The 57671-nt window shown below is 42.7% G+C and carries 44 protein-coding genes and 1 tRNA gene (1 of these 45 running past the window's edge); 4 read left to right on the top strand and 41 right to left on the bottom strand.

Annotation, left to right across the window (positions count from 1 at the left end):
* Positions 1–603: 603 nt before the first annotated feature.
* From ettA to miaA, 7 genes are all read right to left on the bottom strand, one after another.
* Complete coding sequence (ettA, locus tag ACPFYS_RS05200; protein ID WP_427876438.1) at positions 604–2280, bottom strand: energy-dependent translational throttle protein EttA; 1677 nt, start codon at positions 2278–2280, stop codon at positions 604–606.
* Between the two features lie 304 nt (positions 2281–2584).
* Entirely contained in the window at positions 2585–3088 is a 504-nt protein-coding gene (locus tag ACPFYS_RS05195) for a DUF3180 domain-containing protein (RefSeq protein ID WP_427876436.1), read from the bottom strand.
* Complete coding sequence (locus tag ACPFYS_RS05190) at positions 3085–4278, bottom strand: dihydroneopterin aldolase (protein ID WP_427876434.1); 1194 nt, start codon at positions 4276–4278, stop codon at positions 3085–3087. Before ACPFYS_RS05190 ends, ACPFYS_RS05195 begins: the two co-directional genes overlap by 4 nt.
* Before the next feature lie 52 nt (positions 4279–4330).
* Positions 4331–6616, bottom strand: coding sequence for an ATP-dependent zinc metalloprotease FtsH (ftsH, locus tag ACPFYS_RS05185; protein ID WP_427876433.1), 2286 nt, complete (start codon positions 6614–6616; stop codon positions 4331–4333).
* A gap of 39 nt (positions 6617–6655) precedes the next feature.
* Entirely contained in the window at positions 6656–7210 is a 555-nt protein-coding gene (hpt, locus tag ACPFYS_RS05180; protein ID WP_427876431.1) for a hypoxanthine phosphoribosyltransferase, read from the bottom strand.
* 108 nt (positions 7211–7318) lie between these two features.
* Positions 7319–8446, bottom strand: coding sequence for a tRNA lysidine(34) synthetase TilS (tilS, locus tag ACPFYS_RS05175; RefSeq protein WP_427876429.1), 1128 nt, complete (start codon positions 8444–8446; stop codon positions 7319–7321).
* A gap of 107 nt (positions 8447–8553) precedes the next feature.
* Positions 8554–9555: a tRNA (adenosine(37)-N6)-dimethylallyltransferase MiaA gene (miaA, locus tag ACPFYS_RS05170; protein ID WP_427877670.1), complete on the bottom strand. Its 1002-nt coding sequence runs from the start codon at positions 9553–9555 to the stop codon at positions 8554–8556.
* 345 nt (positions 9556–9900) lie between these two features.
* Here miaA and ACPFYS_RS05165 point away from each other — a divergent pair, with 345 nt between their 5' ends.
* A complete protein-coding gene (locus tag ACPFYS_RS05165; protein ID WP_427876427.1) occupies positions 9901–10635 on the top strand; it encodes a GTP pyrophosphokinase in 735 nt (244 codons plus the stop codon).
* 334 nt (positions 10636–10969) lie between these two features.
* The gene (locus tag ACPFYS_RS05160; RefSeq protein ID WP_427876425.1) at positions 10970–11716 is read left to right on the top strand and encodes a Bax inhibitor-1/YccA family protein; all 747 of its coding nucleotides are present in this window, start codon (positions 10970–10972) and stop codon (positions 11714–11716) included.
* Positions 11717–12795: 1079 nt separating this feature from the next.
* Here ACPFYS_RS05160 and tuf read toward each other — a convergent pair.
* The 27 genes from tuf to ACPFYS_RS05025 form a co-directional block, all read right to left on the bottom strand.
* Positions 12796–13995 carry an elongation factor Tu gene (tuf, locus tag ACPFYS_RS05155; RefSeq protein ID WP_427876423.1) on the bottom strand — a complete coding sequence of 400 codons (1200 nt, stop codon included), beginning with the start codon at positions 13993–13995 and terminating at the stop codon, positions 12796–12798.
* A gap of 166 nt (positions 13996–14161) precedes the next feature.
* Complete coding sequence (fusA, locus tag ACPFYS_RS05150; RefSeq protein ID WP_427876421.1) at positions 14162–16291, bottom strand: elongation factor G; 2130 nt, start codon at positions 16289–16291, stop codon at positions 14162–14164.
* Between the two features lie 42 nt (positions 16292–16333).
* The gene (gene rpsG / locus ACPFYS_RS05145; RefSeq protein ID WP_075523050.1) at positions 16334–16804 is read right to left on the bottom strand and encodes a 30S ribosomal protein S7; all 471 of its coding nucleotides are present in this window, start codon (positions 16802–16804) and stop codon (positions 16334–16336) included.
* 3 nt (positions 16805–16807) lie between these two features.
* Positions 16808–17179: a 30S ribosomal protein S12 gene (rpsL, locus tag ACPFYS_RS05140; protein ID WP_003813881.1), complete on the bottom strand. Its 372-nt coding sequence runs from the start codon at positions 17177–17179 to the stop codon at positions 16808–16810.
* A gap of 306 nt (positions 17180–17485) precedes the next feature.
* Entirely contained in the window at positions 17486–18766 is a 1281-nt protein-coding gene (locus tag ACPFYS_RS05135) for a cell division protein FtsQ/DivIB (protein ID WP_427876419.1), read from the bottom strand.
* Between the two features lie 79 nt (positions 18767–18845).
* Entirely contained in the window at positions 18846–20393 is a 1548-nt protein-coding gene (gene murC / locus ACPFYS_RS05130; protein ID WP_427876418.1) for a UDP-N-acetylmuramate--L-alanine ligase, read from the bottom strand.
* Positions 20393–21658 (bottom strand): UDP-N-acetylglucosamine--N-acetylmuramyl-(pentapeptide) pyrophosphoryl-undecaprenol N-acetylglucosamine transferase, encoded by a 1266-nt coding sequence (locus ACPFYS_RS05125; RefSeq protein WP_427876416.1) that lies wholly within the window; start codon positions 21656–21658, stop codon positions 20393–20395. The genes murC and ACPFYS_RS05125 overlap by 1 nt, the downstream gene beginning before the upstream one ends.
* A 158-nt stretch (positions 21659–21816) precedes the next feature.
* Positions 21817–23082: a peptidoglycan glycosyltransferase FtsW gene (locus ACPFYS_RS05120; RefSeq protein WP_427876414.1), complete on the bottom strand. Its 1266-nt coding sequence runs from the start codon at positions 23080–23082 to the stop codon at positions 21817–21819.
* Positions 23066–24628 carry a UDP-N-acetylmuramoyl-L-alanine--D-glutamate ligase gene (gene murD / locus ACPFYS_RS05115; protein WP_427876412.1) on the bottom strand — a complete coding sequence of 521 codons (1563 nt, stop codon included), beginning with the start codon at positions 24626–24628 and terminating at the stop codon, positions 23066–23068. Before murD ends, ACPFYS_RS05120 begins: the two co-directional genes overlap by 17 nt.
* Positions 24629–24675: 47 nt before the next feature.
* Entirely contained in the window at positions 24676–25779 is a 1104-nt protein-coding gene (gene mraY, locus ACPFYS_RS05110; RefSeq protein WP_427876410.1) for a phospho-N-acetylmuramoyl-pentapeptide-transferase, read from the bottom strand.
* Positions 25780–25850: 71 nt separating this feature from the next.
* Positions 25851–27440, bottom strand: a complete 1590-nt coding sequence (locus ACPFYS_RS05105) for a UDP-N-acetylmuramoyl-tripeptide--D-alanyl-D-alanine ligase (protein WP_427876408.1) — start codon at positions 27438–27440, stop codon at positions 25851–25853.
* 24 nt (positions 27441–27464) lie between these two features.
* Complete coding sequence (locus ACPFYS_RS05100) at positions 27465–28652, bottom strand: UDP-N-acetylmuramyl peptide synthase (RefSeq protein ID WP_427876406.1); 1188 nt, start codon at positions 28650–28652, stop codon at positions 27465–27467.
* A 24-nt stretch (positions 28653–28676) separates the two neighbouring features.
* A complete protein-coding gene (locus ACPFYS_RS05095) occupies positions 28677–30521 on the bottom strand; it encodes a peptidoglycan D,D-transpeptidase FtsI family protein (RefSeq protein WP_427876404.1) in 1845 nt (614 codons plus the stop codon).
* Positions 30521–31132 carry a hypothetical protein gene (locus tag ACPFYS_RS05090; protein ID WP_427876403.1) on the bottom strand — a complete coding sequence of 204 codons (612 nt, stop codon included), beginning with the start codon at positions 31130–31132 and terminating at the stop codon, positions 30521–30523. Before ACPFYS_RS05090 ends, ACPFYS_RS05095 begins: the two co-directional genes overlap by 1 nt.
* Position 31133: 1 nt before the next feature.
* The gene (rsmH, locus tag ACPFYS_RS05085) at positions 31134–32189 is read right to left on the bottom strand and encodes a 16S rRNA (cytosine(1402)-N(4))-methyltransferase RsmH (RefSeq protein WP_427876401.1); all 1056 of its coding nucleotides are present in this window, start codon (positions 32187–32189) and stop codon (positions 31134–31136) included.
* Positions 32189–32962 carry a division/cell wall cluster transcriptional repressor MraZ gene (gene mraZ, locus ACPFYS_RS05080; protein ID WP_427877669.1) on the bottom strand — a complete coding sequence of 258 codons (774 nt, stop codon included), beginning with the start codon at positions 32960–32962 and terminating at the stop codon, positions 32189–32191. The genes rsmH and mraZ overlap by 1 nt, the downstream gene beginning before the upstream one ends.
* Positions 32963–34197: 1235 nt before the next feature.
* Complete coding sequence (glnA, locus tag ACPFYS_RS05075; protein ID WP_427876399.1) at positions 34198–35535, bottom strand: type I glutamate--ammonia ligase; 1338 nt, start codon at positions 35533–35535, stop codon at positions 34198–34200.
* Between the two features lie 212 nt (positions 35536–35747).
* Positions 35748–36479, bottom strand: a complete 732-nt coding sequence (locus ACPFYS_RS05070) for a hypothetical protein (protein WP_427876397.1) — start codon at positions 36477–36479, stop codon at positions 35748–35750.
* A gap of 14 nt (positions 36480–36493) precedes the next feature.
* A complete protein-coding gene (dnaE, locus tag ACPFYS_RS05065; protein WP_427876395.1) occupies positions 36494–40066 on the bottom strand; it encodes a DNA polymerase III subunit alpha in 3573 nt (1190 codons plus the stop codon).
* Between the two features lie 45 nt (positions 40067–40111).
* Positions 40112–41125, bottom strand: a complete 1014-nt coding sequence (locus tag ACPFYS_RS05060; protein ID WP_427876394.1) for an RluA family pseudouridine synthase — start codon at positions 41123–41125, stop codon at positions 40112–40114.
* Between the two features lie 15 nt (positions 41126–41140).
* The gene (locus ACPFYS_RS05055; RefSeq protein ID WP_427876392.1) at positions 41141–41701 is read right to left on the bottom strand and encodes a signal peptidase II; all 561 of its coding nucleotides are present in this window, start codon (positions 41699–41701) and stop codon (positions 41141–41143) included.
* Positions 41702–41775: 74 nt separating this feature from the next.
* A complete protein-coding gene (locus tag ACPFYS_RS05050; RefSeq protein ID WP_427876390.1) occupies positions 41776–43089 on the bottom strand; it encodes a DivIVA domain-containing protein in 1314 nt (437 codons plus the stop codon).
* Positions 43090–43331: 242 nt separating this feature from the next.
* Positions 43332–43688, bottom strand: coding sequence for a YggT family protein (locus ACPFYS_RS05045; RefSeq protein WP_427876388.1), 357 nt, complete (start codon positions 43686–43688; stop codon positions 43332–43334).
* 152 nt (positions 43689–43840) lie between these two features.
* Complete coding sequence (locus ACPFYS_RS05040) at positions 43841–44302, bottom strand: cell division protein SepF (RefSeq protein ID WP_427876386.1); 462 nt, start codon at positions 44300–44302, stop codon at positions 43841–43843.
* 25 nt (positions 44303–44327) lie between these two features.
* Positions 44328–45539 (bottom strand): cell division protein FtsZ, encoded by a 1212-nt coding sequence (ftsZ, locus tag ACPFYS_RS05035; protein WP_427876384.1) that lies wholly within the window; start codon positions 45537–45539, stop codon positions 44328–44330.
* 237 nt (positions 45540–45776) lie between these two features.
* Entirely contained in the window at positions 45777–46973 is a 1197-nt protein-coding gene (dusB, locus tag ACPFYS_RS05030) for a tRNA dihydrouridine synthase DusB (RefSeq protein WP_427876382.1), read from the bottom strand.
* 20 nt (positions 46974–46993) lie between these two features.
* On the bottom strand, positions 46994–48514 hold the full coding sequence (locus ACPFYS_RS05025) for a glycine--tRNA ligase (protein WP_427876380.1): 1521 nt from the start codon (positions 48512–48514) through the stop codon (positions 46994–46996).
* A gap of 193 nt (positions 48515–48707) precedes the next feature.
* Here ACPFYS_RS05025 and ACPFYS_RS05020 point away from each other — a divergent pair, with 193 nt between their 5' ends.
* Positions 48708–49082, top strand: a complete 375-nt coding sequence (locus ACPFYS_RS05020) for an MTH1187 family thiamine-binding protein (RefSeq protein ID WP_427876378.1) — start codon at positions 48708–48710, stop codon at positions 49080–49082.
* On the opposite strand, the gene ACPFYS_RS05015 is transcribed toward ACPFYS_RS05020, so the two are convergent.
* From ACPFYS_RS05015 to ACPFYS_RS05005, 3 genes are all read right to left on the bottom strand, one after another.
* Positions 49079–49873, bottom strand: coding sequence for an isoprenyl transferase (locus ACPFYS_RS05015; RefSeq protein ID WP_427876376.1), 795 nt, complete (start codon positions 49871–49873; stop codon positions 49079–49081). The genes ACPFYS_RS05020 and ACPFYS_RS05015 overlap by 4 nt on opposite strands.
* 77 nt (positions 49874–49950) lie before the next feature.
* The gene (gene recO / locus ACPFYS_RS05010; protein ID WP_427876374.1) at positions 49951–50670 is read right to left on the bottom strand and encodes a DNA repair protein RecO; all 720 of its coding nucleotides are present in this window, start codon (positions 50668–50670) and stop codon (positions 49951–49953) included.
* Positions 50671–50696: 26 nt separating this feature from the next.
* On the bottom strand, positions 50697–52091 hold the full coding sequence (locus tag ACPFYS_RS05005; protein ID WP_427876372.1) for a DivIVA domain-containing protein: 1395 nt from the start codon (positions 52089–52091) through the stop codon (positions 50697–50699).
* 188 nt (positions 52092–52279) lie between these two features.
* Here ACPFYS_RS05005 and ACPFYS_RS05000 point away from each other — a divergent pair.
* Positions 52280–52353 (top strand) — tRNA-Val (locus ACPFYS_RS05000).
* A gap of 434 nt (positions 52354–52787) precedes the next feature.
* Here ACPFYS_RS05000 and ACPFYS_RS04995 read toward each other — a convergent pair.
* The 4 genes from ACPFYS_RS04995 to ACPFYS_RS04980 form a co-directional block, all read right to left on the bottom strand.
* On the bottom strand, positions 52788–53696 hold the full coding sequence (locus ACPFYS_RS04995) for a YlbL family protein (protein ID WP_427876371.1): 909 nt from the start codon (positions 53694–53696) through the stop codon (positions 52788–52790).
* A gap of 77 nt (positions 53697–53773) precedes the next feature.
* Positions 53774–54508 carry an HNH endonuclease family protein gene (locus ACPFYS_RS04990; protein WP_427877668.1) on the bottom strand — a complete coding sequence of 245 codons (735 nt, stop codon included), beginning with the start codon at positions 54506–54508 and terminating at the stop codon, positions 53774–53776.
* Positions 54509–54537: 29 nt separating this feature from the next.
* Positions 54538–57135 (bottom strand): ABC transporter transmembrane domain-containing protein, encoded by a 2598-nt coding sequence (locus ACPFYS_RS04985; protein ID WP_427876370.1) that lies wholly within the window; start codon positions 57133–57135, stop codon positions 54538–54540.
* Positions 57136–57321: 186 nt separating this feature from the next.
* Positions 57322–57671, bottom strand: the 3' end of a protein-coding gene (locus tag ACPFYS_RS04980) for a ribonuclease HII (RefSeq protein WP_427876368.1). Its footprint extends 358 nt past the window's final position; only the last 350 of its 708 coding nucleotides appear in the window; the start codon falls outside the window, past its right edge — the gene reads right to left on this strand; it ends in the stop codon at positions 57322–57324.

Genomic DNA, 57671 nt, shown 5'->3' with positions numbered 1-57671 from the left:
TTTAAGATTTTTCCCAGGAAACTCTCAGGAAACTCTCGCATACCCCACCCGAGCTTCCATAAAACGTTGCAAAACCGCCACTTTCGCGCGACACACCGATACCCCCTCCAACTGCGAGATGACGCTCTCGCGATTGGAGCAAAACGTAAGGTAGACAGCTCCAATTACGAGAACTATCTCTCACAAATGGAGCAAAGTACGCAACGACACGCTCCAAATGCGAGATGAAGCTCTCACGATTGGAGCAGATGACGTAAATAAACCCTCCAAAAGCGAGACAGCGCTCTCGCGATTGGAGTATTCAGTCGAATCAAACCCTCCAAATGCGAGACGATGCTCTCGGGTTTGGAGCAAAACACAGACAATAACCCTCCAAAAGCGAGATGAAGCTCTCACGATTGGAGCGAAAAGTAAGGTAGACAGCTCCAATTACGAGAACTATCTCTCACAAATGGAGCAAAGTACGCAACGACACGCTCCAAATACGAGATGAAGCTCTCACGATTGGAGCAAAACGCACACATAAAAAAAGCGGCAATCTGCGTAACATAATCACACAAAATTGCCGCTTAAACTATAAACAAAACAAGCTAAACTTTAAAATTAGCGCGTAAGCTTCCTGTGCAAACGATGCGGACGAGCAGCTTCCTCACCCAAGCGAGCGATCTTATTCTCTTCGTAAGCCTGGAAGTTACCCTCGAACCAATACCATTTTGCAGGATTCTCATCGTCGCCTTCCCACGCAAGAATATGCGTTGCAACGCGATCCAAGAACCAACGATCGTGCGAAACTACAACCGCGCAGCCTGGGAACTCAATCAGAGCGTTTTCCAAGCTTTCCAAAGTCTCAACGTCCAAATCGTTAGTAGGCTCATCGAGAAGCAGCAAGTTTCCGCCCTGCTTAAGTGTCAAAGCCAAATTCAAACGGTTACGTTCACCGCCTGAAAGCACACCGGTAAGCTTCTGCTGATCCGATCCCTTAAAACCAAAGCTTGCAACATACGCGCGCGTAGGAATTTCAACGCCAGCAACCTCAATATAATCGAGTCCACCAGAAACAGCTTCCCACAAGTTCTTATTAGGATCCAATCCTGCACGATTCTGATCCACGTAAGAAATCTTCACAGTATCGCCAACAATCAGCTCACCACCAGAAAGGGGCTCCAAACCAACAATCGTCTTAAACAGCGTAGATTTACCAACGCCGTTAGGACCAATCACGCCAACAATACCGTTACGAGGCAAAGTGAACGACAAGTCGTCGATAAGCACACGGTCGCCAAAAGCCTTGTGAATATGCTTTGCTTCCAAAACTTGCGAACCCAAGCGTGGACCTGCTGGAATCTGAATTTCAGAGAAATCAAGCTTCTTAGAATTACGTGCTTCCTGCTCCATCTGATCGTAACGTTCCAAACGAGCCTTATTCTTAGCCTGACGTGCCTTAGGAGAACTACGAACCCAATCAAGCTCATTCTTCAAACGCTTAGCAAGCTTTGCATCCTTTAAGCCCTGGATTTCCATACGCTTTGCCTTGGTTTCAAGGTAAGTAGAATAATTTCCCTTGTATGGATAAAGCTGACCGCGGTCAACTTCGCAAATCCATTCTGCCACGTTATCCATAAAGTAACGGTCGTGGGTAACGGCAATAACAGCGCCCTCATACTTATGCAAGAACTGTTCCAACCACAAAATAGACTCTGCATCCAAATGGTTAGTAGGCTCGTCTAAAAGCAACAAATCTGGAGCTTCAAGAAGCAGCTTACACAATGCCACTCGTCGCCTTTCGCCACCCGAGCACACAGATACAGGAGAATCAGGATCTGGGCATTGCAAAGCGTCCATCGCCTGCTCAAGCTGAGAGTCCAAATCCCAGCCGTTTGCTGCATCAATTTCAGTCTGCAGTTTGCCCATTTCTTCCATCAAAGCATCAAAATCAGCATCCGGATTAGCCATTTCTTCGCCAATCTGGTTAAAACGCTCAACTTTTTGCGCAATCTCACCAAAAGCCATTTTGATGTTTTCGCCAACTGTTTTAGTTTCGTCCAGAGGCGGCTCCTGCTGCAAAATACCTACCGTATAGCCAGGAGTAAGAGAAGCTTCACCATTCGTAACGTTTTCCAAACCGGACATAATTTTAAGCAGTGTGGATTTACCCATACCATTCGGACCCACAACGCCAATCTTCGCACCCGGAAGGAAGCTCAAAGTAACATCATCAAGAATTACGCGATCCCCATAGGACTTACGCGCTTTAATCATCTGATATATAAACTCAGCCAAAGTAACATACCATCCTTAAAAACGTTGGAATTCCAGCGTTTGCTGTAGCTCTACGAAAAGCATCACCTAAACTATATGAAAGCTCACTCCACAACTTGCATTAACTCATGCGTTTACCCAAAATGCACGAATTTATACGCGCACCAAGAGTATAAATAGGAAATCGCTAGCAACAGCAACAAAAGTACCGTGGGATATTATCTCATGCGGCAAATACATTACTTTTTAAATCGCAACTATTACAGAAAACTACAGAAAACTACAGCTTATTAAAAAATTATTATCGAAAACTTACGTTTAGTAACTAGCAGGTTACAGCAGTACGATTAGATTTCTTACGAGCAGATTCTGCCCCATCTTCAGGAGGAAGCTGGCACAACCACTCTCCCAATATGCCGATAATCATATCTATAAGGCAAATAACACCTACAACAGAACATTCAAGAATAACTTCAGCATAAAGAGGAATATCTTTATGAGGCAAACTCATAAACACTTCTCCGCCATACCATCCAGTTAAAATAGCCCCTGCCATTCCTAACGATTTTGACAGCATCAAAGCAGCAACAGCGCGCTGCGGATTAAAAGGCTTTCTGTCTTCAGGCTTAGAAGTAGTGTACTGGTGTGTCTGCCAGGCCATAACAAACGTCACAACACCTGCAAGCAGCATGACAATAATCACAATCCACGGAGCGCCGAGAAGAGATACCGTGCTTGATTCAGTAACAGATACGAGGAAAGAACCAAGCAACACGCCAAACATTATTCCAAGTACAAAATACCACCAAGGAGTGCGATAAGCTTTCATTTGCAATCCCCCATAATCCAACGCTCTGAATACAAGCCTACACGACCCGCATCCTTAGTAAACGCTAATAGATACGCGAGTGGACTGCCATCTAGGGAAGCATCCGACTCAATATGCATCCACGGTTCTAGCTCAACCGCTGTAGGATGCAAAAGCGCAACACGCGATTCCTGAGATGTCACGGTAAGACTCTCAGTATCAACTGTATGCGTGCTATCAGACGAAGCACCATAGTTACGAGTTCCGACTACGCTTAAATGCAAAGGAAAATCAGGTTCAGACTCAATTTTGTAGAGTTTATTAAGCAGCAAATTTTCATCACTGCTTGTAGAAATTATCACAATTGACGAATACTCGTCACCATCTTGATTACTTACGTAATAAAGAGGAGATACGCCTTCCACTTGCGAAATAAAAGATTTAGAGTTTTGTTTTAAGTTTTGTTCAGAACCCTGTTTAGAAACTTGGCTACAGTTTGTTTTGTAGTCTGATTTGCAACATGATTTATAGTTTGATTGAAAATCTGCAAATTCTGAATTAACAAGCTCCGAGGAGACTACAGAAGAGTCAGAAAACGGATTTTGCTCAAAATTCATAATAGTGTAAAGCATTGCGAGGCAAGTGTCGTCTTTGGCTTCTCCTCGCATTGAAATTACAGCGGTAGTGCGAAGTTTAGTTGGATTATTTAAATCAGGATTTTTAGAATCTTCAGAACCTAAACTCACAGCAGTATCAGCATTATCGAAATCTGCAGAAAAATTACTCGAATTTTCAGAATATTGCAGCTTCGGAAGATCTTCGAACGCGCTACCTACTTCGTCTGCTACGCGAAGCAAAGTCACTGAAACTTCATCTAAAGTAGACGCTGCATCGCAATTTAATTTAGATCGTACAGTAATCTCTGCTGAATTTATCTGCCAAGAAAGCATAGCGGCATTCAATAAACGTCCAGCAACTAATTGCAAAACCAGAGAAGGATTAGACTCTAAAGTCTCATCACCTTCGCAAGACTGCAAAACTTTAGATAAACGTTTAGCAACTTGCGGTATATCAACAGACTGCGAATCGTCACCGGATACAGCCGCTCGCAAATCCAAATTTAATGCGGCATCAACACGAAAGTGAGTATAGAAACCAACAGTTATCTCGCCACAATTAGGGCGAATTCCTTTCAAACTAATGGTATCCATACTCACTTCCCTATTCACTTTATATTATAGCCTTTTAGCAAATCTATTTAGATTATGCATTCTTGCTACCGTCGGCAGTCTCACTGCCAGCTGCAGCTTCACTACCAGCAGCAGGAACCGCAGGAGCAGTACCAGCTACAGCAGTTGCACCCGAATCAACGACGCCAACTTTAGTATCACTCACAGCAGAACCACCGTTTGCAACGTTACGTTTCAAACTTTCAGGAATTTCCACAGGAGGAATATCAGAATCTGGTCGAAGATCATTAGAAAGCCAAAGCGTACGTTCAGGAGCCTTACGAATCTTACTGAAAATCTCCTTAAGCTCCTTCTCGTTCAAAGTTTCCTTTGCAAGTAACTGGCGAACAAGCTCATCGAGAACATCACGATTATTTCTAATAATCTCCCACGCCTCAGTGTGAGCAGTTTCGATAAGCTTATGAATCTCATCGTCAATTACTTCAGCAGTACGATTCGAGAACTTACGCGGCTGCAAAGAATCAAGCGAACCATCATCCTCATCAGCACTAGTCCACTTAATCGCACCGAGCTTAGCAGAAAAACCGTACTCCAAAACCATCTTGCGAGCAATAGCAGTTGCTTTTTCAATATCATTAGAAGCACCGGTTGTAGGATCGTGGAACACAACTTCTTCAGCAGTACGACCGCCCATAGCATAAGCCATCTGATCAAGCAACTCGTTACGAGACTGCGAATAGCGATCCGTAGTTGGCATCACAGCAGTGTAACCAAGCGCATGACCTCGCGGCAAAATCGTCACCTTAGTAACAGGATCTGTATGATGCAAAGCAGCAGCAACAAGCGCATGGCCACCCTCATGGTATGCAGTATTACGCAACTCGTCTAAAGCCATGCCCTTAGACTTACGTCGAGGACCTGCCTGAACACGATCAATTGCCTCATCTATAGCACGATTATCAATGTACTGAGCACCAGAACGTGCGCAAAGAAGAGCAGCCTCATTAAGCACGTTAGCTAAATCAGCACCTGTAAAACCAGGAGTACGGACAGCAACCATATGAAGATCGACATCAGGCACAAAAGGCTTGCCTTTAGCGTGTACCTTCAAAATTGCCTCTCGTCCTTCCAAATCTGGAGCCTCTACAGCCACCTGACGGTCAAAACGACCAGGACGCAAAAGCGCAGAATCAAGCACATCTGGACGGTTAGTTGCAGCGATAATAATCAAATTCGTATCGTTATCAAAGCCATCCATCTCAACAAGCAACTGATTAAGAGTCTGTTCACGCTCATCGTGGCCACCATTCATTCCACTGCCGCGGCGACGACCAACTGCATCAATCTCATCGATAAAGATGATTGCAGGAGCGTTCTTCTTAGCCTCATCAAAAAGCTCACGAACACGAGAAGCACCAAGGCCTACGAACATCTCCACAAAATCAGAGCCAGCCATAGCGTAGAACGGCACGCCAGCTTCACCAGCAATTGCGCGCGCAAGAAGAGTTTTACCAGTTCCTGGAGGGCCGTAAAGCAACACACCTCTAGGAATTCGAGCACCCAACGCCTTATAACGCGAAGGATCCTTCAAAAAGTCTTTAATCTCCTCGACTTCTTCAACAGCAGACTGCTCTCCAGCAACATCAGAAAACTTAGTTTTAGGAGTCTGACCTTCAAGAAGCTTTCCACGGCCACGGCCGCCGCCCATTCCGAGCATTCCTCCGCCGGCACCGCCCAAACGACTAAACATGAACCAAATCATGCCTAAGAAGAAAAGAATAGGCACAAGCGAAGTAATCAAATAAGAGAAAATACCAGAAGATTGTAAGCTTGCAGTCCAACCGTTAGAAGGCTTAGCTTCCTCAACTGTTTGCACAATAGACTTACCTTGTGCAATCGTGTAGTAGAACTGAACTTCCTTACCATAATCACGCTGCTGGTTAGCACGCTTATCAAACTTCTTAAACGAATCGTTAAGACTTAACTTAACAAGCTGCTTATTATCGATTATTTCCGCATAATTTACGTTATTTGTGTGAAGTAACGCAATACCGTCACGAGTATCGATAGTTTGAGAGCCATTGTGTGCAAAAATCTGGAACGCACCAACAGACAGTAGTACCAGCAGAATAATCCAAGTCCATGGAGAACGCCAGAAAGAACGACGATTATTACCAGAATTACCGTCTTTATCGTTCTTGTCAGGATTATTCTTACTGTTTTTATTGTTTTTATTTTTACCGTTTTTGCCGTCATTACGCGGATTTAGTGGGTTAATAAACGGATTATTACCGCCATTGCCACCATTACCCATTGGGCCTGTCATAGGTCCATTAGGTGTCATAGGAGAAGCACCCATGCAATCAGGCTCCTTTCGAGCGTATTGATTCAGTATAAATCAGGATTCATATACAGACGGCTTCAAAACCGCAACAGAATTAAGGTTGCGATAGCGCTCGTCGTAGTCCATACCAAAACCAACCACAAATGCATCTGGAATTTCAAAACCAGTATACGCAATATCAACTTCAACTTCACGTCGAGCCGGCTTTGTAAGCAAAGCAAACACGTTCACGCTTGCAGCACCGCGACCTTTCAGCTCACGAACAAGCCAGTCAAGAGTGCGTCCAGAATCAACAATGTCTTCTACAATAAGAACGTCACGACCGCGAACGTCAGTAGTTAAATCCTCACGCACTGTTATTTGACCAGTTGTAGTAGTTCCACTACCGTAGCTAGAAAGACTCATAAAGTCCATAGGTGCATCAATACTCAACTCCTGCGAAAAAACGGCAAGAGTGTTAACAGCACCCTTAAGAACTGCTACAAGCAAAATATTACGATTCTTGTAGTCTTCACTTACTTTTTGAGCCACTTCGCGAATACGCTTCATAAGGTCTTCGTGACTGATTAATTCATAGTCGATGTCATCTCGTATATCAGCAATCTGCATGCTAACTATCTTTGCATAAGAGAATGACGGGAGTGTTACGAAAGTTTATAAAAAGTATTTTTAATACAAAAATCGTAATCTAAATAACGGTACTAGTGCAACACAGTACTAACGCAACATGCTATTACGCAACACAGTTGAGATAGTAACAGTATTAGATTTACGCTCGGCTAAGTAACAGTTCGGCAATGTGATTGGTTTTTGACCATGCCAATCAAATATGAGAGAATCAATCGCTTCAACATGACTTGCAGAAAAACGCAAGTTTAATTCTGCTAAAGCGCGCGCTACTACCCTGCGACGAATAGCAGCGTGATTTTTTGCAAGGGTTTTTGCATCTATAGTAACGCTTAAAGCTGCGGGGGTTGCTTCCTTCATATCAGAAGAATTACGAACAGTTACAACCCTGTCAACTACTTCATCTACGCAAATATTAATATAGTCAAGATCATCCTGAGCAAGACGCGCACCTCTAGCAAGAACCTGTACCATATTTGCGTTAAAAAATTTCGAAATATAAGGCATTAAATTGTGACGAACTCTAGAACGTAACGGATACTCATCAGAAAGAGAATCTGAGGAAACCAGATCTCCGTTAGTTGGATCATCCCACCAATCAATCCCTAAATCTTTGCAAATTCCTGTAGTATCTTCGCGAGAAAGCTCAATAATCGGCCTTGCAAAACGCACGCCATCACGAAAAACAATATTTTTCATACCAGCAACAGCATCTAAACCAGCAGAATCCCTTAAACCAATAAGCACACTTTCCGCCTGATCATTAGCAGTATGCGCAAGAAGCACAGCATAAGCGTTGATTTTTCTAGCAACATCAATAATCGCAGAATACCGAGCATCTCTTGCAGCAGCCTCAACTCCGGTACCAGAATCAGTAACGCTAATAGATACAACATGAATTAGATTGGACTCAATACCAAGATTTTCACAGCGCAAAGCCGCCTGATTAGCAACCTCACTAGAGTGTTCCTGCAAATGATGATCAACTATAACAACTGCACAACGCAAGCCGCGGCTAGAACAAACTTTAACCGAAAGAGCAACAAGCGCAAGAGAATCGCGACCACCAGAACATGCTACTAAAACTAATGGCGCATCCTCACTAGGCTCATGCTTTCCATGCTCCAAAAAACGCGAATCTTGAACGCGTAAGCCCAAAATATTGAAGCAACTACTAACAGCGCCAATTCCTGAACGCAAGCGAGACGAATACACCATACTTTTAAGTGTAAATCTAAATTCTACGAAACTTATAAAATCAACGAAAAATTGAAATATAAATTAAAAACGTAAACTAAAAACGTAAATTAAAATATGAAATCACGCTAATTGCTGAAAGAATCCCCAAGATGATGCTGGGTCATATGCAAGTCGGCAACAAAATCTCCCGATTTACTATCGGAAGAAAACTCTCCAGAATCAGCAGCATCAACTATTGCGAGCGCAGCGTCTGCAAGATCAGGTCGTAAAGCATCCAGCCAGTGAATTCGCGCATCTCTTCCAAACCAACCCATCTGCTTACGAGCTAGCCTGCGAGTTTTCTGAGCAATATCCGCAAAAGCTTCATCCTCACTCCAAATACCGTCTAAATAGTCAATAATCTGCTGGTAGCCGAGAGCTCGAGAAGCTGTTACTCCTAAGTGCGAGCGAATATTACGAACCTCATCAACGAAACCTTGTTCACGCATAATTTGCGTTCGCATATCAACACGCTTATCTAAATCTTCACGATGCAAATCTAAACCTATTTGTACGCAGTCAATAACGTAACTATATTTAGGAAGAGTTGCGGAATATGGTTTACCAGTAAGTTCAATAACTTCAAGAGCGCGAATAGTGCGTCTAGGATTTCTAGGATCCATATTTGCTGCAGCAACGGGATCTTTCTTTTGCAATTCCGCAAATAATGTTTCAGCACCTTCCTTACGCTCACGCTCTTCCAATTTTTGACGCAAGGACGCATCGGTTCCCGGAAAAGTAATATCGTCAACCGCAGCACGCGCATATAATCCTGAACCACCTACAAGAATTGGGCGTACACCACGCGAACGAAGTTCACTAATGCAGTTTCTTGCAAGTACTTGGAATCGCGCAACAGTCATTGTTTCTTCAGGATCAATAATATCTATAAGATGATGTGGGACTTCTGCTTGTTCCTCAGAACTAGCTTTTGCTGTACCAATATCCATACCTCTATACATTTGATACGCATCAGCATTTATGATTTCCGCACGAACTCCACGTTTAGAAAGAAGCTTAGCAAGCGCAATTCCAAGGCTTGTTTTACCTGAAGCAGTTGGGCCAACGATTGAAATTACTTTAGGCATAGTTTTTAGAGTTTCCTGCTGAGTAGCAACTTCCTGTTCGGAAGATTCGGCTGTAGTAAAGCAACTCACTATGCGCTCCTAACAAAATACTTTCGACGCGTTTTACGAAAACTCACGTAGTCTTATGCCTAATTTTTGATTTTAGCTCTACAAACTTACGTTATAGTAAAAGCACATGCAAGAAAGCACATGCAAGCTAAAATCAGAGAGTTTTGCTGTAATAAATTATACTGTCACAAAACGTACTGTCACAAAACGTACTTACGTATAAAACAAACTCACGTACAAAACGCAATCGCCACGCAGTAAAAGCAATGAGCAGATTTAAGAGTATTATTCTTATACGTGATACTTGATCGTCATAACCGTGTGAATTCCGCAGAACTGTACGCTCGCCTTCGTGGAGAGAGTGAAGAAAATAGCGACATACCTTCGCTTCCAGATGATCAGATGGACGAATTTGTCAATATGATGCAAGTTTACGAAGGCGCTATGTATGAGATAAGCACGAAACTTGAGATTCTAGATAGTGAGTTTCAGGTTCGATTTTCTCACGATCCTATACATCACATGGAGCGCAGACTGAAGTCTGTTCATTCGATTTTCGAAAAGCTCAATCGTAGAAAACTTGATATTTCAACTCGCGCAATACGAGATAATCTTTTTGACGTTGCTGGAATTAGGGTTATATGCAACTATCGAGATGATGTGTACGCGGTAGCACAGTATCTTTCTGAACAAACCGATATACAAGTTTTGCAGGTGAAAGATTATATTAAAAATCCGAAGCAGAATGGGTATCGTAGTTTGCATGTAATTTATGCTGTTCCTGTTTTTCTGTCTTCAGGAGCACATTACACTCCTGTTGAAGTGCAGTTTAGAACAATTGCTATGGATTATTGGGCTAGTCTTGAGCATGCTCTTAGATATAAGGCTGATTTGCCTGATGCTAAGCTTGCTGAGCACTCACAAACGTTGCTTGATTGTGCAAGAAGTTTGCAAAATATAGAAGCTCAAATGCAGGGAATTCATCGTGATATTAACGGTGCTCCGCGAGTCGAAGAAGCACCTGAATCTTAGTAAAAAGTAAACTCAGCAGCAGGAGCAGCAAACTCAGCAGAGCAATAAACGCAGAAATAGCAGTAAGAGCTATAGTCTTACGAAATTTGCACACACTGAGTTTGCTATCGTGATGTTTTGTAATAAGAAACTTAATGATATAATAGAAACTTATGCTGTGCTTCTTGTATAAAGTTTGCACAGGTTGCGACATAAAATCTCACGAACATAAACGTTTTGTATAAACGTACTAAATTGCACAAATATTTTTAGCAATTTCTCAGATGAATTAGATAGAATGTTATGAGAACGTTGTCTTGACAGCGTTTTATTTCATAGCTGTTAAGGAGAAATAATGACAGATTATACGCAAAAGTATTACGGCGATGGTAATCCCGCAATTGTTGATACTCAAGCGACTTACGCGTTTGAAGAAGCACAGAGAACTTCTGTGCGTAGAACTTATGCAGAAATGACATTAGGACTTGTAGTAACTGCTCTTGTAGCTATGGCAACACAGTCCGGCAATTTCTTTATTAGATTTATGATTGCAACCAGAGGATGGGGTTGGCTTCTTCTGATTGGCGCACAGGTTGTTATAGCTTTTGCAATGGGCGCACGTCTTATGAAAATGAGCACTACAACAGCTCGAGTTTTGTTCTACGTGTATTCAGCGCTTACTGGATTCTCATTCAGTACCATATTCCTAATGTTTAAGTTGGGCTCTATAGCAATTGTTTTCGCACTCACAGCAGGATTCTTCCTATGCCTAACTATGTTGGCACTTACAACTAAGAAGGATTTGCTTAAAGCAGGTCCAATTTTGATGGTTGGACTAGTTGTACTTGTTGTTGCTCAGATTATTCTTTCCTTCGTTGGAACAACTGATAATATGATGCGACTTATTGCAACTATTGGAATTGTTATTTTTGCAGGCTTAACAGCCTACGATGCTCAAGTAACTCGTGAACTATTGACAAAGTACGCAGATCAGCCAAAGTTAGTTGAGAAAATGTCTATTTTCTGCGCTTTCCAGCTGTATTTGGACTTCATTAATATGTTTATCTACTTGCTGCAGTTGCTTGGAGATAATAGAGATTAACAATGCTAAAACTAACATACTTGCGTTAGTTGATTAGTAATTTAACCCTGCCGAATTAATATTTGGTAGGGTTTTTATTATGTGCTCTGCGCTCCAATTACGAGAGCATTGTCTCGCGATTGGAGGGTTTATTGTTGCGCAGCGCTCCAATTACGAGAGAGTTGTCTCGCGTTTGGAGGTTTATCGTCTGTGCTCTGCTCCGATTACGAGAGAGTTGTCTCGCGTTTGGAGTTATTGATTAGATTATTTGCTCCAATTGCGAGAGCATCGTCTCGCAATTGGAGGGTTTAAGATTACGCAGCGCTCCAATCGCGAGAGAGTGCGTCTGATCTCGATTTTTTGCAGCTTACTTAAAATTGTAGAAAACACATAATCGTTTGGTGAAATAAACAAAAATCAGTGTGATTTTGTCGAAAACACCAAATCGTTTGGTGAAATAAACAAAACGCAAGGCAAAACTGTCGAAAACACCAAATCAACCGATGTTATCGACATTTTCTATTGATTGCCAAAATTATTTAATGCGCACTCAAGCATGTTGTTCATTGCTCCATTTGCGAGAGATAGTTCTCGTAAATGGAGTTGATTCTGTTACACAACGCTCCAATTACGAGAGGACGCTCGCGCGGGTTACGCGCTCGCTACGAAACTCGCGTTGGAAGTCCACTGGACTTCCAACTTGAGCGAGTTTCCGCTCCGAGTTGCTTTCGCGCGCGCTGTGCTGCGCTCAAGCATGTCGTCGCGCCCACGTTTGGAGCGCTAGCTGTTGATTATTGCTCCATTTGCGAGAGAATTGTCTCACGTTTGGAAGGTTAGCGTCTGTGCTCTGCTCCATTTGCGAGAGAGTTGTCTCGCGTTTGGAGTTATTGATTAGATTATTTGCTCCATTTACGAGAGATGATTCTCGTAAATGGAGTTAATTCTGTTACACAACGCTCCATTTGCGAGAGCACTGTCTCGTATTTGGAGCGTGTCGGAGCGCATACAAAAGACCCCACGAGTCTCCTCGTGGGGTCTTTATTAAGCTATCGCTTTCGCGACCAAATTTGCTTGATTAATGCTAATTCAGCGAATTAAAATCAGGCAAGAATCTTGGTCACACGACCGGAACCAACGGTACGGCCACCTTCACGAACTGCGAAGGTCAAGCCCTCTTCCATTGCGATGGCCTGGATCAACTCAACAGTGAATGTTGCGTGATCGCCTGGCTGAACCATTTCAACGCCATCTGGCAAGGTGATAACGCCGGTGACGTCGGTGGTGCGGAAGTAGAACTGTGGACGGTAGTTGGAGAAGAACGGCGAGTGACGGCCACCTTCGTCCTTGGTCAAGACGTAAACTTCGCCTTCGAACTTGGTGTGTGGGGTCACAGAACCTGGAGCAGCAACAACCTGGCCACGCTCAACGTCGGTACGGGTGATACCACGGAGAAGAAGACCAGTGTTATCGCCAGCTTCGGCCTCATCCATCTGCTTGTGGAAGGTCTCGATGGAGGTAACGGTGGTGGTCTGGGTGTCACGCAAACCAACGATCTCAACTGGGGTGTTGATTGGGAGCTTACCACGCTCAACACGACCGGTAACAACGGTACCACGACCGGAGATGGTGAACACATCCTCGATTGGCATCAAGAATGGCTTATCAAGATCGTGAACTGGGGTTGGAACGTACTCGTCAACAGCCTTCATAAGCTCCTTGACAGTCTCAACCCACTTCTCGTGATCTGGAGCGTCATCATGCAAAGCACCGTAAGCGGAAGTGCGGATGACTGGGCAGTCGCGATCGAAGCCGTTTTCGTCGAGGAGGTCACGAACCTCTTCCTCAACGAGATCGATAAGCTCTGGGTCATCAACCATATCGCACTTGTTCAAAGCAACAAGAATCTTCGGGACACCGACCTGCTTTGCAAGCAAAACGTGCTCACGAGTCTGAGCCATTGGACCATCGGTAGCAGCAACCACGAGGATTGCGCCATCCATCTGAGCAGCACCGGTGATCATGTTCTTCACGTAATCAGCGTGGCCTGGAGCGTCCACGTGAGCGTAGTGACGAGCAGCAGTCTGATACTCGATGTGGGCGATGTTGATGGTAATGCCGCGTTCCTTCTCTTCTGGGGCAGCATCAATCTGATCGAAGTCATACTGTGGGTTCAAATCAGGATATTCGCCGTGCAGCACCTTAGAGATAGCCGCGGTCAGGGTAGTCTTGCCGTGATCAACGTGGCCAATGGTACCAATGTTAACATGCGGCTTAGTACGCTCGTACTTTTCCTTTGCCATGTGTTTGTCCTCCTGGACGTCTCGTAGTTTGCTTCGTAAACTCTACGAAGCCTCTCGCTACATATTTACTGGGTTTCTGGGTTAGGTGCCACTTCGGTGCCAGAACCCAGTCAACGTAGAAATTTTAGCGTTGACCGGGGACAGAAAACACCGAAGTAGCTTGCGGTTATTCGCCGCGCTGAGCCTTAATAATCTCGTCCGAAACAGCCTTTGGAACCTCTGCGTAAGAGTCCATCTGCATCGTGAACATTGCACGACCCTGAGTCTTGGAACGAAGATCGCCAATGTAGCCGAACATTTCGCTCAGCGGCACCTTGGCGTCGATGACCTTCACGCCGGTGGCATCAGTCATAGACTGAATATTGCCACGACGAGAGTTCAAATCGCCCATAACGTCGCCCATGTACTCTTCTGGGGTACGCACTTCAACGGCCATGATTGGCTCAAGAATTACTGGGTTAGCCTTTGGAGCAGCTTCCTTGAAGCACATGGAACCTGCAATCTTGAAGGCCATTTCCGAAGAATCAACATCGTGTGTCTGACCGTCGGTGACGGTAGCCTTGACGCCGACCACTGGGAAGCCAGCCAACACGCCAGATTCCATAGCTTCCTGCACACCTGCGTCGATGGAAGGAATGAATTCCTTGGTGATGTGGCCACCAGTAACTTCGTTGACGAACTGATAGGTTTCGCCAGATTCTGGATCGAGTGGTTCGAAGTTCATCAAAACCTTTGCGAACTGACCAGAACCACCGGTCTGCTTCTTGTGGGTGTATTCCTGGTTCATAACAGCCTTGCGAATAGTCTCACGGTAAGCAACCTGTGGCTTACCAACATTCGCTTCGACCTTGAACTCGCGGCGCATACGATCCACAATGATGTCGAGCTGAAGCTCGCCCATACCAGAAATCAAAGTCTGACCAGATTCTTCGTCGGTCTTTACCTGGAAGGTAGGATCCTCGTCAGAAAGCTTAGCTAATGCCAAGCTCATCTTTTCCTGATCTGCCTTCGTCTTTGGCTCCACGGCAACCTCGATAACAGGATCTGGGAAGGTCATGGATTCCAAAGAAATTGGGTTCTTTTCGTCGCACAAGGTATCACCAGTGCTGACGTTCTTCAAACCAACGAAAGTGTAAATATTTCCAGCTTCTGCAGAATCTACAGGATTTTCCTTATCAGCGTGCATCTGGAAGATCTTACCAACGCGTTCCTTCTTAGACTTAGTGGAATCGTACACAGAATCGCCTGGCTTAATCTCACCAGAGTAAACGCGCACGAACACAAGCTTGCCATAGAATGGATGTGTTGAAATCTTGAAGACCAAAGCTGCGAATGGATCTGTATTAACTGGCTTACGGTCAATTTCAACGGATTCGTCGCCTGGCTTGAAGCCCTTAATAGATGGAACATCTTCTGGGCTTGGAAGGAAATCAACAACAGCATCCAGCATTGGCTGAACACCCTTATCCTTGAATGCAGAACCGCAGGTTACTGGGAATGCCTTGCGCTCGACTGTAAGCTTACGAATACCAGCGCGCATTTCTTCTTCAGTAAGTTCGCCAGTTTCGAGATACTTCTCAACCAAATCGTCGTCAGCTTCAGCAACTTGATCCATGAGTTCAGCACGATACTGCTCGGCACGTTCCTGCAAATCGGCAGGAATGTCAACGGTGTCGTAGTGAGCACCCATATCATCCTTAACGTCATTCCAGACGTAAGCCTTCATACGAATCAAGTCAACAACACCAATGAAGTCGTTCTCAGCGCCGATTGGAAGCTGAATAACGAGTGGAGTTGCGCCGAGCTTCTCCTTGATAGTCTTGACGGAGTAGTAGAAATCAGCGCCAAGCTTATCCATCTTGTTGATGAAGCAAATACGTGGAACGCTATACTTATCTGCCTGACGCCAAACGGTTTCAGACTGAGGCTCCACGCCTTCCTTACCGTCGAAGACTGCAACAGCACCATCAAGCACGCGAAGGGAACGTTCCACCTCAGCGGTGAAGTCCACGTGGCCTGGTGTATCGATGATGTTGATCTGGTAACGATCATCAGTGTCGTGAGTCTGACGCTTCCAGAAGCAGGTAGTTGCAGCGGACTGAATAGTAATACCGCGCTCCTGCTCCTGAGCCATGAAGTCCATGGTAGAAGCACCATCGTGCGTTTCACCGATCTTGTAGTTCTTACCGGTGTAGTACAAAATACGCTCGGTGGTAGTAGTCTTACCAGCATCAATGTGCGCCATGATGCCGATGTTACGAACCATATTCAGGTCGTTAAGCACATCTTGTGCCATATTCTTATCCTTAGCTCTTTAAGATACCGATTATCTTGCGGATTACCAGCGATAGTGAGCGAAAGCCTTGTTAGCTTCTGCCATCTTGTGGGTATCCTCGCGGCGCTTTACAGAAGCACCCAAGCCATTGGAGGCATCGAGAATTTCGTTCGCCAAACGCTCAGCCATTGTCTTCTCACGACGTGCGCGGGAGAAGTCAGTAAGCCAGCGGAGGGACAAGGTGTTTGCACGAGCAGGTTTCACTTCGACTGGAACCTGGTAGGTTGCACCACCGACACGGCGGGAACGAACCTCAAGGCTTGGACGAATGTTGTCAAGAGCGCGCTTCAATACAGAAACTGGCTCCTGCTCGGTTTTTGCCTTCACCTGCTCGAGAGCGGTGTAGACGATGTTTTCTGCGATGGACTTCTTACCATCGAGAAGAATCTTATTAATCAACTGAGCCACGACGGTCGAGCCGTAGATTGGATCAGGAAGCAGCTGATGCTTTTTTGCAGGTCCTTTACGTGACATGTTTTACTTCGCCTTCTTTGCTCCATACAGGGAACGACCCTGCTTGCGGTCCTTGACACCCTGGGTATCGAGTGCGCCACGCACGATGTGGTAACGCACACCTGGGAGATCCTTCACACGGCCGCCACGCACGAGCACAATGGAGTGCTCCTGGAGGTTATGGCCTTCGCCTGGAATGTAGGCGGTTACTTCAATACCCGAGCTGAGGCGCACACGAGCAACCTTACGAAGCGCGGAATTTGGCTTCTTAGGAGTGGTGGTGTACACACGGGTGCACACGCCACGACGCAGCGGGCTACCTTTCAAGGCCAAAGTCTTTGACTTCTTCGGCTTGGCCTGACGTCCTTTACGGACAAGTTGTTCAATCGTAGGCAACTTAAGTTCTCCGATTCATTGATATCTTCTGTTTGGTGAAACCGCCACACTGCAGCACACCTTAACGCATGAATCGGTTAAAGAGTAAAAGCCACAGTCCACCGGCCCGATGGCCCTTGCGTCTCCAGCCACACATTACTGCGCGCTATCTTCAACGCTTGGGATATCCCAACAAGCACACCTATAACATAAGGCACGCCGTTGGCACACACGAATTACTATTATACATCAAAGCGTGACAATTTTGTAATACCAAAAACAGCACTAAAAACCGCACTAAAAACAGCACAAATATTACTAATTATTTTACTTCAAAATAGGTCTTGCGGGAGCAGACACATCAAGACGCTGCTTATCTCCTATTTTCGTAGGATCATTAATAATCTTATCTACTATAGCTTTCTTCAATTCAAGTTCTGAAGAATCTCCCCACACGATTATGTGATTTTCTGCGCCTAAAGTAGTTTCTATAGAATCCTGCGTTTTTGCTGTAACTTTAGTTACTCTCGAACGCAGCTGCGAAGAAAGCGAACTCACTATTTTCACAGCCTCAAGAACTGCCTTGTCAGTAATATTTCTACCAACTTCCTGCACTTCTATAACAGGTATTCCTTGAATAGAAGCTCCAGCAACAGTATTCAAAACTCTACCCTGCGAATCTACTGCAGTAAGATTGTTACTTCCGTTAGCTTTCAACATTGCAGCTGGTTTTTGCGCACGAACAGTTATGCGTAAGCCTTGAGGGAAATTTTTAGTAACGTTCGCTTCAGTTACGCCAGGAATATCATTTAACTGATTTATAACCTCTTGCGAAGAAACAAGAAAAAGCGATTTATCTACCTGACTTGAAGCAATATCAGCTATTTTCTTTTTACTTACCCATTCATTTGATCCGCTTATCTCTATATTTTCAGCTTTTAATCTAAATATTGGAGAAAACAGCAGAACCCAAATAATAGAAAGTACAGCAACAACAGCTATCAAAACATACAGAAGTTTTTTAATAGTAATATGCAGATAAGCATTCTTTTTTTCTTTAAGACGAGCAGCAAAATCTATAATTTTCGGTCTTTCAACTATTCCCAAAGGCCCTGCTGTTTCGCTTAAAGTCTTTTTTATAAAATCAAATCCTAAAAGTCGACGCGCATCAACAAAAGCACCGTGTCCTTTAGAAGAATTTGTAACTCTTAGAGAAGACGAATTTGCAGAATTTTTACTACTTATACTTCTCGAATTTTTAAGTTTAGATTTTGAATTATTCTCGATTTCTTTAAAATTCTTACGAGAGCTATCATTACGCGCAACACGCGCAACACGCGCAGCACGAGCAGAAAAACCAGAACTCACAGAACGAGAACTCACAGAACGAGAAGATTTTGCTAAACGATGAACATCTGACTTACTGATTTCATTAGTATCTTTATTTTTAGATACTCTGCTATCGGAACTACTGGAATCTTCTACTTCAGAAATACGTTTCGGCACAATACGCTGTTCTTGAGTGCGTACGATATTTACGCTAGAAACGGCACGTCGCACACGCATAGGCTTATTAGAAGAAGCCTTATCTGATTTCTTCATAATCATGCGCTCAAACGCTACCTTTCCAATAAATATCTAAGTGTCAAACCTTATACAAGTCTAAACTAGTTTCTGCTATCTGCTCTCATTTTTCGCAATTCAATGCTTCAAGCATAACAGAGGTCATAGCAGTAATACTTCCAGCGCCAACAGTCATAAGAACATCGCCAGGTTCCGCACGCTTGCAAAGCAGCAAAGCAGCTTCATGCATATCTTCTACAGCTTGCATAGGAGTTTTAAATCCACTATCAGCAGCTATCTCAACAATAGTAGAAGCGTGTACTTGTGGAAAATCTTCCTGCTTTTCACGAGCAGGGAAAATACTAGACACAATCACATCGTCAGCTAGACTCAACGCTTCAGCAAACTCTTGTTTGAAAGATAAAGTACGAGAGAAAAGATGAGGTTGGAAAAGAACTCGCAATTTTGCAGAAGGATAACGTCTACGAGCAGCCTTAAGAAGCGCTTCAATCTCTGTAGGATGATGAGCATAATCATCAACTACCGTTACCCCATTTACACATCCTCGAATATCAAATCGACGCGATGCACCACGAAAATCTTCTGCTCCACGAGCAGCATCTTCCGCTTTCATACCGAGTAATATAGCAGCTAAAATTGCTGCACTCGCGTTTCTAGCATTATGCAAACCAGGTATCATCAAACTCACATCTAAGCTGCGATTTGCAATTGAAACGCCATAATATGCGCTCATATTTTCTGGAAGCACAAGCTTGTACTCTTCCCTACCGCTTCCAGCTTGCTCACTTTCGTGCTCAATACTTGCAAACATTGCTTTAGATTTAACACGTTCGCTGACTTCTGTGTTCCAAGTTTGAGAATTTCCGTACGCAATAGTTTTTTCTAAAGTTTCGTCTGAAAGAGCTTCTAATACAAGCCTTGCGCCAGCATCGTCTGCGCATATTATTACAGCATTTTCTGCATTACCAGCATGTTTTACAAATGCAGCTCTATAGTTTTCAGCGTTACCATAATGATCTAAATGATCAGCTTCAGCGTTTGTGATTATTGCTATACTCGGGTGATATTTTTCGAAACTTCCGTCAGATTCGTCTGCTTCGGCTACCATTACAGATCCAGATCCAGCATGACCGCCATCTATAACGCTTCCGTCAGATCCTTGTAAAGATCCTCCTATTGCGTAACTCGGATCTGCTAAATCTTTAGTACCTGCAACAGTAAGAATATGCGAAAGAAGTGAGCTTGTAGTTGTTTTGCCATGCGCGCCAGCAACTGTAACTCCTCGCTTACTCGCTAACAAAAGAGCAAGTATGTCACTTCTGTGAACAAGTTTTACTCCACTTTCAGCTGCTGCAATAATCTCAGGATTAGTAGCTTTTATAGCGCTTGAGTAAACGAGAATATTTTTCCCATCAACATGAGAAGCGTTTTGGCCGATTTTAACTTCAATACCTAGCTGGGTTAATCTTTCAGTGTGATCATTAGCTTCCCTATCACACCCACTTACTGAAACGCCATCTTCATGCAGCATTTCAGCAAGAACACTCATACCGGCTCCACCTATGCCAATAAAATGAACTTTCCCGAGAGATTTTACAGTATCTTTAGAGTTAAAAGCTGCTTTAATAGGGTTTAAATCTGGGCAAGTCATTACTTCCTGCTTTCCTTGCTTGGCTTTCTTTCTTTAGCAATTTTAAGAATTCGTTGCGCCATAACGTCTGCAGCATTTCGAATACCGTAACGCCATGACGCTTCTTTCATAACATTCAACGTTTTATTGTCTTTTAACAGCGTAACTACAGTTTTACGTATATAATTTTCGTTAAATTCAGAATCATTTACCATAAGCGCTCCCCCGGCTGATACTACTGGCTCTGCGTTAAAACGCTGCTCACCATTACCAATCGGTAAAGGAACGTAAACTGCAGGCAATCCGAGAGCTGAAATTTCAGATACTGTACCCGCCCCGGCACGACAAATAACTAAATCAGCGCAAGCAAAAGCCCAATCGATTCGCTCTAAATATTGCGCTATGTGATAATCTCCGAGACCTAGATGATTAGCTTGAATATCGTTAATTTGAGAAACGCCCACATTCTGTGAAACTATTTCTCTAACTTTCTCATCTTTCCCTTTTCCTGTAAGATGAACAACTTGCGCGCAAGAAAGCAAATCTTTTGCAGCAGACGCAACTGCTTGATTTACACTTGCAGCACCTAAAGATCCACCTGTTATAAGCACAATAGGACGATTAGGATCTAAACCTAACTGTTTTGCACCTTCCACTCTTGCTGCGTCACTATCTTCAGACAAACTTCTACATAATCTTGCTATAGCAGGTCTAAGTGGCAAACCAATTCTTTCAACACTCACTCCAGCTTTAGTGCGCAAACCAGTGTTGTTATAAACTGAACCAACCATAGTAGCCCAACGAGCACCAAGCTTATTTGCCATTCCCGCTTTAGCATTCTGTTCGTGAACAACTATTGGTAGATGTTGAGCGTGCGCTTGAGAATACACTGGCGCTGAAGCGTAACCGCCGAATCCTACTACAACATCCGCTTTTCTTTGCTTAAGAATACTACTAACTTTACGTTTTTCTTGAATCCATCTAATTGGGAATTTGAAAGCAGCTAAATTAGGTTTTCTAGGAAAAGGTACTTTTTCGATAGTGTCAAGTTCGTATCCTGCTTGCGGAACTAAACTCACTTCCAAACCAACTTTTGTACCTATAACACTTATTTGCGCATTAGAATCGAATTTTTTGATAGCATCAGCTACTGCAAGTAGAGGGTTTACGTGTCCTGCAGTGCCGCCTCCAGCTAGAACAATATGGAAAGACGATTCAGATTTACAATCTTCCTGCTCGCATGCACTTACGTTGTGCTCAGATTTCTGCTCTTTTGCTGCAAACATCACTACCTCTTTTAACACATCGCACATGACTAAAAGTCACATTTTCTATTATCCAAAAAAGCAATACTACAGAACATGTTACGCTAAATCAGACTATTAATTTCATATATTCGAGTCTAATTTTATTTAATAAACTATTACTAAGTATTATCTAAATCTTACGCTCCAGCTTTTAAATTAAGACTATTTCGTATGATACCGTCTGAAACTCCGATTGCTACTAGACACATAACCAGAGAGGAGCCTCCAGCTGAGACGAACGGCATAGGAACTCCCATAACTGGAAGTATTTGAACAACAACAAGAATGTTAATCAAACCTTGCCCTACAATCCAAGTAGCGACGCATATAAGTGAAATTGACGCAAGTCTAACGCGAATTTGCATGGCAGAAGAAAGCAAACACCATCCGATTATTATGTACAGTAATATAACTGCTGAAGCAACTAAAAAGCCCATTTCTTCGCCAATAATTGCAAAAATAAAATCATTATGCGCATAAGGCAAGTAATTCCACTTTTCGCGAGAATTACCAATTCCTAAACCTAATAATCCACCAGAAGCCATAGCGTATTGTGCGTGAATAGACTGGAAGCAAACACCTTTAGCTGCTTTTGCATCACAACCGTGCAAAGTAGCTAAAATACGTCTCATACGATTCTGACTTGTTAAAACAAGAAGAGCAACAAGTACAGCAGCAACTAAAACAGTTCCAACCAACCATTTTGTTGGAAATCCGCCAATATAAAAAGCAACCAAAGCAATAATAATAATAATTAATGCAGTACCAAGATCCTTACCAGCTATAACAAGCAGTAAAGATAATCCCAAGCCAAGTATTGGAGGAATATAGGCTCTCATTTGCACACGATCATACGCTTGTTTTGCAATGAGCAGAGATACAGGAAGCCAAATACATAAAGCTAATTTTGTAATCTCAGCAGGCTGCAATGTTAAAGGTCCTATAGCAATCCAACCGGCGTTACCGTTAACTTCTCGCCTTAAACCAGGAACGAAAGTTAGAAACTGCGATACCGTAGCAACAGCATAAATAATTACAACACGTTTTTGATAAAAACTTACTGGAAGTTTTGAAGCTACTATATAACCTATTAATCCAATTATGCAGTATAAAGTTTGGTTGATTCCTTGCCCCCAAGGAGCAACTCCATACGTAATCATAGTTACTGAAGAGCTAGAAAAAACCATAAATAATCCAAATACGGAAAGAATAGCAACAGAAATTCTCAGTCCGTACAAGCACCAAAGTGGATTAAATAGACTTCTCATTCCAACATACTGGCCAAAAGATGAAGCTTTTTTAGTATGAGATGAAACAAGCGAACTTTTAACACCGCGTAACCATTTCGCAGAATTTTTCTTGTCAGAAGTCTTCTGCAAAAACTTTTTACTGTTGAACTTCATGATTCTTTACCCATCGTTGAGATTCTTTAGCAAAACGAATGCCACGATCTGCGTAGGAAATAAACTGATCCATAGAAGCGCAAGCTGGAGCAAGCAAAACAACATCACCCTCACCAGCGTACGATGCTGCAGCTTCAACAGCAGCATGCATAACAGCCTCACCATAAGCTGAATTATGACTATGAGCTTCTTCAGATTCAACTTGTTCTAACACTTCATCCGTTACATACGGCAAAACAGTAGATTTAGAACCATCGTAAGAAATAAGCGTTACTGGAATACGAACTTTGCAAGACTTAAGAGCCTCAACTATACGCTTCTGATCGCATCCAATAACAACAACAGCTTTCATAACTTTATTCTGCGACGAAAGAAGATCCTCAAAATGAGCACCTTTCGCGAGTCCTCCTGCTATCCAAACAACAGAACCATCAGCAAAACTAGAAAGCGAAGCTTTAGCAGCATGCGCATTAGTTGCCTTCGAATCGTCAACAAATCGTATAGAGTGAGCAGCTATTTTATCTTTAGACTCAAGAGTAGCAACTGTTTGAATACGATGACCACCTGGCGTAAATTCGCATAAAGCTTTAACAGAATCTTCTAAATTGCAACTAACACCAAGCGAAAGAGCTAAAGCAGCAAGCGCATCGGCAAGCAGATGAGGATAAACTGTGCCATCTGGCTCGCATAAATGCTTTAATTCACTGAGCTTAACAATGCGAGTAGGATTCCCAACCTCATTGCCAGCTACACCACTGTTATCTACAATCCAGCCGTCACTAACACCAATTTCTCCTGGCAAAGGATTGTCAAGAGTAAAACCAACTCTTTTGCAAGAAGAAGAAATAGAAGCTGCCATAGCAAGATTCTTAACGCGACTATCTTGCGCATTATAAACAAGAACCTTTTTAACAGAATTAAATACTTTCGATTTGTCACTAGCATAGGCATCCATTCCACCATGCCAATCCAAATGATCTGCTGCAATATTAGTAATAACAGCACCGTCTAAGCTTAAATCATCAGTAAAATGAAGCTGGAATGAGCTTAGCTCTACGCACAAAGCATCATATTCGCAATCAAGAGCAGCTTTAGAAACAGATTTACCAATATTACCGACTGCAGGAGCATTAAAACCGCAAGCACACAGCATAGCGGAAGTCATTTCTGTAGTAGAAGTTTTTCCATTAGTTCCAGTAATACCAACCCATAACGCAGGCTTATTGGAGCGTTTAGAAGGCACTCGCACTTTCCAAGCTAACTCAACTTCACTCATTACCGGAATATTGTGTTCACGAGCTTGAACTAAAAATGGTGTTCTAGGATTAAATACTGGAGAAGTGACAACCGCATCAATTTGAGACCAATTAATATCAGAAAAATCGTGGATATCAGCCTCAGGTTTATTCTCATCAACAGTTACAGGAATAGATCCTACAGCTTTAAGAACTTCTACAGCACCACGGCCAGAAACACCAAGACCAGCCACCAAAACGCGTTTATAAGGAAAATCGCAAGAATATTCACAATTCGTATCACTACTCATAGCCACTAGCCTCCGGTTTTATAAAAATATTAATACTATTAAAAGTCTTAAATAAGTAATCCAGATCGGCCAGCCCAATCAGCATAGAACATCATCAAAGCGCTAAGAACAAACATAAGCTCAATCATCCAAAAACGTACAACAACTTTCGTCTCTGGCCAACCGAGAAGCTCAAAATGATGATGAATAGGAGCCATTTTAAACACTCTCTTATGAGTCATCTTAAAGAAGCCAACTTGAATAACATCACTAATAGCTTCAAGAACAAACAAGCCGCCCAAAATCACAGCCAAAAATTCAGTGTGAGTAGCAATCGAAAGAGCTGCGAACAAGCCACCCAAAGCTAAAGAACCAGTATCTCCCATAAAAACTTGCGCAGGATTCGAATTAAACCACAAGAATCCAAAGCAAGCTACAGCTGCGCAAACGGAAATAATAGTTAAATCAAGAGGGTCAGAAACAGCGTATGAGAAACCAAAATGGCCTCCACCACGAACGTGATAGCTTTCCCAAAAAGCTATAAGAGCGTAGCCAGCGAAAGCAATCATAGAAGATCCGGAAGCTAAACCATCGAGGCCGTCAGTCAAATTAACAGCATTTGACCATGCTGCAATAAGGAAATTAACCCAAATAATAAAAACAACAATTCCAACAAAAGTACCAAAAACGTAGAAGTTAATAAAAGGACGCTCAATAAAACTCATACCAGCCTGCGCAATAGCAATACCAGATTGAGTAGGCAACATAAGCGCCAAAAAAGCGTAGACGCTAGCGAAAACAATCTGACCAATAAACTTAGCGCGAACTGAAAGTCCAAGATTCTGCTTTTTACGCACTTTCGCAAAATCGTCAATAAAACCGAGCAAACCCATGGAAAGCATAGCGAACAGAACAAGCACAGCCGACCAGGAAGGTGCTCTACCAGCAGATAAATATCGGTACAATGCTGAAGCAGCCCAACCAGCAACAACAGAAAGATTAATAACTACTCCACCCATAGTTGGAGTACCACGCTTAATCATATGAGATTGCGGTCCGTCCTGACGAATGTACTGACCATAGTGCAAACGATGAACTAATTTAATTAGCATAGGTGTACCAACTATGGTAACTACAAGCGACACTACAATTCCAATAATAAGCGCAATCACCGCTTAACCTCCGTATGCTGTAATCTATTTTGCCCAGTTAGTGCTTTTAACTCTATCTTATTACTTGCTACTTAACACGACATCAATTTAGCCCAACGCTCAGCTAAAGCACTCAAACCAGAAGCATGCGATCCCTTCAACAAAACAACACTATTAGGATGCTTATCTACCAAATCCCAAACAATATCATTAGCTTGAGAATCATTATGAACAAAGAAAATAGCGTCATTGGCTGTCAAAATCTTATTATTCCAAGCTTTACGAGCACCATTTGCTATGCATTCAGCCAAACAATCAAGCTCATTAGAATCAGTGGAACCAACAGCTATTACTGCATCAACATTGTGCTGAGCAACATACTCACCGATATTATTGTGCAGCAAATACTCGTCGCCGCCCAGCTCAAGCATAGAGCCTAATACTGCGATGCGGAATAAACTATTAGAATCAGAAGAACTAGAATCTTTTGAATGTTCAAAAGCACACAGGCCGTCAATACCTGCTTTCATAGAATCAGGATTAGCGTTAAACGAGTCGTCAATCAAAGTAAAACTACGATTATTCGCAGAAACTTTAGAAAATTGCATACGATGAGGGCTAATATGCGAAACTTTACTTAGAACTTCAACAATCTTTTCTAAAGACATACCACAGTAATATGCTACGTTTGCTGCAGCTAGTGCGTTCATAATATTGTGCTCACCGTGCAAGGCAAGATGCAAAGATGCAGACTCAGTTTTACCAGATTCGTTATGTACAGTTATCTTACAAACCGGCAAACCAAAATCGTCTAAAGTAATATCGCTTGCGAAAATCTGATATGAATTCTCAGGAACTGGCAGTAGACCGGTGTCAATTAACTCACGACCAAACCAGCGAACATTGCCATCATCAACAAGATGAGACATATTAGATACTCGCATATCGTCAGCATTTAAAACAGCAATTCCGTGAGGCACAAGACCCCGCACAATCTCACTTTTTGCCTGCGCGATGCGATCTACAGAACCAAACTCTCCTAAATGCGCAACCCCAACTTTTAGAACTACAGCAATATCAGGAGGAGCAATACGAGTAAGCCCAGCTATCTCACCAACATGATTAGCTCCCATTTCTGCAACTAAAAACCGCGTATGAGAATTAACGTGTAAAGCTGTAAGAGGTAAACCAATCTCATTATTAAAAGAGCCTACTGGAGCAACAGTGCTACCAACAGTACTGAGCAAATCGTGCAACATATCTTTGGTAGTAGTTTTACCAACAGATCCTGTAATACCAACAATAGTAAAAGGATCATCAGCTGCTCTACGACGTTCAAGATTATGCTTTGCAAGCAATCCTAAAGCTTTAACAGAATCATCGACGATAATCTGCGCAATAGAAACTCCATCTGAAAGCTTAACCTTATGCTCAACGAGAGCTACAACAGCACCTAAATTTGCTGCCTTTTCAACGTAATCATGCCCGTCAACATGCTCTCCTGCAATAGCTACAAAAACTGAACCTTCGTGAGCTTCACGCGAATCGCTACAAGCAGAAGTAGCAACTAATGAATTAACATCAGTGCCATTAGAAACTCTTAAATCGCCGCCAACAGCTTTAGCAACCTCTTTCAAACTCATTGCCATCATTTCGCATGACTTCTTATCACAGCAACTCATATTGTCCCTCCAAACAATGCGAAATTAACGCAACTCATGCGATACTCGCAAAGCGCTTTTAATTGTTCCACGACGAACTCCGGCAGCAAGAACCATTGCAATGGACAAAGAAACATGCCTTTTTATATCTTTGCCACTAATTTGATCAGCTAATGCAGCCAACTCATCCGAATCGTTAGAACGAGTAACGCAATACTCGTGATCTCTACTTTCAAAACCATAACGCTGCCGCAGAGAGTAGAAACTCAACGAAGGACGAGAAGCATTAGAAGATAAGTTCATAGTGTTAAAAGATGCGCCGGAAGAGAGAGATAATTTTCTACGAGCGGCATCATTTTCAGCATTAATAATCTTATAAGCGTCTATAGCGCGAATATCAGAATTCTCAGTATTCATACTGTTTTTATTACTTTTTGCGCTACTGTTTGCGCTACTGTTTGCGCTACTGTTTGCGCTACTGTTTGCGCTACTGCCAGCACTGTTTTTGCTTTCACTTACGGCAGAAGAATTAGATAATGCATCGAAATCATACTCGTCACGCTGAAGAGCATCTTCCGTAACTTTATCCTCACCTTTTTCGACTCCAACAACATCAATATTTACACACTGAAGCGCATTCTTACGTAACGTTGCAGGCGTCAACGCTATAACAACAGCAGCTGCACCATCTTCCGCACATACTGACAAAGTATGCTGTACTTCGGCAATTCCAAGAGGATAATCTAAATTAAGCTCTCGCTGCAAAGAACTAGAGCCAGCATCGCTAATAATACCTACAGGATTGCCAAGCATATGCAAAAAATCAGCTAAACGTATGACATTTGCATGAATTTCATCATCATCGTAACCGGCAACTGCAAAAGTCGCTACGCAAGAAGATGGATCAGAATTAATATCGCTTGCTAATTTCCCTAAAGCTACAGGATTTTCCGCAGAAATAAGAAGTGGCATCCCTAAATCTGCTGCTTCAGAATAAAATTCTGGCGGTACAAGTGCAGCATAAGCTCCTGCATCTCTAGCAGCCTCAAGCTGTCGCCTATCAACATGACCAGAAGGAACAAATAAAGAACCCGGACGCACGTTGCGCACATCGTCAACAAGAGAAGTAATAGTAACCCCAGAAGCAAAAGCAGGCACAACTTCAAAACCATAGCGCTTAGCTGCAAACCCGAGAGTTACCCTTATGCGCGAATACTCATCTAAAGCATCCATACAAGCACCTCACCTGTTCTTAAACTACCATTCAACTGGAACTGCATCATTGCGCGGAGCAGAAGCAGGAATATCATACTTCTGCATCAAAAACTCAGCAATGGTCTTAAACATAGGACCTGCTGTAATACCACCATACATGCCTTCTGGGTCCTTAAGAATAACGCTGATAGCAAATCGAGGATTATCTGCAGGAATAACTCCAGACCAGTCAGCAATAATAGAAGTCAAGCCAACGCCAGAGCCAGCAACTTCTGCAGTACCACTCTTAGCAGCAATACGATATCCATTTATGCCAACGAACTTATTGTAATGCTCAGCAGAATTCTCAAGAGCGTTCATCATCTGATTAGCAACATTCTCGTCAATAACACGAGTAGCCTCACGATGAGAAGCAGGAGTTACATGACCAGAAGGGTCAATAACCGACTTCACAATTGACTGACGAAGTCTTACACCCTTATTCGCAATAGTTGCCATAGCGTTCGTAAGTTGCAAAGCGTTAACAGCATAGCCCTGTCCAAAAAGAACAGTGTCTTTCTTTCTACCATCCCAAGTTTTGTAATCAGGAAGCAAACCTTGAGATTCTCCTCTTAGACCCATTCCTGAGTATTTACCAAAACCAAACTTTGAAAGATACTCGTAGCGCTTATCTACAGGATACTTTTCTCCAGCAAGAACCATACCAACATTAGAAGATTGAGCAAGAATACCAGCAAGAGTCCAATGCTTAACAGAATGGTCAATTGCGTCTCTAAACTGCTGCTTACCCTTATTAATAGATCCCGGAACAGCAAACGGATCTGTAATCTTATGAGCGCCAGTTTGCAACATACCTGCCATAGCGAAAGTCTTGCCAACAGATCCAGGTTCAAAAGTTTGGCTTACAGCTTTTGAAACTTTAGTCTTCGCATCAGGACTTCCAGCTTCAATACTGTCAGTATCTTCCAAAGCTAATATTTCGCCAGTTTTAACGTCCTGAACTACTGCAACACCCCATGCGGCATGATACTTTTCTTTGCCATCTAACAGAACTTTTTTAACATACCAATCAACATCACTATCAATAGTCAACTTGATATCGTTGCCATTAACAGCAGGCTTTGATTCTGTAGGAGTTCCAGGTATTCTCTCGCTACCAGCATTATTGCCTTGGTAGCTCTGATAGCCGTCAACGCCCGTTAAAATTTTGTCTTGAGTAAGCTCCAAGCCGGAATCGCCAACTTCGCCCTTCTTGGTTTTATCAACATCGTCTCTACGACTTTGATCAGCGCTAGTAACACCGCCAATAATAGAGCCAAGAATATGGCTGCTAGAATACACTCGCTGACTACTGTTTTCAGCATAAATGCATCCAGAAAGATTCATAGCATCGATAGCACGTTTTACTTCCGGAGTAACGTTACGCTTCAGCACAACATATCGGCCGCCATCAGCCAATTTTCCACCAAGTTCCATAACGTTCATATTAAGAACCGGAGCCAAAAGTCTTGCAACAGCCAACGCTCCCGTACCCTCTACCGGCTTTCCGTTAATAGACTGGCAGTTGTGAGAAGTCTGCTTAGTGCACGGAGTTGGAGTAAACGCCTGAGCATTCATTGGGTCGCCAATAATGTCGTAACGTTCAACGCTTTGAGCAAGTACAGAACCGTTTGTGTCAAGAATTCTACCGCGACGAGCCAGAATTGGTCGAACTCGCTTGCGCTCCGCCTGCGCAGCCTGAGCTGTGGAACGAGCGTTAACAAGTTGAATAAAACTCAGCTTTATAACTGCAAATGAGCCTAGCATAGCGAATACTACTGCTACGACTATGCATTTACGTACAAATGGGTCGCATTGGGCGAAACGTTGTCTGATTGAATGGCGCATCAATGTTTCTCCTGTTTTACTGAATTATTTGGACGTGTTTGTTGTTTCTGTTGTTGCGGCTGCGGCTGCTGCGGCTTTTGTTGCTGCTGCGGCTTTTGCTGCGGCTGCTGGGCTTGCTGCTGATTGCCCGAAACAGACTTATTTTTCGCATAGTCGCTCAAATCTATAGAAATAGAATTCTGTTGAGGAACCATGCCCATCTCTTGGGCTTTTGCAGGAAGACCTGCCTCCAAAGTGTCTAACTGAGCTTGAGTTGTTTCAACATCTTGTCGCAATCTAACAATTCGCGATTGAGTTGCAGACTGTTCAAAAGAAATTTCAGCCATCTGCGTACGCAAAAGTAACGAAACGGAAAGAGTAATAAGAAGGAACAGAACAATCACAACAAAATTAAGAAGAGGAGCTTTGCGAGTATTACTCCACGCAACAACTTTATGCAAACGCTTCATAACACTAGAAGATCCGCGATCTGACACACTAGAAGAAACAGGAGCAGAAAAAACAGAACGCTCTTTTCTATCAGACTTAATCTGAACTCTTCTTCCAGCAGGAGCAGAAGAAGAAGGAACAATACGAGAATTACGAGAATTACGAGAATTCAAAACTGTCATGTCACCTACCCCCCTGTCTGCGAACAGCACGCTGAGAACTACCAGTAGCACTGATAAAACCGCGCGCTTCATCATCAAAACGCTTAACCCACCTATCTGGTATTTCTCTACACAGCGAAACAGCACGCAAACGCACAGAAGAAGAACGCGTATTATTCGCAATCTCCTCTTTAGAAGCCTTCACTGCGCCACGAGTAAGAGATTCAAAGAACGGCTGAGCATCAGAAGGAATTACAGGCATATTAGCTGGAACATCAACTTTTAAACCCTGATTCATAAAACGTTTAACAGTTGTATCTTCCAAAGAATGGTAAGATTCCACAACCAAACGGCCACCTTTGCGCAAACGTAAAGCAATTTTTGGAAGAGTGCGCGAAAGCTTATCCAACTCACCATTAACTTCTATACGCAGCGCCTGGAACACTCTTTTAGCAGGATTACCAGCAGCGCGATGAGCCTTTGGAATAACGGAATCAACTAAGCTAACCAACTGACCAGAAGAAACAAGAGGCTGAATATCCCTTGTTTCTACAATCTTGCGCGCAATTGCGGAAGCAAAACGCTCCTCGCCATACTCGCGGAAAATCTTAGACAACTCATGAACATCATAATTAGCTAAAATCGTTGCGGCAGTAGTACTTTGTGTAGTATCCATGCGCATATCAAGCTCAGTATCGTGAGAATAAGAGAAGCCGCGATCAGTCTCATCAATCTGCAAACTCGAAAGACCTAAATCCATAAAAGCAGCATCAATAAAATCAATACCGTTATTTGCGAGAACTTCATCAATCTCATCAAAAGCAGCATGAGCTGGTATGAAACGATCCGACAAACCTTCACGACGCATTCTCTCAGTAGCTAAACCAAGCGCTTCGCTATCTCTATCAATGCCTACAAGCTTCGCCTTCGGAGAAGATTTAAGAAACGCAGTAGCGTGACCAGCGAGGCCGAGAGTGCAATCTACTACAACTGCATCATCGTGTTGCAATGCGGGAGATACTAAATTAACGCAATCCTTAAGCAAAACCGGAGCGTGAATAGTTGAAATATCAGTCATCACATCACCGCCGGCAATACGTCGTCAGCAATATCAGCGTAATCTTGCTCACGATCAGAAAGGTAATCTTCCCAAGCAGACTTATCCCATATTTCTGCGCGAGTACCAACGCCAATAACTACGATATCTTCGCTCAAATTAGCGTAATTGCGAAGCATTGTAGGAACAACAATGCGACCCTGCTTGTCTGGGACTTCGTCAACAGCGCCAGAAAGGAACACGCGCAAATAATCTCGAGCAGATTTGTTGCTCATGGAAGTCCTCTGAATTTGCGACGTAATACGCTGAAACTCGGAAATAGGAAGCACGTACACGCAACGTTCTTGACCACGAGCCATAACAAAACCCTGACCGAGTTGAGAGCGGAATTTTGCAGGCAAAGCCACACGACCTTTTGCATCAATTTTTGGCGTATATGTGCCTAGTAGAACAGGTGCGGAAAAGGCGGATGCGGTTGGTGCGGTGGAGGCTTGTGCGGCAGGTGCGGGTGCGGTTGGTGCGGCAGGTGCGGGTGCGGTTGGTGCGGCGGGTGCGGTTGGTGCTGCAGAAACAGGTGCTTGCGCGGCAGAAACAGCGTAAGTAGAAGGAGCAGCAACCTGAGCTTGAGGAGCATACGCGGCGGAAATCGGCAAAGGAGTGGAGGTAAAAGCCGAATTTTGCGTTAATTGCTCGCTGGAAAGCACAGGCTGCTGCAAGTTTTGTTGCAAAATCTGCTGAGGCAGCTGCGTTGTCATTTGCGAAATTTGCGGAATTACTGGCGAAAATGCTGGCATCTGAGCATATTGAGTATTCCCGTAATAAGGCTGATACTGCTGGAAAGATTGCGCATTAGGCTGCTGGATTTGCTGCGCAGCATATGGCAGTGGCATCTGCGTTTGCTGATTTGCAGTAGATTCAGAAGTTTGCGCGAATTGCTCTGCAGGTTGATTAGAAGGTTGATTAGGAGTTTGACCGGCAGACTGATTAGCAGATTCAGTAGCAGCTTCAGTATTTAGAAAATCGTGATTGTTGCGAAGGTTTTTTGAGGAGAAGTCGGCATTATTCTGCGACTTTTTAGGGTCACTGCTACGCACCATTCTCCACCTCCTTAATCACGATGCACGATGCCGCATGCACGTGATTCACCATCTTACTCCACAACTCACCAAAATTCCCCACTTTTTTACAAAAAATTAATTTTTTTATATATAAATAAGTAAAGATAAACAATAAGGAATTAATTTCAATGCACCATTGGATTTGAAATTACTTGATTTTAAAAATAAACTCCGCTCCAAAAGCGAGACAAAGCTCTCACGTTTGGAGCGAATAACGATGCTAAACCCTCCAAATGCGAGACAGTGCTCTCGCGATTGGAGCAAATAATCTAATCAACAACTCCATTCACGAGAACACTCTCTCACAAATGGAGCAACCGACGTAAATAAACCCTCCAAACACGAGACAGTCCTCTCACGTTTGGAGCAAAACACACACCGACACACTCCAAACACGAGACAGTCCTCTCACGTTTGGAGCAAAACACACACCGACACACTCCAAACACGAGACAGTCCTCTCACAATTGGAGCGCTGCGCAACAACAAACCCTCCAAACGCGAGATGATGCTCTCACGATTGGAGCAAAACACACACCGACACGCTCCAAACACGAGACAAGGCTCTCGAGATTGGAGCAAATTACGAAGATAAACCCTCCAAACACGAGACAGTCCTCTCACGATTGGAGCAAAGTACGCAACGACACGCTCCAAACACGAGACAGTCCTCTCACAATTGGAGCGCTGCGCAACAACAAACCCTCCAATCGTGAGACAACTCTCTCACGATTGGAGCAAAAGAATGTATAAAAAAATCGCTGGAAGAAATGTAATCTCCCAGCGATCCTAAAACCATCAATTATCAATCAACAAATCCGCATCTAGCAAATCCGCAAAATCACAAATCCGCAGTTCACAGAAACATCAAATCAACAATCAACAGATCCGCAGTTAACAAATCCACAAAATCACAACCTCGGCAAATACTTCTCCAGCTCAAAAGGCGTAACCTGACGACGATACTCTTCCCACTCCTGGTGCTTATTGCGCAAGAAGTACTCAAAAGCATGCTCACCTAATACGCTAGCCACAAAGTCTGAACGCTCCATAATCTTCAAAGCCTCGTCCAAAGACTCCGGAAGCGGCTGAATACCCATTGCCTGACGTTCAGCATCCGTAAGCTCCCACACATCGTCACTAGTCGGATCGCACAAAGTCATCTGCTTTTCAATACCATCCAAACCTGCAGCCAAAAGCACAGAGTAAGCAAGATATGGATTTGCCACAGGGTCCAACGCACGAAACTCCATTCGGCAAGAATTACCCTTACCTGGCTTGTACTGCGGTACACGCAAAAGCGCAGAACGATTACTATGACCCCAGCATACGTAGCTAGGAGCTTCCGCACCACCCCACAAACGCTTATACGAGTTCACATACTGATCAGTTACAGCGCAAATTTCCGAAGCGTGATGCAAAATACCAGCCGCAAACTGACGCGCAATAAGCGACATATTAAACTCTTGACCAGCTTCATAGAAAGCGTTCGTATCGCCTTCAAAAAGACTCAAATGCGTGTGCATGCCAGAACCCGGCTGATCAGTTAACGGCTTTGGCATAAAGCTTGCGTACATTCCACGCTCAAGCGAAATTTCCTTAACTACCGTACGGAAAGTCATAATATTATCCGCGGTAGTAAGCGCATCAGCGTAACGCAAATCAATCTCGTTCTGACCAGGACCGCCTTCATGATGCGAATACTCTACAGAAATACCCATCTGCTCTAACATACTTACAGCATTACGGCGGAAGTCCATTGCCGAGCTTCTAGGAACGTGATCAAAGTAACCGCCCTCATCAATAGGCACAGGCGCTTTGGACCAATCATCCTGAGCTTCGAACAAATAAAACTCAATTTCAGGATGCACGTAGAAAGTAAATCCTTTTTCTTTCGCTTTTGCGAGCGCAGTCTTAAGCACATGACGAGGGTCTCCTAGCGAAGGCTCACCATCAGGAGTTAGCACATCGCAGAACATTCGCGCTGTGCCTTCTGGGCCTCCATGCCATGGAAGAATTTGGAAGGTTGATGGATCTGGCTTAACAATCATGTCGTCTTCGAGCACGCGAGTCATACCTTCTATGGCAGATCCGTCGAAACCAATTCCTTCATCGAAAGCCGCTTCCAATTCTGCAGGAGCGATAGCTACAGATTTAAGCGTGCCAAGCACGTCAGTAAACCAGAGACGAATAAAACGAACGTCACGTTCTTCAACAGTACGCAGTGCGAACTCTTGTTGCCTATCCATGATTTACCCTCGTTTCCTATGCATAGTGTCTTCTATAAAATCTCACAAGTATCTAAGCATATAAAAATTACTAAGATCTATTTTTATTATCACCTATTAACTAAGGTACACGCACGTAAAAATGCATGAATTTACCTACTTGTAATGAAATTAGAAGAAAAATAGAATAATAAATTTCCACTAAATTCCCGCTAAATATTTACTAGATACTATCAGTGATTAAAATATTTACCGTATTTACTGAAGATTCCAGGAATATCAGATTTTTTTAATAAGTCACTATTTATAATCTCAATATCTTGCTTCTTCAGATCTTCCAAAGTAGCTACTCCTATAAGTAAATCCTCTACGCGATCAGAAAACATTGATAATACCATTGGAGCAACCATATCTTGAGTTGGAACTTTGTACTTATAAAGTTTTGCTTCTAATCTATTAGCGCGATTTACTATGAGTAAGCCTTCAATACCTTTGAAATATTTGATGAATTTATTAATAGCAATTTCTGGCTCATCATTTTGCAAATTGTGCAAAACAGCCACGCTTCCGTTTTCCTCAGTAAAACAATCTGCCGATACTCCAGCAAGTTTGCAAAGAGCAGCAAGAATCTCACAATTATCCACGTGTGCTAAGATTACAGCGGCTTTAGCTTTTTTGCCTAAAAGCTCTTCTAAATCTTCTTTAAACTCAGCTTCCTCAAATTTATTCATGGCATCGTTAATATCATTTTCATCAATGCTATCTTCTGAAAACTTGCCGCTAGAGTTTGAGGACAGTTTTGAGGAATTATCTGCATTACTTGCAGTTTTATTTTCTTCCGATTTTTGGTTATCTGAATTAAATTCGCGTTCAAAATCAGCAAGCGCGTTTTCTAGCTCAGCATCAGTAAAGGATGCGCGAATATTTTTATCAGAATTTTCGTTACTATTCTTTTTATCTTCCATAGTTTCTCTCCTTTTCAAACGCTTGGTAAACAGCTAGGACCGAATACAATCTTCATTTCTGCAAATAGTGACGTATCTCGTTTTATTCGGAAATTGTCACCTAAAGTCAATACTTGCGCTTTTCCAGAATCATCAAGTAACGCTAAATGCACTTCACAGCACCCAGGGTGACGGTTAAGAATATTCCTCAACTCTTCTACCCTAGAACGTTCCAAAGCTACGCGCGGCAGCACAATAGTAAGCGGACGCTCATCTACTGATTCTAGTGTTGGAATCTCAAATTCTGTAACTCTAAGCGAAACAGTTTCGTCACGAACTTCAATCTGTCCTCGAATACGAGCAACCTGATCTATAGCCAAATCTTTAGCTGAAGCTTCATAAACTTTTCCAAAGAACATGCATTGGATTGAGCTTTCCATATCCTCCAAAGTAACTATTGCCCAAGCGTTACCTTTTCGAGACAAACGTCTATCAACGCTAGTAACTAAGCCAGCAAGCGTCACATTCTGACCATCTCCCATAGTTTTTGCGTTATCTATGAGTTGAGCAATAGACATTTCTCGCAAATCTGAAAGAACAGCAGATAATCCGCTTAATGGATGATCCGAAACGTACAAACCCAGCATTTCTCGCTCAAAGTTAAGCTTGGTCTTCTTATCCCACTCTTCAACATCAGGCACAGTAACTTGCATATCACCCATGCCATTATTACTTGCGTCAGAAGAATCAGACGAATTATCTAAATCTTCAAAAAGATCAAATTGCCCTTCTGCCTGCTTGCGTTTAAGCGCAATAATAGAATCAATTGCAGGATAGCAAATTTGGAATAATGAGCGACGATTTGAATCAATTGAATCAAAAGCTCCAGCTTTAATAAGTGATTCAACTAAGCGTCGGTTTAGTGCGGTAAATGGCACTCGCTTAATGAAATCCATAAAATTAACAAACTTGCCTCTACCGCTTTTACGCTCTGAGATAATATCGTTAACAGCTTTGTCTCCAACATTACGTATAGCGCCCAAGCCAAATCGCACAACATCTCCAACTGCTGAATATTCAAGCACAGACTCGTTCACATCCGGCTGCAAAACTTGAATACCCATACGTCTAGCTTCGCCCAAGTAAAGTGCGGTTTTGTCTTTATTTGTACGCTCGTTTTGAAGCAAAGCAGCCATAAATTCTACAGGATAATGCGTTTTCAAATACGCAGTCCAGTATGAAATCAAACCATATGCCGCAGAATGAGCTTTATTAAACGCGTAACCAGAGAACGGTACTAGTACGTCCCAAACTGCTTGAGCTGCCTCCTGAGAATAACCGTGCTCTTTCATACCTTGGAAGAACGGAACTTTCTCTTTTGCCAGCACTTCTGGCTTCTTTTTGCCCATTGCTCGACGCAAAACATCTGCTTTACCAAGACTATAGCCTGCTAAAATACGCGCAGCAGACTGCACCTGCTCCTGATAAACAATAAGACCGTACGTTTCGTCCAAAACTTCCTTAAGAGGTTCTGCTACTTCCGGATGAATTGGGATAATATCTTGCAAACCGTTTTTGCGCTTAGCGTAATTCGTATGCGAATCCATATCCATAGGGCCAGGACGATACAGTGCAATTAAAGCCGAAATATCGTTGAAATTATCTGGTTTTAACGTACGCAGGAGCGCGCGCATACCGTCGGAATCAAGCTGGAAAACGCCTAAAGTATCTCCCCTAGAAAGTAGTTGATAAGTAGGCTTATCGTCTAACGGAATTTTAGTATAATCAATAGGCTCTTTACCGTTATTTGCAATATTTTGTAAAGTATCGCGAATAACAGTCAAATTAGAAAGACCTAAAAAGTCCATTTTTACAAGGCCGAGAGTCTCACAAGTGTGATATTCGAAAGTTGTGGTAATGGTACCATCAGTGCGCTCTAAAAGCGGTGAAGTGTTTGTGATTGGCTCAGAACCCATGATTGTTGCGCAAGCATGCACACCGGTTTGACGAATCAAACCTTCAATACCTTTTGCTTCTTCCGTAATACGATGAGTATCTGGATCCGTATCGTACATTTCGCGAAACTCGCGCGCTTCAGCGTAACGTTTTGATTTTTCGTCAAAAATATCATGCAAGCTCATATCTTTGCCGTTTTTAGCAGGAGGAAGAACTTTAGTAATTTTTTCGCCTACTGAAAACTCGTATCCCATAATACGTGCGGAATCTTTAAGAGCCTGCTTCGTTTTAATAGTTCCGTAAATAACACACTGAGCAACTTTATTTCTTCCGTATTTTTCCCCCACGTACTCGAGTACTTTCGCACGACCATCAGGATCAAAATCAACATCAATATCTGGTAGAGATACTCGCTCAGGGTTTAAGAAGCGTTCGAAAATCAGACCGTGCTTCATAGGATCAAGCTCAGTAATGCCCATTGCGTACGCAACCATTGCTCCTGCAGCAGAACCACGACCAGGACCAACCATCACTCCATGAGCTTTAGCCCAGTTAATATAGTCTGCAACTACTAAAAAGTAACCGCAGAACTGCATTTGGCAAATCACACCGCATTCGTAATCAGCCTGCTTTAAAACTTCCATCGGAACGTTATTGTTGTAACGACGCTCCAAACCCTCCTCAACTTTTTTAAGGAATAGCGAAGTTTCATCCCAACCTTCCGGACAGTCAAATTGCGGCATAAAAGCGCCATCTTCACCGTCATCAAACATAACGTTACAGCGACGAGCAATTTCAAGAGTATTATCGCAAGCTTCAGGAAGTTCTTTAAAAAGTTCGCGCATTTGCTCAGCAGACTTCAGATAATAACCAGAACCGTCAAACTTAAAACGGTCCGGGTCATCCAAACGCGAGCCTGAATTAATGCAAAGCATAGCATCCTGCGCTTCGCGATCTTCCTCATGAACGTAATGCAAATCGTTTGTAGCAAGAAGAGGAGCGTTAAGTTTTTTCGCAATCTCAAGCAAGTCTTTCGTTACTCGCGTTTCAATAGAAAGACCGTGATTCATAAGCTCAATAAAGAAATTATCTCGCCCAAAAATATCCTGAAACTCGCCTGCAGCACGTAAAGCTTCTTTAAACTGGCCTAAGCGAAGACGCGTCTGAATAATCCCAGAAGGACAGCCAGAAGACGCTATAACTCCTTTAGAATAAGTTGACAATACTTCCTTATCCATACGCGGGTAGCGCATAACACGACCCTCAAGATTAGCAACAGATGAGGCTTTAAGAAGATTAGTTAAACCTTCATCGTTTTGCGCCCACAAAGTCATATGCGTAATCAAACCACCGCCAGAAACGTCATCCGAATGCTGCTCTTCCGTGCCCCAATGCACTCGGCTCTTATCTTGCCTTGCAGTTTCAGGAGTAACATAGGCTTCAATGCCAATAATCGGCTTAATACCAGCCTTTACAGCCGTACTCCACATTTCGTACGCACCATGCATATTGCCGTGATCGGTAATAGCAACAGCCGGCATACCTAATTCTTTAGCACGATTAACTAAATCAGGAATTTTTGACGCACCATCAAGCAACGAATAATGCGTGTGATTGTGCAAATGTACAAAATTGGTTTCCGGCTGACTCATAGATGATATTCTATAAGCGAAAGTTGACCTCTAAAATCAAAAATGCTATTTTGACAATGCTCGCATGGCTTCTAAAGCGTGTTGCAAATCTGAAGGATACTGCGACTTTAACGTAACAGTTTTACCGGTAGTAGGATGCGTAAAAGTAAGTTCCATAGAATGTAACCATTGTCTGCTTAAACCAAGATTTTTAGCCAAAACTGGGTTTGCACCATACATAGAATCTCCGACTAGCGGATGTCCAATAGAAGTAAAGTGCACGCGTATTTGATGAGTTCGACCAGTTTCCAAATTAACACTAGCGAGAGTAGCTCTTCCGAAACGCTCAAGAACATCCCAGTGCGTTACAGCAGGTTTGCCATCAGAAGTAATAGTGAAACGAAAATCAGATACTTTTGCGCGTCCAATTGGAGCCTCAATAGTAGCTTTGTCTTGACTTAAGTCACCTTGTACAAGAGCATGATACGTTTTAATAACGCTGTGCTGAGCAAATTGCTGTTTCATAACCGTATAAGCGATATCGGTTTTACAAACAAGCATAAGACCGCTTGTTCCAACATCAAGACGACTTACTATACCGCGCCTATTTGCTTCGCCAAGAGTCGTAGTAATTTTAATTCCGCGTTTTTTTAACGCTTCATTTACGGTAGGACCACACCATCCGCTTGCAGCATGAGCAGCCATGCCAACAGGCTTATCAATTACAACAATATCTTCGTCCTCGTAAGCAATGGTCATACTCTGCTCAATATTTTGCCATTCTTGAGTTTCGTAAGAATTTTTAGATTCTGCAAATTCTTCAGTAGTAGATTCTTCAGTAGTAGATTCTTCAGTTTTATTAACTTCAGATCTTACAGTTTTCGACAGGGTTTCGAAAAATACTATCTCGTCAGTATCTAGAAGAATTGCCGATTTATTTGCTTTTCGATTTGAAAGTTTTACTATACCTTGCGAAATAAGATTGCTCGCTTTTGAACGAGAAATATTACGTAACTGCGATATTGCAACGTCGAAACGACAACCGACCAATTCTTCTGGAACTGGCATACTATGAACCATACTTTCTGCTGCTCTCTACTTGCTGCTCTCTACTGATTCGTTTATATCTTCCGGTTGGTTAGAATCTACGGGTTCTGTCTTATCATCTTTTTCGTCGGCATAAAATGGAGTTTCGAAAAGTATAAGAGCAACAAACCACAATCCTGCAAATACCAAAATAATATCTGCAACATTGCCAACAGACCATCCGTAATTTATAAAATCAACAACTTTGCCGTCCAAAAAATTTTCAGCATAAGTAGCTCTATCGATAAGATTTCCGAAAGCTCCAGCAAATCCAAGCGATAATGCTATAGTCCACTGCAAAGATGTTGTTCGACGAACCGCCGCAAGCATAGCACTACAAGCAATAATGGCCAAAATACTAATTACGCAAGTTAAGCTTGATCCTAATCCAAATGAAGCTCCGGAATTTCTAACTAAAGCGAGCGAGAGGAAATTAGGAATGCACAAAATCTGCCTTCCGTATTGAAGCGCTCCAAGAGCCCACACTTTAGTAGCTCGATCTATTACAAGCCCAACAATTACAATAAGTGCAAAAACGGCTGCGCGCGTACGCAGCCGTTTCACACGCACATCTCTATGCGCCAATGTTTATCCAATCTTTAAGGGAATAAACTTATAAGTAAAGCTCAAAAACTAAGCTATACTTAATTTTCTTTATTCTCTTCCTGCTTATCATCTTTGCCTAAGTTATCAAACGCATTCTCGTCAGAAACTTGAGCAACAAGCTGACCCAAGAAGTCCTTCAAACGAGCACGATATTCACTTTCGAACTGCTTAAGGCTCTGAATATTTCCTTCGATAACCTTGGTCTGCTTATCCAAGTTCTCATGAACCTGACGTGAGTAAGCATCAGCAGCAGTGCGAGTTGTTGAGTCGTACTCTGCGGCACGATGCTGTACTTCAGACTCATACTGATCAGCTTGATCATGCACTTGCTTAGCGTAATCATCTGCAGCCTGACGAACCTTACCAGAGTAAGCATCAGCCTCATTGTGAGCGCGTGCTGCATAAGCATCAGCGTCGGAACGTGTACGAGCAGAATAATCATCAGCATCGTCACGAGTTTGCTTGCTATATTCTTCAGCCTCAGAACGAGTACGAGCAGAATAATCATCAGCCTTAGCAACAGTTTCGTTGTAACGAGCCTGGCCTTCTTCAACAATCTGCTGAGCCTTAGCCTTGCCCTTATCTACATACTGATCGTGAAGCTGCATTGCAAGAGTCAACATTGCAGTAGCACGCTCTGGCTCCGAACCACTAACTTCAGCACCAGCACCAGCAATCTTCTGCAAGCTACCAGTTTCAGTATTTGGTTCCAACTTAGCAACTTGCTGACGAAGCTGCTCTTCACGCTGACGAGACTCCTCTAACTGCTGAGTAAGCTCATTCACCCTTACGTTCTCCTGCTGGGTAACTACAAGCTGCTGACGTACAGTCTCAAGTTCACGGCCGAGTGTCTCGCTGCTTGCACGGAAGTCGTCACGTTCACGAGTAACGTCTTCCAATTCTTTAACAAGCTTCTTATCATTATCAGATTTAGCTGCCTGAGCTGTAAGCTGATCAACTTGAGCACCAAGGCCATCCAGCTGCTCTTTAAGCTGCTGATTCTGCAATGCTAGAGCACGGTTGCTTTCTTCAGCTTCAGCAAGTTTCGCAGCAGTAACATCATTGTGATTATCGTTAGGCTTATTTGCAGCAGCACGCAGATTTTCATTTTCTTTTGTAAGAGAATTAACCTTATCTGTTAACTCAGTAATCTTAGTGTTAAGACCAGCAACATCTGAACCCAGAGACTGTGTGGAAGCCCCAAGTCCTTGCACGGCCTGCTGACCGAGCGCTTCTATTGTTTCTGTAACCTGATCGAGAAACTCGTCAACCTCGTCGACGTCGTATCCTCCTTTGAAACGCACAATCTGGAAGGTATGCTCTCGAATATCTTTAGGCGTTAACAGAGCCATATCTTTACACCTCGCTTTTGGGGACGCAGCTCTTTGATATACCTCTTAAATGCTATCACGCCCGCAGAAGATTAGGTCAAAAAGCTCACTTAACTTATAACAAGTAATATTTAATTTTTTATTATATTCTATAGATACTTTACTTATATCACTATGGATTATTTTATTTTCTAAAATTTTTACATTTAATAAAATATTTTTAATTATTTCTGCTGTTTAAATCCAATATTTAAATCCAATATTTAAATCCAAATTTCTAAAACAATTAGCAGGAAGTAAAAAATCATAAAACTTAAATCCAAACTAATTCCACCTAAACGCATACTGGAAGGAATAAGTCGTCTAATAAAACGCAAAGGTGGTTCTGTTATGTAGTACACAATTCTAATAAGTTCATATACGAGTCCGCGAGGATGATAATTGCGAGCAAGCAGCAGAATCCAATCAAGCACTGCTCTAATTATGAAAATTGTCATATATGCGTTTAAGAAGAAGTGGAATATAAGCCAGGAGTAAAAAATTATAGGAGATTCAAATATGTACGTTCCAAATATGGAAGAAACTGTAACGTTTGTTAATTCTTTACTTAATTCCCCCACTTTTACCCCTTTTAGTAGCTTATTTTTAAGTTGATAATTTTACTAACAAAAATTTATATTTGCTAAATAGTGAAGGCAATGCTTCTTTAGAAACATTGCCTTCATCTGCACATATACATAGTTCAGCAGTTTAAGCTTGCTTACTAGAAAATTTACGAGAACAAATCTCTAGCAGCACCGTTTACTGGAGCATCTTCAACTTTTATATTTACCTGTGCTGGGCTGAGAAGGAACACTCTAGGCGTTACTCTCTCAATCGATCCTCGCACACCAAACACAACTCCAGCAGAAAAATCAACGATTCTATACGCTACTGACTCAGTAACTCCAGTAAGATTCAACACTACTGGTGTACCGTCACGAAGAGCGCGACCAACGAGCTGCGCATCATCGTAAGACTTAGGGTGAATCGTAGTAATACGGCTCATGCGACCAACGCTTGTCGTGCGAGGACTTGCTGCACGAGAAACATCAGAACGCTGAGAAGTCGCAGAAGCAACTGAATGATCATTGTCGAAGGAAGTATCTTGAGCTTCCTGCTCAACGTAATCATCATCTTCTGGAACATCTGCCATACCAACATACGACATCATGTTCTTCATAAACCCAGCCATGAAGCGACCCTCCCTTCGTTATGATTTAACGCAGAAAATCAGGAATATCCAATTCGTCTGGTTCAGCAGTTTGCTGAGGAGTGCTCATAGGCTGGAACTGCTGAGGAGCAGGCTGAGTTTCAAATACAGACTGTACCTTAGTTGCAGCAGGCTGAGCTGGAGCAGAAACAGGCAAACTTGCAGGTGCAGGAGAAGTTGACTGAGCTGGTGCAACAGACTTCACATCAGCCTGCATGTCCACAAACTGACCAGCTTTGCTTCCTTCTTCTGCTTTTGGATGAGAATCAAATCCTGCAGCAATAACAGTAACGCGAACTTCGTCACCGTAGGAATCATCCAAGGAAAGACCCCAAATAATCTGAGCTTCTGGATGTATGGCCTTACGAACAAGCTCGGTAGCAGCAGATGCTTCCTGAAGTTTCAAATCGCTTGGGCCGGCGATGTTAATCAAAGCACCGTGAGCACCTTCAATGCTTTCTTCAAGCAGTGGCGAACTAATTGCAATCTCTGCAGCTTGAGTAGCACGATCTTCACCCTTAGCAGAACCAATACCGAACAATGCAGTACCAGCTCCACGAAGAATAGCTGTTACATCGGAAAAATCAACATGGATGTAAGAATTCGTGGTAATCAAGTCCGTAATACCTTGCACACCAGCAAGAAGTGCAGTATCAGCAGTCTTGAACGCATCAATAATACCAATCGTTCTATCAGAAATTTCCAACAAACGATCATTAGGAATCACAATCAACGCATCTACTTCGTTACGAAGATTTTCGATACCAAGTTTCGCAGATGCTGCACGCTGTGGTCCTTCAAAACCAAATGGACGCGTAACCACAGCAATAGTCAACGCACCCTGCTGATGTGCTGCACGCGCAACGATTGGGCTGGCACCTGTACCAGTGCCACCGCCTTCGCCGCATGTAACGAACACCATATCAGCGCCCTTTAATGCTTCTTCAATGTCGGATTGATGATCCTGAGCCGCCTTAGCACCCTTTTCAGGGTCCGCACCAGCGCCGAGGCCTCTACTTGAAGCATCAGATAATGAAATCTTCACATCAGCGTCAGAACGCAACAAATCCTTAGCATCAGTGTTAATAGCTACGAATTCTACATTCTGCAAACCCTCGGTGATCATTCGGTTGACGGCGTTACCACCGGCTCCACCGACGCCGACTACCTTGATGATGGTTTTGTCGTTGAAATTGTCAGTCTGGGCAATCTCGCTCACCGTTGTCTCCTGTCACTCACGCACGTTTACGCAATACTTTAGCGCAAAACGCTCGATATTGGCGACGTTTTAACAATAAAAACTGAAAAAATGTCACTTCTTTGATAATACACCCGGCACTATGCAAATACTTAACGTGTAATATACAACAAATGTTTAATTAAATAAACAAAAGTAAAAGTGCCGATTATACTAGCCGAAAAACCCTAGAAAAACTTAGGAAATTCGCATTAAATTTTAATAGCTGGCATCCATAGGATCGTCACCAAATAAAGCCTCACGTTCCTCATGATTGGTTATACGCGAATCTAACCATCCATAAGGAAGATGAACTTTTTTAGCAAAACGAACACGTCCTCGCGGCGTGTCTAAAACCTGCTCAGGCAAACGCAACGAACCATCAAGCATATCAATATTACGCTTAACATCTTCAATTGATTCGCACTCCATAAAGTTTTTACGAGTGCCGCCGCCAACAGGAAAACCCTTCAAATACCAGGCTACATGCTTGCGCAAATCATGCACAGCCATACGCTCGTCGCCATCATAAAACTCAACAAGAAGCTGCAAATGATGCAAAATAACAGAACAAACTTCTGACAAAGTTGGATTTACGCGACTTTCGCTACCCTCGCAAGCAGATCGAATATCAGCAAAAATCCACGGCCTACCTTGACAGCCTCTACCGATAGCAACGCCAGCGCAACCAGTTTCCTTAAACATTGCTAGCGCATCATCCGCACCCCAAATGTCACCATTTCCAAAAACAGGAATATCAAGAGACTCTACAAGCTCACCAATACGCTGCCAATCAGAGTGACCGCCATAATATTCAGCAGTTGTACGAGCATGCAAAGTAACAGCCGCACAACCCTCTTCTTGCGCAATATGGCCAGCTTGCATGAAAGTCTCGTGGTCTTCATCAATACCAACACGGAATTTAGCCGTAACAGGTATTCCTGCTGGCTCACACACGCCAACAACGCGATGCAAAATCTCCTGCAACAAATCAGTTTTCCAAGGAAGAGCAGAACCGCCACCGCGCCTTGTAACTTTTGGAACCGGACAGCCGAAGTTTAAGTCAACATGATCAGCCATGTTTTCATCAACAACAATTCGTGCAGCCTGCTCAACAATAGAAGGATTCACTCCATAAAGTTGCAAAGAACGCACTTTTTCACTAGGCGCAAAACGGCATAAACGCAAAGCTTTTGGATTTCTTGCAACCAATGCGCGCGCAGTAATCATTTCTGCTACATAAAGCCCATCAGGACCATATTCGCGGCAAATTACACGAAAAGGCCAGTTAGTAATACCAGCCATAGGTGAAAGAACTACAGGAGTAGCTACGTGAATTTTACCTAAATTTACTGGCTTGATTGCGCAAGCCGAATCAGCCTGCGCAATCCCAGTTTCCACAGTATTCTGCGACATTTGCACGTCTTTAGAAGAAGTTAGTACAAGCCACCAGCTTGAGCAATCTGCACAGGCTTAGACTCATCCTCTCCCACTTCCTTAGAAACATCCATACCACCATCAGCAGCACGAGTTCCAACTATCTCAGCAGGACCCTGAGGATAACGTACGCGCTTCTCGTTAATACGGCTAGCAACATAATCCGCAACCTTGTCGAGAGAAACTCTCTCCTGCTGCATAGTGTCGCGCTCACGAATTGTTACAGCGTGGTCTTCCAAAGTATCAAAATCAACTGTTACACACAGAGGCGTACCAATTTCATCCTCACGACGGTAGCGGCGACCAATAGCACCAGCTTCATCGTAATCAATAACCCAATCATGCTGACGCAAATCCGCAGCCAAATCTTGAGCAACAGCCTGCAATTCTGGCTTCTTACTCAGAGGCAAAACAGCAGCCTTAACAGGAGCCAAACGCGGATCGAGACGAAGAACAGTACGCTTATCAACTCCGCCCTTAGTGTTTGGAGCTTCATCAACGTCGTAAGCATCAACCAAGAACGCCATAAGCGAACGCGTAAGACCAGCAGCAGGCTCAATAACGTAAGGAACGTACTTCTCACCAGTAGCCTGATTAAAGTAGCTCAAATCCTCGCCGGAATGCTTAGCATGAGCAGACAAATCGTAATCTGTACGGTTTGCAATACCTTCAAGCTCTCCCCAGTCAGACCCCTGGAAGCCGAATTTGTACTCAATATCGACAGTGCGCTTTGAATAATGGCTGAGCTTCTCCTTAGGATGCTCATACATGCGCAAGTTTTCTGGCTTAACACCCAAATCAACATACCAGCGAACGCGAGTATCAATCCAATACTGATGCCAAGCTTCGTCAGTTCCAGGCTCTACAAAGAACTCCATTTCCATCTGCTCAAACTCGCGAGTACGGAAAATAAAGTTTCCAGGAGTAATTTCGTTACGGAAAGACTTACCAATATTCGCAATACCAAAAGGTGGCTTCTGGCGAGTAGAAGTCATAACGTTCTTGAAATCAACAAAAATACCCTGAGCTGTTTCTGGACGCAAATAATGCAAGCTATTTTCGTCTTCAACCGGCCCTAAATGAGTACGAAGCATCATATTGAAGTCTCGTGGCTCAGTCCAGTTTCCGCGAGTACCGCAATCTGGGCAAGCAATATCCTTCAAACCATTCTCAGGCATCTTATCACCGTGCTTCTCAGCATAAGACTCTTCGAGCTTATCGGCACGATGACGCTTATGGCAGTTCAAGCACTCAATCAAAGGATCATTGAATACAGAAACGTGACCGGAAGCAACCCACACTTGGGAAGGCAGAATAACAGAAGTATCTACACCAACTACATCTCCACGAGTGGTGACCATTGCGCGCCACCATTCACGCTTGATGTTATCTTTTAAAGCCACGCCCAAAGGACCATAATCCCAAGCAGAACGTGTACCACCATAAATTTCGCCAGCAGGGAACACAAATCCTCGACGCTTAGCCAAGGAAACAACTTCATCAAGCTTTGAAACAGCCACAATACACCTTTTTCGTAAAATCTTAAGAAAATTCGGGTGAAAACGGTGTTTATTATAGAAAAACCCTCTGACTCTAAAACTCTAATTTATAAAAATAAGTAAGTTAACACTTTACAAGCACTATCGAAAGATTCTGAAAAATAAAGATACAATAAAAAATAGCTAAGATTAATCACAATCGAAACGAGTAAAAATGAACGAAACAAAAGAAAACGCGAGCGCAGAAAGCGAAAATAAAATTCAAACTCATAAAACCAATACTGTTGCAGCTCTCTGCATTGCTCCAAGCGGAGTAGGAGAAGAGTTAAGCGAGTATGTTGCAGATGCTGTACAAGTAATACGCGATTCTGGTTTAAAAAACGAGACAAACGCAATGTTTACTAACATTGAAGGCGAATTTGATGACGTTATGCGCGTAGTAAAAGATGCAACAATGGCTGTAGTAAACCAGGGACATAGAACGGAAGTTATACTAAAACTCGATATTCGTCCTGGTTTTAGTGGGCAAATTGACGCAAAGCACGAGTTGGTTGATGAAATTCTTAAGCGACGCAAAAACGAAAATTAAGCGTTCTTAACTCCACCAAAACGGCGATCACGATGCGCATAACGATCAATAGATCTCCAAAGCGCTTCACGACCATAATCAGGGAAAAGTTCCGGAACAAAATCAAGTTCTGCGTACGATGCCTGCCATGGAAGAAAATTACTTGTACGCTGCTCGCCAGAAGTGCGAATAACTAAATCGCAGTCTGGAATATCCGGATTATACAAGTGTTCAGAAATCATTTTTTCTGTAACGCGATCGCCCTTAATCTTTCCGTCACGAACTTCTTTAGCAATTTGCGCGCAAGCATCCGCAATTTCTGCTCGTCCACCGTAGTTTAAGCAAAAAACAACATCAATAGTTTTGTTATTCTTGGTGATTTCTTGAGCTTTTTCTAACTCGTCAATAACAGACTTCCACAAACGAGGACGACGACCAGCCCAGCGCACTCGCACACCCCACTCGTTCATTTGAGAAACGCGTCTGTGAATAATATCTCTAGAAAATCCCATCAAAAAGCGTACTTCTTGCGGCGAACGCTTCCAATTTTCAGTAGAAAACGTGTACAAACTCAAGTAACGAACTCCAGCTTCAATAGCCCCTGCAATAGTATCGAACACAACAGGTTCCGCAGCTTTATGGCCTTCAGTACGAATCATTCCACGCTCTTTAGCCCATCTACCGTTACCATCCATAATCACACCAACGTGGCGAGGAACTTTTCCTTTAGGAAAATCTGGTATACGAGAAGGGTCACTAAAAGGAGCCGCTGGAATATTAAGCGATGTATAATCCACGTTTTCAAAAGCCATACTTAAGAATGTAACAACCCCATTGAACGAATCAACACAAAGTGAGAAAACTTACTAGCAAGATTTATCAAAAAAACTTACGAAAGAACAGAAAAAGATCGAAGGGAACGCTCCAGATAATACTCACACCAGCGTTCAACGCACATAACTGTTTTTTCGTCAACGCAAGTTGAATCAAGTACTTTCCAATCTCCATTAGATAATGCAATTAGTAAATTCCTAGTGTTTTCGTCACAAATATAAGATCCAGAAGTGTGGTCAGTATTACACATAACTCCGCCGGCAGATGGAGCAAAAAATTGAAGACCATCTTCCCTACCACACACAACACATGAAACTAAGCGAGGAGACCATCCGGCAAGACAAAGCGAGCGCATAGCATAAGACATCCCAATAGCTTTTGGAGAATGTTTATGTTGGCAAAGAGATGAAAGAGCCGAAATAAGAAGAGTGTATTGCGATGAAGAATCTTGAAACTCTCCAGATACAAGCGCGTCAACAGTTTCTAACATAACGCTAGCGTACTCGTAAAGATTATAGTCGGAACAAATAGTGCCGGCATACGCAGCAATAGACGAAGCCTGAGAAATAACGTCTAAAGACTTACCCTTAGCAAGAAGCACATCTACACGCATAAATGGCTCTAAGCGGCCGCCAAAGCGCGATTTAAGTCTTCTTACTCCCTTTGCTACAGCACGCACTTTGCCGTGATTTTTAGTAAGCAGAACAACAATACGATCTGCTTCACCGAGATCAAAAGTACGAAGCACAACTGCTTCATCACGATATAACGGCATAATGCTTTAAAGCGTTGTAGAAATTACTACTTACGATCAGTATCGTTCAACAAAGGATTGTCGTCGCTGGAATCATCAGAATCGTCGTCATCTAAAGTTCCAAGCCTATTCATAATTGGGAAAGAAAGCTCAGGAATATCTAAATTAAGCTTATGCTGTTCCTCAAAAACAGAAGATCCATTACTTTCAGACTTGCTTGATTTTGGTGCTGCAGGAGGGAAAGAAGGAATTGGATTAGCAGACCGCTTAGAAGGAGCTGGCGGGAACATTGGAGGCAAAGGCTGCGAATCTTTTGCCTCGTCAGAATGATTATTAAGAACAGTTGCACTCTGAGAAAGCTCATCATCGCTATCAGTGTTATCGATCACACGATGAGAAGAACGCGAATCAAACAAAGCATGCTCAGACTTGTCTAAATCATTAAAATCATCCGAAGAGTCATTGTCGCGCTCTACATGAGGGAAAATACTTTGCTTCTCATAGTTTGGAGCAACCGGAACGTTAGGAATATTATCTTTATTTGAATCCTCATTTTGCTCAGAAACGTTCTCTGCAGAAGACGAATCTGATGCTGCAGAAGGCGCAAAGGAAGGATAAGTTTCGTGTGCAGCAGACTTCGCATTTGTAGCAGCTACTAAAGCAGCCATAGAAGAAGCTACAGATTTAGGTAACTCCTGATTCTGAGAGTCCTTATCGGAAGAAGACTTTGGAGCAAACGAAGCTGGAATATTTTCATCATTATAAGAATTATTTTCAAAAGCAAAATCTTCATCGTCAGAATCATATTGAGATACACGCTCATACGCTTCCAACCTACTCATTAAACGAATGCAAGTATTCAAATAATAATCAACTTGCCTCTCGTCGTAACCATGCTTTCCAGAACGCTGGGTGAAAATTATGTTAGAAACAAACGTTGAATCGATATCCTCAAGATACTCTGCATCATTACCCCAATTAGGCTTAACACCGAGCATCACAGCAATCTTATCAAGCGTTTGATCGACCATATCGTCTACTTGTTTGCGATCGTATGATGGACGCCTCTTCTTACCTTCAGCAAACCTATTGCGATAATCTCGCTTAGCATGCTTCAAAAGATCACGGTAAACAGCTTCAGTTTCTGCTTTCCACGCAACGCGTCCGCGCTGAGCTAAATCATACTCAGTGTTTTTATCTACAACGGCACGTTCTAAACGGGATAAAGCAGCATCAACTTGACTAATAACATAGCCATTTCGCGCTAAATCAAATGAAACTTCTTGAATGTCCTGCTGAGTGAGCCTAACATCATCAGTTTCATACAACGAGTGCGCGCGCTCAAGAAAAGCATCAACCTGCGCAACGTTATAACCTAATTTACGACTACCAACACGCTCCATTCCAGAAGCATTACGAGCGGTATCAGGTTTCTGAGCCATCGAAAATTGACCTCCTGAGCACAAATTCTTGTTCTCTATACTGTACGCGACTGTTGAGACGCACGCCACGCTATAAACTATTGATACAAAATTATTCAAAACTGCAACACACACGTATGAACTTATGAACACGCGGTACACGCATAAATTTGCTTAACGTACATACCATACTGTATCTTGTTTCAAGCGGGCGATTAGCTCAGCTGGCTAGAGCGCCACCTTTACACGGTGGATGTCGGGGGTTCGAGTCCCTCATCGCCCACTTTCGTGAATCTTAAGCGGATATGCCTCATTTCCGCTTAAGATTTTTGTTTTTCATCACAGACTTAAGGTCATAAACCAAAAGTGTCAAAAGCTAAGCTGATGAATATCTTGTGGTATAAGCCGCAGACTCAATACTGTTACTAACTCAGTCAAGTATCTGAGAAAATAACGCTAATCACCCAAACACCGTTACTAACTCAGATGGCCGACTGAGAAAATAACGGTAATGAGACACTAATGCAGCGCGCCAACTGCGCGAGAGCCTCTAAACAGGCAGAATGAGACCATAATGCAGTAAGCGTTCTGCGCGAGGGTCTCTAAACAGATTCGATTAGCGCAAAACTCTTGTATTGCAAGACTTAATATAAGATTTCTTACACACTTTTGGCCTATAACCCAACTTATGCGAGCGCCAAAGTTTAATAAACTTAATTAATAAACTTTGCAGGTTGGAAGCTTATCAGTTCCTTTACCAGATCCTATAGCTTTCAACGCTTTCCAAGCATCATCTAAAGTGTTAACGCTAACAACTTTAAGACCTGACGGCACATGGCCAACAACTTCATCACAATTATCGTAAGGAGCTAAAAACCAGGTAGCGCCATCTCTAAGAGCACCAAGCATCTTCAAGCGAATACCGCCAATAGCACCAATTTTAAGAGACTTATCAATAGTTCCAGTTCCAGCAATAATTTTTCCACCAGTTTCATGCTCGTCAGTGAGCTTGTCAAGAATACCAAGCGTATACATCATTCCACCAGAAGGCCCACCAATTTCATCAATATGCAGCTTAACTTTCACACCGTCAGTAGAAATACCAAGTTTTTTACGAGCATACTCAAGAGCAACATCCTGAGCTGAAGATTGAGAAGTGTTCATCTCATCATTAGACTCCTTCTCATAAGCATCAGCATCCTGCCCTGCAGGAACCACTGCCTCAACAGGAGTAATCGCACTACGAGGATTATTCCAAGCCAATAATGCAGACACTGTAGGAACCTCATAGCCAGGAACACCAGAAGCATCAACAGTAAGAAGAAGCAATTTGCCAGGATCCTCATCAACAGGCTTCTTCAAACCAGTTACTGTTATTACAGGTTCACCATACGATTTACCTAACACATCTTGAGTAGGACCAGGCTCTTCTACAACGTACGCACTAGGAATAAGAAGCATAGACCAGGCAAGTAAAAACGCAAAGAACCCAGTAAAATAACGCAACGGACGCGCATTAACATAACGAAAAAGAGTACGCGGACTAAACAGTACTGCCTTCAGAAATGCAAATAAAGCACGCTTATAGGTAGAAGGGTTACGCAATTCATACAAGATACGAGACATAGTTTTATCATATACTCCAAAAATAAGACTCTACACAAAATTACAAATATTATTTCAAAAGTATCGTATATAAAATTTCATCTTTCAGGCAATTTTTGAGCATTACAATTATGCAAAATTAAGGCCATAGATCGCTTTTCTTCATCAGTTACGCTAAGAGAATACTTACTTTTCACAGCAATTTGACGAGCTACATAATCGCAACGGAACTTCTTATTAGATGGAAGCCAGTAAGCTGCAGAAGCAGAGCCTTTATCTTCATTAGCTTTACCTTGAACTGCAAGCAAATTAAGCATATCGTTGCCAAAACTAATACGCTTAGATTTACTCCAATGCCACGCTCCAGATTGCCATGCGTTCTCCAATGCAACCACGTGATCGATTTGAACAAGAGAACTAGTTTTACGTCCCCTAACAAATTGAATATCTAAACCTGTGTAAGGATCATGAAGCAACCCAGAACGTACTTGGCAAGAGCCAGCATAACGAAAACGAACATTAACTAAATCTCTAGCTAAAACATCTTCGCGAACATCACAGCCATTACCATCAACATCTGTTGAACGATACCCAAAAAGAGTGCGATCATAGCCACTTCTATGCGGTTTCGACACTTTCAAAGTACGAAGAACTTCTGCAGCCTGCCCACTAGACTCATACTCGCCTGTAAGCTGAGCCGCAGTGCGATTAAATTTTGGAAGCAAAAGACCTATTGCGATTCCAATGATCACAGCAAGAATAATCAACCATATTAATGCTTTGGCTGAGCGAGAAAGGCTTTTACGATGCGAAAACTTGCGCTTTGAGCGCAAGGAACGATAAGTGCTACTCAATGCAGCCTCTACTTACTTTTAGAGCCTGAAAAAGAAGCTTTTTCTGTTTTCTGATTCAAAGAATTATTAGAATCTTTGATTTTTTGAAGCTTCCTAAGTTTATTTGCTTTCCTGTGAGATAAAGGCATAGTTCGCATATCTACAGCCCAAGGTATGCGTCGAAGAACAACATCTACAACCTGCTGCGTTACACTGACAAGAACAATTACTGCCATAACAACATAAACCGTACTCCACGCTGGAATATTTGACGGAGCAGGATGCATAGTCTGAGAAATAAGCATCACAGCATAAGCTATGCCAATAAGAGCGCAAGACATAACAAGCGCTGTCATTCTGCCAATCCTACGATTTAGACGCATATTCTGTTGCGCTAACTTATTCATAGTAACCATCATGGCATTAACACAACGCTCGCCTTGACGATAAGCAAGAACCTCATCTATACCAAGCTCCACATCATCAGCTTCAAGCTCAACAGCATGCTGCTCAGCACGAACCTTTGCCATAACGCTTCTTGAACGCAAACGGAAAATTAGAGGAATAACAAAAGTTATTATTACCAAAAGAACAACAGACACAACAGCAAGTCGCTGATGGAAATAATTCAACAATGCAACAATCGGTATAACCGCAACAATCATTCCTACGCTCATACTTATACCAGCACGATGCAAATGCGCATGATGCATATCTACACCAGCAAAAGAAAGCAGAAGAGTAAACGCTCTAATAGTCATACAAATAACGGAAACCATAATAAACTGCTGAGTTGTTAAATTGCATATATTTCTTCCAGCCTCAGCAAACATAGCAGCTACAGTACAAACAGGTATAAGTACAGTGGCAATAATATTTATAAGAGTTGCGAAAGTAGAAATAATACCAAAAGCAACTTTAGCAAAAGTAGATATTTCACGAATTTCATAACGCAAAACATGGCTCGTAACTAAATTAGAATCGTTAGAACCAGAAAACTTTTTAGACTCAACTTTCGTCTGTTTTACTTGCTTATCTTCTGGATATCTGTACACGTCAACATCAACGCTTAAATCAGATTTAGAAATTCCAACAGAATTAGGCATTAAAACCAGAACTGTTGCGCTTCTAGCCAAACGACGAAGCATGCTTAGTATTTGAGAAGATTCCTGATCGCTTATATTTTCAGCAGAATAGTCAAAAATGTAAACTGGAGTATGACGCAACATTGCTCTAGCAATTAACATTCTGCGCAAAATATTCTCATGATTATCTTCTATGCGATCAATTCGCAAATCCAAACCGTCATAATCCGCATACACAACTCCATCCACATGTGCTTGACGAAGAGCATCCCACATTGAAGTTGTAGTGGCTTTCGAAGAAGCCATAAGAAGATTATTACGTAAAGTAGTAGCAAATAAATGACTACGCTCACTAACTAAAGTAACAACATCAGCTAAAGCTCCAGGAGCAGCATTACACAAAGAAATATAAGACGAATTTTGCGTCTCATTCAAACGATCAGAAGCAACAAATGGTGAAAAATCAGCACTTTGCAGCGTATCATACTTATCGCTATAGTACAGCGCAACATCAGCGTTATCGTTAAAACCTGTGCCAGATAACACATATTTCCGAAGTAGCTGATTGTACTGCTGCGGAACAATATTAAGCACACCATCTTGCGCTATAAACGACATTCTGGCTCTACTATGATGCTCATCAGCAGGAATCTCACAGCGCACATGTAAAGATACGTGTGTTGCACCGTCTGGAAGTTTAAGACTCGTAGAATCATCAGTAAAAGAAACAGGAGCTTCAGAATCAACAACTCGTTCAAGTAAAGCATGCATACGAATCAAACCGTGAGTCGCGTGACGCACAACATACATTTGGCGACCGACTCTACGAAGAGGCTCCACGCTTAGCATTAGCAAAGGCATAGTTAGCAGTGCGGCAGCTAAACCGACACCCTTAACTGAAGAAAGCCAAACTGTAGAAATAATTGCTACAGCAGTAGATGCATAAGCGAACAAAGCACAAACACAGCGCGCAGCAACAGAAACATTTAAAAGAGAACAAACAAGAGTCGCAAACGCAAATATTGCAGAAATAGCAGAAATACTAGCAATAGCAGGATTAACAGTAAATAAAACTCCGCAAACAATAAACGGTATAGGAATTGACGCAATAATTTGAGGAATCAGCAAACCAGCCCAACTCTGTATCCAAGACACATCGTCGTTAACAGTAGTAGCAGAGTTGTAAGAATTACTCTCATCAGCTTTTACAGATCGCAAAGACAGAATAGCTCTTAACATTTTTGGACGCAGACGCATAGCAACCTTAGTGCCAATTTCTGCGCCTAAAGTGCAAGATCCGTGAAAAGAAACATATTTAACTAGAACTATTACTATAAGAGCAACTATGTAAGGCGTAATTTCTATAGAAGAAGTAACAAGTGAGTGTGATGAACTTTTAACCGGACGTAAAACTGGCGAAAGTAAACCTACGCACACGTATACGAAACCAATATTCATTAGGGAAGAAAGTAATAAACTTGCCGCTCTTAAAGCCACCAAGTGTTTTACACCAGGCACGAACGCAAAGAAACGACTAATCATCTCCCAATCCTTTTCAAAAGATTCTTAACATTAAACACACCAACCACTCGCTTCCTAAGATTACGCTAATATCGCGGCATCAACACGCCGTTCGGCACTAAAAGTAACGCTTAAAAACAGTAATTAAAAACAAAGTAAATGCAAGTAATTCAGCAATTAAGTCTAAAAGATAATTATGTAAATAATTTAAGAAAGATGCCAGGAAAGCCTATGCAAATCGCTAGGCCCATATTTCGAAATTGCTTCACGATGAGCTTTAGAACCGTAACCCTTATTTTTATCCCACTCATACGCGCAATAACGAGAATCTTTAGAAAGTTGAATCATAATATTATCTCGAGTAACTTTCGCTATAACTGCTGCAGCAGCAACGCTAGCACACTTACGATCTGCTTTAACTAAAGTGTGAATTTTCGCCGGAATTGGAACTTCAGGAGCATCAAAAGTGTTTAAAACTTTATCAATATAATCGCAAGGACCATCTAAAATAGCAGCAATTCGCTTACCTTCAAGTGACAATATATTAGAAAGTTTCG

Origin of the sequence: Gardnerella sp. 2492, assembly GCF_050320365.1 — a bacterium.
GTDB lineage: Bacteria > Actinomycetota > Actinomycetes > Actinomycetales > Bifidobacteriaceae > Bifidobacterium.
The sequence above is the reverse complement of the archived record's forward strand: the minus strand, read 5'-3'. Positions and strand labels throughout refer to the sequence as shown.

What these genes read in the sequence shown, in the direction of transcription:
- ACPFYS_RS05195 (WP_427876436.1), bottom strand. Translation starts at nt 3,088, where the DNA reads ATGAAAGCTTATCGCACTCCTTGGTGGTATTTTGTACTTGGAATAATG.
- ACPFYS_RS05190 (WP_427876434.1), bottom strand. Translation starts at nt 4,278, where the DNA reads ATGGATACCATTAGTTTGAAAGGAATTCGCCCTAATTGTGGCGAGATA.
- ftsH (WP_427876433.1), bottom strand. Translation starts at nt 6,616, where the DNA reads ATGGGTGCTTCTCCTATGACACCTAATGGACCTATGACAGGCCCAATG.
- hpt (WP_427876431.1), bottom strand. Translation starts at nt 7,210, where the DNA reads ATGCAGATTGCTGATATACGAGATGACATCGACTATGAATTAATCAGT.
- tilS (WP_427876429.1), bottom strand. Translation starts at nt 8,446, where the DNA reads ATGGTGTATTCGTCTCGCTTGCGTTCAGGAATTGGCGCTGTTAGTAGT.
- miaA (WP_427877670.1), bottom strand. Translation starts at nt 9,555, where the DNA reads ATGCCTAAAGTAATTTCAATCGTTGGCCCAACTGCTTCAGGTAAAACA.
- ACPFYS_RS05160 (WP_427876425.1), top strand. Translation starts at nt 10,970, where the DNA reads ATGACAGATTATACGCAAAAGTATTACGGCGATGGTAATCCCGCAATT.
- tuf (WP_427876423.1), bottom strand. Translation starts at nt 13,995, where the DNA reads ATGGCAAAGGAAAAGTACGAGCGTACTAAGCCGCATGTTAACATTGGT.
- fusA (WP_427876421.1), bottom strand. Translation starts at nt 16,291, where the DNA reads ATGGCACAAGATGTGCTTAACGACCTGAATATGGTTCGTAACATCGGC.
- rpsG (WP_075523050.1), bottom strand. Translation starts at nt 16,804, where the DNA reads ATGTCACGTAAAGGACCTGCAAAAAAGCATCAGCTGCTTCCTGATCCA.
- ACPFYS_RS05135 (WP_427876419.1), bottom strand. Translation starts at nt 18,766, where the DNA reads ATGATTATGAAGAAATCAGATAAGGCTTCTTCTAATAAGCCTATGCGT.
- murC (WP_427876418.1), bottom strand. Translation starts at nt 20,393, where the DNA reads ATGACTTGCCCAGATTTAAACCCTATTAAAGCAGCTTTTAACTCTAAA.
- ACPFYS_RS05125 (WP_427876416.1), bottom strand. Translation starts at nt 21,658, where the DNA reads ATGTTTGCAGCAAAAGAGCAGAAATCTGAGCACAACGTAAGTGCATGC.
- ACPFYS_RS05120 (WP_427876414.1), bottom strand. Translation starts at nt 23,082, where the DNA reads ATGAAGTTCAACAGTAAAAAGTTTTTGCAGAAGACTTCTGACAAGAAA.
- murD (WP_427876412.1), bottom strand. Translation starts at nt 24,628, where the DNA reads ATGAGTAGTGATACGAATTGTGAATATTCTTGCGATTTTCCTTATAAA.
- ACPFYS_RS05105 (WP_427876408.1), bottom strand. Translation starts at nt 27,440, where the DNA reads ATGAGTTGCTGTGATAAGAAGTCATGCGAAATGATGGCAATGAGTTTG.
- ACPFYS_RS05100 (WP_427876406.1), bottom strand. Translation starts at nt 28,652, where the DNA reads ATGGATGCTTTAGATGAGTATTCGCGCATAAGGGTAACTCTCGGGTTT.
- ACPFYS_RS05095 (WP_427876404.1), bottom strand. Translation starts at nt 30,521, where the DNA reads ATGCGCCATTCAATCAGACAACGTTTCGCCCAATGCGACCCATTTGTA.
- ACPFYS_RS05090 (WP_427876403.1), bottom strand. Translation starts at nt 31,132, where the DNA reads ATGACAGTTTTGAATTCTCGTAATTCTCGTAATTCTCGTATTGTTCCT.
- rsmH (WP_427876401.1), bottom strand. Translation starts at nt 32,189, where the DNA reads ATGACTGATATTTCAACTATTCACGCTCCGGTTTTGCTTAAGGATTGC.
- mraZ (WP_427877669.1), bottom strand. Translation starts at nt 32,962, where the DNA reads ATGCCAGCATTTTCGCCAGTAATTCCGCAAATTTCGCAAATGACAACG.
- glnA (WP_427876399.1), bottom strand. Translation starts at nt 35,535, where the DNA reads ATGGATAGGCAACAAGAGTTCGCACTGCGTACTGTTGAAGAACGTGAC.
- ACPFYS_RS05070 (WP_427876397.1), bottom strand. Translation starts at nt 36,479, where the DNA reads ATGGAAGATAAAAAGAATAGTAACGAAAATTCTGATAAAAATATTCGC.
- dnaE (WP_427876395.1), bottom strand. Translation starts at nt 40,066, where the DNA reads ATGAGTCAGCCGGAAACCAATTTTGTACATTTGCACAATCACACGCAT.
- ACPFYS_RS05060 (WP_427876394.1), bottom strand. Translation starts at nt 41,125, where the DNA reads ATGGTTCATAGTATGCCAGTTCCAGAAGAATTGGTCGGTTGTCGTTTC.
- ACPFYS_RS05050 (WP_427876390.1), bottom strand. Translation starts at nt 43,089, where the DNA reads ATGGCTCTGTTAACGCCTAAAGATATTCGAGAGCATACCTTCCAGATT.
- ACPFYS_RS05040 (WP_427876386.1), bottom strand. Translation starts at nt 44,302, where the DNA reads ATGGCTGGGTTTATGAAGAACATGATGTCGTATGTTGGTATGGCAGAT.
- dusB (WP_427876382.1), bottom strand. Translation starts at nt 46,973, where the DNA reads ATGTCGCAGAATACTGTGGAAACTGGGATTGCGCAGGCTGATTCGGCT.
- ACPFYS_RS05020 (WP_427876378.1), top strand. Translation starts at nt 48,708, where the DNA reads ATGAACGAAACAAAAGAAAACGCGAGCGCAGAAAGCGAAAATAAAATT.
- ACPFYS_RS05015 (WP_427876376.1), bottom strand. Translation starts at nt 49,873, where the DNA reads ATGGCTTTTGAAAACGTGGATTATACATCGCTTAATATTCCAGCGGCT.
- recO (WP_427876374.1), bottom strand. Translation starts at nt 50,670, where the DNA reads ATGCCGTTATATCGTGATGAAGCAGTTGTGCTTCGTACTTTTGATCTC.
- ACPFYS_RS05005 (WP_427876372.1), bottom strand. Translation starts at nt 52,091, where the DNA reads ATGGCTCAGAAACCTGATACCGCTCGTAATGCTTCTGGAATGGAGCGT.
- ACPFYS_RS04995 (WP_427876371.1), bottom strand. Translation starts at nt 53,696, where the DNA reads ATGTCTCGTATCTTGTATGAATTGCGTAACCCTTCTACCTATAAGCGT.
- ACPFYS_RS04985 (WP_427876370.1), bottom strand. Translation starts at nt 57,135, where the DNA reads ATGATTAGTCGTTTCTTTGCGTTCGTGCCTGGTGTAAAACACTTGGTG.